Source organism: Streptomyces spinoverrucosus (genome assembly GCF_006539505.1).
Taxonomy (GTDB): domain Bacteria; phylum Actinomycetota; class Actinomycetes; order Streptomycetales; family Streptomycetaceae; genus Streptomyces; species Streptomyces spinoverrucosus.
Genome location: NZ_BJND01000070.1, coordinates 1 through 47,507 on the forward strand (window position 1 = coordinate 1; position 47,507 = coordinate 47,507).

At 70.5% G+C, this 47,507-nt stretch carries 41 protein-coding genes and 1 pseudogene; 12 read left to right on the forward strand and 30 right to left on the reverse strand.

Going from position 1 to position 47,507, the window contains the following annotated elements; all coding sequences use genetic code 11:
- Window positions 1–25: 25 nt before the first annotated feature.
- The 3 genes from SSP24_RS35000 to clpS form a co-directional block, all read right to left on the reverse strand.
- Entirely contained in the window at window positions 26–1,444 is a 1,419-nt protein-coding gene (locus SSP24_RS35000) for an amino acid permease (RefSeq protein ID WP_141314017.1), read from the reverse strand.
- Between the two features lie 352 nt (window positions 1,445–1,796).
- Complete coding sequence (locus SSP24_RS35005) at window positions 1,797–2,390, reverse strand: DUF2017 domain-containing protein (protein ID WP_141314018.1); 594 nt, start codon at window positions 2,388–2,390, stop codon at window positions 1,797–1,799.
- A 9-nt stretch (window positions 2,391–2,399) separates the two neighbouring features.
- A complete protein-coding gene (gene clpS / locus SSP24_RS35010; RefSeq protein WP_141314019.1) occupies window positions 2,400–2,717 on the reverse strand; it encodes an ATP-dependent Clp protease adapter ClpS in 318 nt (105 codons plus the stop codon).
- Window positions 2,718–2,776: 59 nt separating this feature from the next.
- Here clpS and SSP24_RS35015 point away from each other — a divergent pair, with 59 nt between their 5' ends.
- Together SSP24_RS35015 and SSP24_RS35020 are read left to right on the forward strand one after the other, a co-directional pair.
- Window positions 2,777–4,123, forward strand: a complete 1,347-nt coding sequence (locus tag SSP24_RS35015; protein ID WP_141314020.1) for a nicotinate phosphoribosyltransferase — start codon at window positions 2,777–2,779, stop codon at window positions 4,121–4,123.
- A gap of 193 nt (window positions 4,124–4,316) precedes the next feature.
- The gene (locus SSP24_RS35020; RefSeq protein WP_141314021.1) at window positions 4,317–4,901 is read left to right on the forward strand and encodes a nicotinamidase; all 585 of its coding nucleotides are present in this window, start codon (window positions 4,317–4,319) and stop codon (window positions 4,899–4,901) included.
- A 42-nt stretch (window positions 4,902–4,943) separates the two neighbouring features.
- Here SSP24_RS35020 and SSP24_RS35025 read toward each other — a convergent pair whose 3' ends face one another.
- Both SSP24_RS35025 and SSP24_RS35030 read right to left on the reverse strand, forming a co-directional pair.
- Complete coding sequence (locus SSP24_RS35025; RefSeq protein ID WP_141314022.1) at window positions 4,944–5,285, reverse strand: hypothetical protein; 342 nt, start codon at window positions 5,283–5,285, stop codon at window positions 4,944–4,946.
- A gap of 122 nt (window positions 5,286–5,407) precedes the next feature.
- Window positions 5,408–7,762 (reverse strand): immune inhibitor A domain-containing protein, encoded by a 2,355-nt coding sequence (locus tag SSP24_RS35030; protein WP_141314023.1) that lies wholly within the window; start codon window positions 7,760–7,762, stop codon window positions 5,408–5,410.
- A gap of 391 nt (window positions 7,763–8,153) precedes the next feature.
- Between SSP24_RS35030 and SSP24_RS35035 the strand changes: the two genes are divergently transcribed.
- Window positions 8,154–8,435, forward strand: coding sequence for a hypothetical protein (locus SSP24_RS35035; RefSeq protein WP_141314024.1), 282 nt, complete (start codon window positions 8,154–8,156; stop codon window positions 8,433–8,435).
- A 73-nt stretch (window positions 8,436–8,508) separates the two neighbouring features.
- Here SSP24_RS35035 and SSP24_RS35040 read toward each other — a convergent pair whose 3' ends face one another.
- Both SSP24_RS35040 and SSP24_RS35045 read right to left on the reverse strand, forming a co-directional pair.
- Window positions 8,509–9,165, reverse strand: coding sequence for an RDD family protein (locus tag SSP24_RS35040; RefSeq protein WP_141314025.1), 657 nt, complete (start codon window positions 9,163–9,165; stop codon window positions 8,509–8,511).
- 103 nt (window positions 9,166–9,268) lie between these two features.
- Window positions 9,269–10,774 (reverse strand): RDD family protein, encoded by a 1,506-nt coding sequence (locus tag SSP24_RS35045; RefSeq protein WP_141314026.1) that lies wholly within the window; start codon window positions 10,772–10,774, stop codon window positions 9,269–9,271.
- Between the two features lie 244 nt (window positions 10,775–11,018).
- Here SSP24_RS35045 and SSP24_RS35050 point away from each other — a divergent pair, with 244 nt between their 5' ends.
- Complete coding sequence (locus SSP24_RS35050) at window positions 11,019–11,429, forward strand: SsgA family sporulation/cell division regulator (protein ID WP_141314027.1); 411 nt, start codon at window positions 11,019–11,021, stop codon at window positions 11,427–11,429.
- 17 nt (window positions 11,430–11,446) lie between these two features.
- Here SSP24_RS35050 and SSP24_RS35055 read toward each other — a convergent pair whose 3' ends face one another.
- On the reverse strand, window positions 11,447–12,853 hold the full coding sequence (locus tag SSP24_RS35055; protein WP_141314028.1) for an FAD-binding oxidoreductase: 1,407 nt from the start codon (window positions 12,851–12,853) through the stop codon (window positions 11,447–11,449).
- 92 nt (window positions 12,854–12,945) lie between these two features.
- Between SSP24_RS35055 and SSP24_RS35060 the strand changes: the two genes are divergently transcribed.
- Complete coding sequence (locus SSP24_RS35060; RefSeq protein ID WP_373306705.1) at window positions 12,946–14,412, forward strand: tetratricopeptide repeat protein; 1,467 nt, start codon at window positions 12,946–12,948, stop codon at window positions 14,410–14,412.
- A gap of 33 nt (window positions 14,413–14,445) precedes the next feature.
- Here SSP24_RS35060 and hppD read toward each other — a convergent pair whose 3' ends face one another.
- Window positions 14,446–15,591, reverse strand: coding sequence for a 4-hydroxyphenylpyruvate dioxygenase (gene hppD / locus SSP24_RS35065; RefSeq protein WP_141314029.1), 1,146 nt, complete (start codon window positions 15,589–15,591; stop codon window positions 14,446–14,448).
- Window positions 15,592–15,714: 123 nt separating this feature from the next.
- Here hppD and SSP24_RS35070 point away from each other — a divergent pair, with 123 nt between their 5' ends.
- The 6 genes from SSP24_RS35070 (at window position 15,715) to SSP24_RS35095 (ending at window position 20,451) form a co-directional block, all read left to right on the forward strand.
- Window positions 15,715–16,185, forward strand: a complete 471-nt coding sequence (locus SSP24_RS35070) for an Lrp/AsnC family transcriptional regulator (RefSeq protein WP_141314030.1) — start codon at window positions 15,715–15,717, stop codon at window positions 16,183–16,185.
- A 59-nt stretch (window positions 16,186–16,244) separates the two neighbouring features.
- Window positions 16,245–16,892, forward strand: a complete 648-nt coding sequence (locus SSP24_RS35075; RefSeq protein WP_141314031.1) for an ABC transporter permease — start codon at window positions 16,245–16,247, stop codon at window positions 16,890–16,892.
- Window positions 16,885–18,117 carry a betaine/proline/choline family ABC transporter ATP-binding protein gene (locus SSP24_RS35080; RefSeq protein ID WP_141314032.1) on the forward strand — a complete coding sequence of 411 codons (1,233 nt, stop codon included), beginning with the start codon at window positions 16,885–16,887 and terminating at the stop codon, window positions 18,115–18,117. The genes SSP24_RS35075 and SSP24_RS35080 overlap by 8 nt, the downstream gene beginning before the upstream one ends.
- On the forward strand, window positions 18,114–18,974 hold the full coding sequence (locus SSP24_RS35085) for an ABC transporter permease (protein ID WP_141314033.1): 861 nt from the start codon (window positions 18,114–18,116) through the stop codon (window positions 18,972–18,974). Before SSP24_RS35080 ends, SSP24_RS35085 begins: the two co-directional genes overlap by 4 nt.
- The gene (locus tag SSP24_RS35090) at window positions 18,971–19,930 is read left to right on the forward strand and encodes a glycine betaine ABC transporter substrate-binding protein (RefSeq protein ID WP_141314034.1); all 960 of its coding nucleotides are present in this window, start codon (window positions 18,971–18,973) and stop codon (window positions 19,928–19,930) included. Before SSP24_RS35085 ends, SSP24_RS35090 begins: the two co-directional genes overlap by 4 nt.
- A gap of 77 nt (window positions 19,931–20,007) precedes the next feature.
- Window positions 20,008–20,451: a winged helix-turn-helix domain-containing protein gene (locus SSP24_RS35095; RefSeq protein ID WP_141314035.1), complete on the forward strand. Its 444-nt coding sequence runs from the start codon at window positions 20,008–20,010 to the stop codon at window positions 20,449–20,451.
- A gap of 134 nt (window positions 20,452–20,585) precedes the next feature.
- On the opposite strand, the gene SSP24_RS35100 is transcribed toward SSP24_RS35095, so the two are convergent.
- The 14 genes from SSP24_RS35100 to SSP24_RS35165 all read right to left on the reverse strand — a co-directional run bounded on the left by SSP24_RS35100 (window position 20,586) and on the right by SSP24_RS35165 (window position 38,122).
- On the reverse strand, window positions 20,586–21,377 hold the full coding sequence (locus SSP24_RS35100) for a S16 family serine protease (RefSeq protein ID WP_141314037.1): 792 nt from the start codon (window positions 21,375–21,377) through the stop codon (window positions 20,586–20,588).
- A 59-nt stretch (window positions 21,378–21,436) separates the two neighbouring features.
- Complete coding sequence (locus tag SSP24_RS35105; protein WP_141314039.1) at window positions 21,437–22,078, reverse strand: IclR family transcriptional regulator; 642 nt, start codon at window positions 22,076–22,078, stop codon at window positions 21,437–21,439.
- Between the two features lie 326 nt (window positions 22,079–22,404).
- Window positions 22,405–24,201 (reverse strand): DEAD/DEAH box helicase, encoded by a 1,797-nt coding sequence (locus tag SSP24_RS35110; RefSeq protein WP_141314041.1) that lies wholly within the window; start codon window positions 24,199–24,201, stop codon window positions 22,405–22,407.
- Window positions 24,202–24,335: 134 nt separating this feature from the next.
- Window positions 24,336–25,781: an MFS transporter gene (locus SSP24_RS35115; protein WP_141314043.1), complete on the reverse strand. Its 1,446-nt coding sequence runs from the start codon at window positions 25,779–25,781 to the stop codon at window positions 24,336–24,338.
- Window positions 25,782–25,877: 96 nt separating this feature from the next.
- Window positions 25,878–27,056, reverse strand: coding sequence for an SUKH-4 family immunity protein (locus SSP24_RS35120; RefSeq protein WP_141314045.1), 1,179 nt, complete (start codon window positions 27,054–27,056; stop codon window positions 25,878–25,880).
- Between the two features lie 231 nt (window positions 27,057–27,287).
- The gene (locus SSP24_RS35125) at window positions 27,288–29,597 is read right to left on the reverse strand and encodes a xanthine dehydrogenase family protein molybdopterin-binding subunit (protein ID WP_141314047.1); all 2,310 of its coding nucleotides are present in this window, start codon (window positions 29,595–29,597) and stop codon (window positions 27,288–27,290) included.
- Complete coding sequence (locus tag SSP24_RS35130) at window positions 29,594–31,153, reverse strand: (2Fe-2S)-binding protein (RefSeq protein ID WP_141314049.1); 1,560 nt, start codon at window positions 31,151–31,153, stop codon at window positions 29,594–29,596. Before SSP24_RS35130 ends, SSP24_RS35125 begins: the two co-directional genes overlap by 4 nt.
- Window positions 31,150–32,043 carry an FAD binding domain-containing protein gene (locus SSP24_RS35135; RefSeq protein WP_141314051.1) on the reverse strand — a complete coding sequence of 298 codons (894 nt, stop codon included), beginning with the start codon at window positions 32,041–32,043 and terminating at the stop codon, window positions 31,150–31,152. The genes SSP24_RS35130 and SSP24_RS35135 overlap by 4 nt, the downstream gene beginning before the upstream one ends.
- A 300-nt stretch (window positions 32,044–32,343) precedes the next feature.
- Window positions 32,344–33,969, reverse strand: a complete 1,626-nt coding sequence (locus tag SSP24_RS35140; RefSeq protein WP_141314053.1) for a beta-N-acetylhexosaminidase — start codon at window positions 33,967–33,969, stop codon at window positions 32,344–32,346.
- Between the two features lies 1 nt (window position 33,970).
- Window positions 33,971–34,816 carry a carbohydrate ABC transporter permease gene (locus SSP24_RS35145; RefSeq protein WP_141314055.1) on the reverse strand — a complete coding sequence of 282 codons (846 nt, stop codon included), beginning with the start codon at window positions 34,814–34,816 and terminating at the stop codon, window positions 33,971–33,973.
- A complete protein-coding gene (locus tag SSP24_RS35150; RefSeq protein WP_141314057.1) occupies window positions 34,813–35,691 on the reverse strand; it encodes a carbohydrate ABC transporter permease in 879 nt (292 codons plus the stop codon). Before SSP24_RS35150 ends, SSP24_RS35145 begins: the two co-directional genes overlap by 4 nt.
- Window positions 35,688–36,980 (reverse strand): extracellular solute-binding protein, encoded by a 1,293-nt coding sequence (locus SSP24_RS35155; RefSeq protein ID WP_141314059.1) that lies wholly within the window; start codon window positions 36,978–36,980, stop codon window positions 35,688–35,690. Before SSP24_RS35155 ends, SSP24_RS35150 begins: the two co-directional genes overlap by 4 nt.
- Window positions 36,981–37,213: 233 nt before the next feature.
- Complete coding sequence (locus SSP24_RS35160; protein ID WP_141314061.1) at window positions 37,214–37,498, reverse strand: DUF3039 domain-containing protein; 285 nt, start codon at window positions 37,496–37,498, stop codon at window positions 37,214–37,216.
- A 51-nt stretch (window positions 37,499–37,549) separates the two neighbouring features.
- A complete protein-coding gene (locus tag SSP24_RS35165) occupies window positions 37,550–38,122 on the reverse strand; it encodes a YqgE/AlgH family protein (RefSeq protein ID WP_167529795.1) in 573 nt (190 codons plus the stop codon).
- A 262-nt stretch (window positions 38,123–38,384) separates the two neighbouring features.
- Here SSP24_RS35165 and murA point away from each other — a divergent pair, with 262 nt between their 5' ends.
- Complete coding sequence (gene murA, locus SSP24_RS35170; RefSeq protein WP_141314065.1) at window positions 38,385–39,725, forward strand: UDP-N-acetylglucosamine 1-carboxyvinyltransferase; 1,341 nt, start codon at window positions 38,385–38,387, stop codon at window positions 39,723–39,725.
- Between the two features lie 110 nt (window positions 39,726–39,835).
- On the opposite strand, the gene SSP24_RS35175 is transcribed toward murA, so the two are convergent.
- The 7 genes and pseudogenes from SSP24_RS35175 to SSP24_RS43605 form a co-directional block, all read right to left on the reverse strand.
- The gene (locus SSP24_RS35175; RefSeq protein WP_141314067.1) at window positions 39,836–40,117 is read right to left on the reverse strand and encodes an HU family DNA-binding protein; all 282 of its coding nucleotides are present in this window, start codon (window positions 40,115–40,117) and stop codon (window positions 39,836–39,838) included.
- Between the two features lie 396 nt (window positions 40,118–40,513).
- The gene (locus SSP24_RS35180) at window positions 40,514–41,947 is read right to left on the reverse strand and encodes an NAD-dependent malic enzyme (protein WP_141314069.1); all 1,434 of its coding nucleotides are present in this window, start codon (window positions 41,945–41,947) and stop codon (window positions 40,514–40,516) included.
- A 305-nt stretch (window positions 41,948–42,252) separates the two neighbouring features.
- Window positions 42,253–44,550, reverse strand: coding sequence for a HelD family protein (locus tag SSP24_RS35185; protein WP_141314071.1), 2,298 nt, complete (start codon window positions 44,548–44,550; stop codon window positions 42,253–42,255).
- 121 nt (window positions 44,551–44,671) lie between these two features.
- Window positions 44,672–45,439 carry an anti-sigma factor family protein gene (locus SSP24_RS35190; protein WP_141314073.1) on the reverse strand — a complete coding sequence of 256 codons (768 nt, stop codon included), beginning with the start codon at window positions 45,437–45,439 and terminating at the stop codon, window positions 44,672–44,674.
- A gap of 50 nt (window positions 45,440–45,489) precedes the next feature.
- A complete protein-coding gene (locus SSP24_RS35195; RefSeq protein ID WP_079071569.1) occupies window positions 45,490–46,074 on the reverse strand; it encodes a sigma-70 family RNA polymerase sigma factor in 585 nt (194 codons plus the stop codon).
- A 268-nt stretch (window positions 46,075–46,342) separates the two neighbouring features.
- A complete protein-coding gene (locus SSP24_RS35200) occupies window positions 46,343–46,936 on the reverse strand; it encodes a CGNR zinc finger domain-containing protein (protein WP_141314075.1) in 594 nt (197 codons plus the stop codon).
- 391 nt (window positions 46,937–47,327) lie between these two features.
- Window positions 47,328–47,507: pseudogene (locus tag SSP24_RS43605) on the reverse strand (hypothetical protein); the annotation flags it as partial.

Sequence of the window (47,507 nt, forward strand, 5' to 3'; positions counted from 1 at the left end):
GCGCGTTGGTCAGTCTCAGCGGTGGTCAGCCGACCTTCTCGAACTCCGGCGTGCGGTGGTCGGGGACCTGCGGGTTGCGGGCCTTGAGGATCGCCCAGCCGATGGCCAGGGCGGCCGACCAGCCGGCCATCACGTACAGGCTGATCCTGGCGTCCTTGTCGATCCCGATGAGGACGGTGACGAAGAGCAGGAACGCGATGGCGATGTACGAGCACACCGAGCCGCCCGGCGCCGGGAAGGAGGAGGCGGGCAGGCGCCCGGCCACGACCGCGCGGCGGTACAGGACGTGGCTGATCAGGATCATCAGCCAGGTCCAGATGCCGGCGCCGGTGGCGACGGAGGTGACGTAGCCGAAGGCCTTCTCCGGGACGATGTAGTTCAGGACCACGCCGATGCCCATGAAGAGGACCGAGACGAAGATGCCGAGGGCCGGGGTCTTGGTGGCCGACAGGCGCGTGAAGACCTTGGGGGCCTCGCCGCTCTCGGCGAGGTTGCGCAGCATGCGGCCCGTGGAGTACATGCCGGAGTTGCAGGAGGACAGGGCCGCGGTCAGCACCACGAAGTTGACGATGGCCGCGCCGGCCGGGATGCCGATCACCGCGAACGCCTTCACGAACGGGCTGGCGCCCCCGGCGAACTCGGTCCACTTGACCACGCACAGGATGACGGTGAGGGCACCGACGTAGAACAGGGCGATACGCCAGGGCAGGGTGTTGATCGCCTTGGGGAGGGTCTTCTCCGGGTTCTCGGACTCGCCGGCCGTGACACCGACCAGCTCGACGGCGAGGTAGGCGAACATGACGCCCTGGAGGGTCATCAGGGACGAGCCGATGCCCTTGGGAAAGAAGCCGTCGAAGGCCCACAGGTTGGAGACGGCGGCGGTGTCACCGGCGTTGCTGAAGCCGAAGGTGAGCACGCCCAGGCCGATGACGATCATGCCGATGATGGCGGTGACCTTGACCATCGAGAACCAGAACTCCAGCTCGCCGAAGAGCTTCACGGAGATCAGGTTGACCCCGAACAGGATCACCAGGAAGACCAGGGCCGTCACCCACTGCGGGATCGACGGGAACCAGTAGTTGACGTAGATCGCGGCGGCGGTCAGCTCCGCCATGCCCGTGACGACCCACATCAGCCAGTACGTCCAGCCGGTGAAGTAACCGAAGAACGGGCCGAGGAATTCGCGGGAGTACTCCGCGAAGGAGCCCGAGACCGGGCGGTAGAGCAGGAGCTCGCCGAGCGCCCGCATGATGAAGAAGATGATCACGCCGGCGAGGGCGTACATCAGGATGAGGCTGGGGCCGGCCTTGGCGATGTTCGCCCCGGCACCCAGGAAGAGCCCGACGCCGATCGCGCCGCCGATCGCGATCATCTGGACCTGACGGCTGCCGAGTCCGCGCTCGTACCCCTCTTCAGGAGCGTCGGTGACCTTCTCAGAGGCCATGTGTAGTGCGCCTTTCTCCATGCCGACCCGGGCCTCTCGTCGGCCTCGGATCGGGTTTCGATCCCCCCGGATTGATGGAGCTGAGCGGCCCTCCCAAGGCCCCTCGTGCCTGGCCGACGGTCGCCGGCTCGGTGGCGCACCCGGCGGACATAAGGGTGGTGTTCGCCGGGCGGTCGTGAAGATTTATCACGGCCGCAACACTGATCGCCCGTACGACATGTGACGCACGGCACAGGAAGAAGTGGACAATCGGTTACCTAGGCATGCATAAGCGGCAGCCGCGGTGACAGGATCGTTATCCGGATTTGAGCGTCCGCTGAGCGAACACGCCGCCTTCACAAGGCGGGAGAAATCACGGCATAAGGGTGGAGACCAATGTCTCCTGCAGCCCGCCCAGCCAGAGGTACGCCATCACCATCGGCTTGCGCGGGTCCTCGTCGGGGAGCCGGTAGAGCAGGTCGGTGTCGTCCTCGTCGACGATCTCCAGTCGGGAGCCGATCGCCAGGCGCAGGTCGTTGAGGGCGCCGAGCCACTGCTGGGACTGCTCCGGCGTCAGTTCCAGGACCGCCCCGCCGCCCCCGCCGGAGGCCAGCTCGTCCAGCGAGCGGATCACCGCGAGGGCGTTCTCGCGCTTGCCGGCCCGCAGGTCGTTCTCGGTGTAGCGGCGGAACTCGGCGGAGTGCGCCTGCTGCTCCTCGTCCTGCGCCGGCTGCTCGGGGTCGCTGTAGGCGTCCGGGAACAGGCGCCGCAGCACCGGGTCGGAGGGCGGTTCGCTGGGGCCCTCGGCGAACAGTTCGGCGAGCGGGTCGGCGGGGACGTCCTCGCCGGGGCCGGGGCCGATGAGTTCCAGTAGCTGGACGGCCAGCGACCGGATGATGGAGATCTCGACGTCGTCGAGGGCGACGGCCGCGCCGCCGCCGGGGAGCGGTTCGAAGGTTCCTGGCAAGGCGATTCGCTACTTCCGGTCCTGCTGGAGGGTGGCCCACAGACCGTAGCCGTGCATGGCCTGCACGTCGCGTTCCATCTCCTCGCGGCTCCCGCTGGAGACGACCGCCCGGCCCTTGTGGTGGACGTCGAGCATGAGCTTGGTGGCCTTGTCCTTGGAGTAGCCGAAGTACGACTGGAAGACGTACGTCACATAGCTCATCAGGTTGACCGGGTCGTTGTGGACGATCGTGACCCAGGGGACGTCCGGCTCGGGTACGGCAGAGACCTCCTCCGCCGATTCGGTGCGTTCGATCTCGATGGGAGCGGCTGACGTCACAACTCCCATGCTGCCATGGGCCCCACAAATCGTCACACTGACGAAATGGGGGTGTACCATTCATTGCCATGAACACAGCGGACCTTGGGCTGCCGGTGGACGTCCCCTCGACCGCCCTCTTCACGGACCAGTACGAGCTGACGATGCTCCAGGCCGCCCTGAAGGCCGGCACCGCCGAGCGGCGCAGTGTCTTCGAGGTCTTCACCCGGCGGCTGCCGGAGGGGCGACGGTACGGCGTGGTGGCCGGGACCGGCCGGGTCCTGGACGCCGTCGAGAACTTCCGCTTCGACGCGGGCGTCCTGCGCTTCCTGCGCGAGCGCGGCATCGTCGGCGAGGAGACCCTGGACTGGCTCGCCGACTACCGCTTCTCCGGCGACATCTGGGGCTACCCCGAGGGCGAGGTGTACTTCCCGGGCTCGCCGATCATGCGGGTCGAGGGCAGCTTCGCCGAGTGCGTGCTGCTGGAGACCGTGATCCTGTCCGTCCTGAACCATGACTCGGCGATCGCCGCGGCCGCCTCCCGTATGTCCTCGGCCGCCGGGGAGCGCCCGCTGATCGAGATGGGCGCCCGCCGCACCCACGAGCTCGCCGCGGTCGCCGCCGCCCGGGCCGCGTACGTCGGCGGCTTCGCCTCCACCTCCGACCTGGCCGCCGGTTTCCGCTACGGGATCCCGACGGTGGGCACCTCCGCCCACGCCTTCACCCTGCTCCACGACCGGGAGCGCGACGCCTTCCAGGCCCAGGTCAACACCATGGGTCGGGGGACGACCCTGCTGGTGGACACGTACGACGTCGCCGAGGCCGTCCGTACGGCGGTGGAGGTCGCCGGTCCCGAGCTGGGGGCCGTGCGCATCGACTCCGGGGACCTGCTGCTGGTCGCGCACCGGGTGCGGCAGCAGCTGGACGAGCTGGGGGCGACGAACACCAGGATCATCGTGACCTCGGACCTCGACGAGTACGCCATCGCCTCACTGGCGGCGGCGCCGGTGGACGCGTACGGCGTCGGCACCCAGCTGGTCACCGGCTCCGGGCACCCCACCTGCTCCATGGTCTACAAGCTGGTCGCCCGCGCCGAGTCCGCCGACCCGAAGGCGCCGCTGGTGCCGGTGGCGAAGAAGTCGACCGGCGGCAAGCTCTCCATCGGCGGCCGCAAGTGGGCCGCGCGCCGGCTGGACGAGCAGGGCGTGGCCGAGGCCGAGGTGGTCGGCACCGGGCCCGTCCCGGCCGAGCTGGTCGACCGGCAGCTGCTGGTGGAGCTGGTCAAGGGCGGCGAGGTGGTCGCCCGCGAGCCGCTCGACGCCCCCCGCGAACGGCACATCACCGCCCGCGCCAACCTGCCGCTGTCCGCTACACAGCTCTCACGCGGGGAACCCGTCATCCCGACCGAGTACGCAACCGGGGGCACGGGCAACTAGCGCGAGCCGAGGGGGCGCCCGCCGTGCGCCCCACGGTGCCCCCTCCCCTTGGGCACCGGAAGTCTCTAGGCTCGGAGGTTCAGGTTCACGCACCGGCCGGGCCCGCACCCCCTCAGCACCAGGCTCCGCACCGACCCGTACCGAACCGCCGAGACCCACAGCCGCGAGACCCCATAGCCGAAGGACACCGACCATGCGCCGCGCCTTGATCGTCGTAGACGTGCAGAACGATTTCTGCGAGGGGGGCAGCCTCCCGGTGGCCGGGGGTGCCGATGTGGCCGCCGCGATCACCGAGCTGATCGGGCAGGCCCCCGCCGGGTACCGCCATGTGGTGGCGACCCGTGACCACCACATCGCGCCCGGGGGTCACTTCGCGGACAACCCCGACTTCGTGCACTCCTGGCCCGCGCACTGCGTCGCGGGCACGGAGGGGGTCGGCTTCCACCCGAACTTCGCCCCGGCCGTCGCCTCCGGCTCGATCGACGCGGTCTTCGACAAGGGCGCGTACGCGGCGGCGTACAGCGGTTTCGAGGGGGTCGACGAGAACGGGGTGCCGCTGGCCGACTGGCTGCGGGAGCGGCAGATCGACGAGGTGGACGTGGTCGGCATCGCGACCGACCACTGCGTGCGGGCGACCGCCCTGGACGCGGTCCGCGAGGGTTTCCGCACCCACGTCCTGCTGGACCTCACGGCCGGAGTCGCCGAGGAGACCACGGAGCGGGCGCTGGAGGAGCTGCGGGAGGCGGGCGTGGAGCTGTCCGGGAAGCCCGTCGTCTGAGCCCGCCCTGGGGGCACCTGTGGCGGGCCGGGGCTCACGGGCTCACATCTGGGCGGTCGGGCGGCGCAGCAGGGCGCGGATCGGGTGCCACAGCTCATGGACGAGTTCGGGGCCGCCGACCGTCGTGTCGGGGGCCGTGCGCCATATCAGGCCGTCCGGGTGGTGCAGGACCGCGGTGATCTCGTCCGGGGTGGGCGGCGCGGCGTTGCCGCGGAGGTAGACCGCGCGCAGGCCGAGGTTGCGCAGCCGGGTGAGGGCGCGGGCACGGTTCTGGGCGTGCACCAGGACACGCACTCCGGCCGGGCCGTCGGCTGCGGGGCTGGGCAGGTTCAGCGCCACCACCACCGTGCCGTTCGGCAGCTTGCAGAAACCTCCTGCGGCCATGCGGTCATACCCCCGTGTCGTCCGGTGTCAATAAGAGAACCACAGGACGCACCTAAGCACGGATCGGCGGTGACCCGCCAGAGGGTCACCGCCGAACACGCTCTGACCTGCGCAGATGCTATTTACTTACGCGCGGGGCCGACCTCCAGCTCGATCGTCGAGCCGTTCTTGGCCTCCTTGAGGATCTTGATCTTCGTGTTGGTGTCAGTGATCTTGACGCCGCCGGTCGGGTTCGACTCGTCGTAGTAGTCACCGGTGCGGTCGTTGAAGACCGAGACACCCTTCGACCCCGGGATGTACTTCGCCACGTCCGACTTGTGCAGCGTCATGCCGTCGGTGTGGTAGAGGCTGAACGGCGCGTCGTAGGACTGGATGCGGTTGCGCATCAGCGTGCCGTCGGCCCACTTCAGGGCGGTCGGGTGGGAGTCGATCGGCAGGAGCAGACCGGTGCCCGGGTGCTGGCTGGTGTTGTTGTCCGCCTGGGAGGTGTCCCACTTCCAGATCAACAGACCGTTCTGGTACGCGTAGTGCTCCACCCAGTCAGGGCGCTCCGTGAAGCCGAAGTTGTACGGGCCCACCTTCAGCGTCTTGTCGTACGACACGTACTGCCGGTTCTCGGCGATGTAGTACTGCGCGTACTCCTTGGTGAAGGACGCGCCGACGCGGGAGAAGCCGGTGGCCGTCCAGGCGGCGTCCGCGCTCTCGGCGTTGTCGGAGAAGACGGGCGCGCCGTCCGCCGTCACCGAGATCGCGTCGGCCGTGAAGCCCTTCTGGGCCACGCCGCCGTCGGTCTGGTAGCGGAAGCGGAGGTCGATCTTCTGGCCGGCGTAGGCGTCGAGCGAGTACGCGAGCTTCTGGTAGCCGTCGAGCGTGCCGTGCAGGGCGGGCTTGTCGCTGCCGTCGCGCGGGATCGGCCGGCCGTCCACCGTGCCGTCGATGGCGGTCCAGTTGGCGCCGCCGTCGGTCGAGACCTCGGTGTAGAGGTAGTCGTAGTCGGCCTCGATGTCGTACCAGCCGTCGAAGGTCAGCTCGGCGGAGGACTTGCCGGTGAGGTCGACCGAACGCGTCAGCGTGTTCTTGAGGTTGTCACCGCTGCCGCTCCACCACTGGGTGCTGCCCTCGGCGGGCGGGACGATCTCGGTGGTGACGGCCTTCTTCGGGAGCTGGACGACCAGCGCCTGCTTGTGCTTGGTGTTGTACTCGGCAACGCCCAGCTTGTGCCAGGAGTTGACGCCCGCCTTGGCGGTGTCGTAGTTCAGCCAGCCCAGCTGGAGCTTGTCCCAGGCGGTCATGTCGCCCGGCAGGTCGCCGATCTGGTTGCGGCCGGTGCCGAGCCAGGAGCCGGACGACATCAGCGTCCAGAAACCGGTGGAGTTCTCGCCGCCGGCGGTGTCGTAGTGGTCCGGCAGGCCGAGGTCGTGGCCGTACTCGTGGGCGAAGACGCCGAGTCCGCCGTTCTCCGGCTGGATGGTGTAGTCGCCGACCCAGATGCCGGAGTCGCCGATCTGCGTGCCGCCGAGCTTGTTGTCCTCGGGGCCGGTGGCGCCGGCGTCGGTGCCGAACGCGTACCAGCGGTGGGCCCAGATCGCATCCTCGCCCTGCGCGCCGCCGCCCGCGGACTCGTCCTCACCGGCGTGCACGACCTGGAAGTGGTCGATGTAGCCGTCGCGCTCGTTGAAGTCGCCGTCGCCGTCGAAGTCGTAGCGGTCCCACTGGTCGTACTCGGCGAGCTTGGCCTTGATCTCCGCGTCGGTCTTACCAGCTGCCTTCTGCTGGTCGACCCACGCGCCCACGCCGTCCTGCACCGCGTACCATGCGCAGTTGTCGGGGACGCACTTGTTGGAGCCGTAACGGGCCTCGTTGTAGGGCACCTTGACCCAGTCGGAGACCTCGCCCTCGATCGAGTAGCGGCCCGAGGACTGCTTCTCGTAGTAGGTCTTCATCGAGGCGGTGCCCTCGCCGAAGTAGAGGTCCTCGAAGTGCTCGCGGTTGTAGTCCGCCTGCCAGGCCGTGCTGTTGTCCTGCCTGCGGTCCGGCTTGGCGATCTGGTTGTGCAGCGGGCCGGGGGTGCCGCCGTACCGGCTGTCGATCTGGTCGCCGAACTCGACCAGGATGGTGAAGATCTTGTCCGTCTTCTCCCGGCCGAGTTCGACGTACTTGCTGTCGCCCTTGCGGCTCTTGAGCTCGACCACCTTCGAGCCCTCGCGGTCCTTGACCGAGGCCTTGCCGGATATGACCTGGTTCAGCGCCTCTTCGCGCTGGGCCTCCTGAGTCTTGCTCAGCGGGCCGTCGAGGTCGTGCGGGTGCTCCTCGTGGTTCTCCGGCGATGCCGGGTCGTGCCGGTCGGCGGCGGGTGCCGTGGCCGGCGCACCGCCCGGGTCGGCCTGGGCCACGGTGAAGCCGGAGATCGTGGCGGTGGCCGCGGCGAGCGCGACGGCGGTGGCCGCCGCTCTGAACGTCCAGGGTCTACTGGTCACTTGAGTTCCTCCCCCGCGTGCGCGTGCGCGGACGGAGGGTCAGGGACGTGCTGTCTCCGCGCACGCGTGATCAACGCGTGTAGTCAAGTGCCGACATTTGACTAGAGGTTTGGAAGAAAAGACAGACCTTGACTTGGACAGAACAATTGCACTATGCGGAGATGACGATTCGCTTACCGAACAGGTCAGGCCGGTTCGGCGGGCGCGCAGGACCGCTGATCCAGTGGCCGACATGACTCGGTGCGCCCCCTGTGCACCGGCACTGTTGGTCAGGTCACGCTTACCGTTCGTTCCACTCGGGCATGCACGCGAATAGATTCTGTCCGCACCCTCCCCCGCAGCGAGAGGCACGGGGGGAGTCCACCCCCATTTCTTCGAGGACACGATTGCCATGCCTCGTCCGACTGCCGCACAGCTCGCCTACGGTTCATGCACCGTGATCTTCTCGACCCTCGCCATGCTGCTGCTGTCACAGACGAGTTCGGGTGCGGGGATCGCGGTCATCGCCGTCGCGGCGCTCCTGCTCGGGCTGCTGGTCGCCATGACGGTGCCCATGCCGAAGCGGCCCCCGGCGCCCGCGCAACGGCCCGTCGCCGACGTGGCGCCGCCGATGCAAGCGACGCCGGCCCGTAAGCCCGTACGGGAGCCCGTACGGGAATCCACGGCTTCCTGAAACAGTCACACACAGCGCACAGCACGGCGGGCCCGGCACCTCGCGTGCCGGCCCGCCGTGCTGCTGACCGGCGTCAAGTGGTGCTGACCACCACCGTCTTGGCCGCCTTGTCGTGCAGCCCCTGCTTGTAGGGCTTGTCGAAGAAGCTCCAGCCACCGCAGATCACGGTCCACACACAGGCGCAGCAGAACGCGAACGGAAGCCACAGCACCGCCGAGCGGATCAGCGATGTCTGCACGGAGGGCGTGGCTCCGTTCTCGAGATGTGCCACGCGCATGTTCAGCCATTTCTTGCCGAGGGTCTGCCCCGACCTGGCGATCATGATCGTGTCGTACGCCATGTAGAGCACGGCGGCGATGACGGACTGCGCCACGGAGTCGCCGACATCGACCCGCTCGGCGTTCACCTGGTACTCGGTCACGTTGAGGCCCCAGCTGATCAGCCAGACGACGATGCCGACCAGCACCATGTCGATCAGCCGGGCCAGCGTGCGCTTGCCGCTGTCGGCGAGCGGGGGCATTCCGGCGAGCGGGTCGGCGGGGGGCTCGCCACCGCCGTACGGGCCACCGCCGTAGGGCCCACCGCCGTAGGGTCCGCCGCCGTACGGTCCGCCGCCCTCGGGGGGCCTGTCGTACGGCGAGCCGGCCCCCTCGCCGGGCGGGGGCTGCTTCTTGAACGGATCGTCCTCCGGCGGCTGCCCGCCGGAACCGGGGGGCGGTTCGGTGCTCATGGCCCGAGTCGACCGCGAACCCCGCGGGTCCGCATCCGGCGAGGGGCCGTCCGGAGTACCGGTTCGTGAGTGTGTTCGCGGTCAGCCGTCTCCTACGAAACGTTCAGCCCGCTACGAACGTGCGCGCGGCCTTGTCGTGCCAGCACTGGCGCCACGGCTTGTCGAACAGGCACCACAGGACGCCGATCAGGCCGACGCAGAGCAGGCCGGGGACGCTGTAGACGAGCCAGCGGCGCAGGGCCGCCCCGAAGGACGGGGGCTCGTGCGCCTCGATGTCCCGCACCTCCAGACCGAGCAGCTTCTTGCCCAGCGTGCGGCCCCACTTGGCGGTGGGCAGCGCCTCGTAGAGGACACCGGAGAGGAGCAGCACGGCGACCACGACGGCCAGGTACGCCGACGTCGTGCCGTCCAGCAGCCAGACCGTGACCGTCTGGCCGGAGAGCTTGGCCTCGTCGATCTTCCCCTGGATGTGGTCGAGGGCCTGTGCGCCGAGCGGTACGGCGGCCACCGAGGTAATGCCCGCGATGACCAGGGTGTCGATCAGCCGGGCGGCCAGCCGCTTGCCGAGCCCGGCGGGACGGGCCGCGGCCTGCCGCCTCGCCGCCGCCTGGAAAACGTCCTCGACCGGAGGCTTCCAGGGGGCGACGGGCTGGTCGTCGGGGGCGGCGGTACTGGCGAGGCGGTGCACCTGCTGCGCCCAGGAGGACTGGCCGCCGCCGGAACCCGGGCTGACGGGGGTGGCGGGGGCGGAGGCCTGGTGCGGGACGGTGGGCGGGGGCGCCTGGGCCGCCGCGGCACGGGCGGCGGCCGCCTTTCCGGCGCCGAAGCCGGGGCCGCCGGAATTGCCGGTGGGCGTCTGGGCGGGCGTGCCGGGCGAGGGCGTCCAGCCGCCGGACGCGGCCTGGTTGGGTACCGCCGGGCCGGAGGCATGCGGTGCGGCCACCGGCCCCGCCGCCGGAGCGCCCGAAGCCGCCGGACCCGGCGTACCTGCGCTGCCGCCCTGCGCCCCCGTGCGCGGGGTGAGCGCGCGGAACGTCATCGTGCCCGGGTCCTCGGCGGCATCCTCCGTACCGCCCGTACCGGCGTCCGTGCCCTGGGACTTGGCGGTCGGGCGGCGGAACACGAACGTGTTGCCGGAGGCCGCCGCCTCGGAGTCGGTGGGCGGGATGGAGGCCGTACCGTCCGTGCGGGCGGCGTCGCCGTCGGGCTGCGCGGGCGGGTCGGCGGGCACGCGGGGGTCGGAGCCCTGGGCCGCGGGCCAGGAGACGCGCTGGTCCTGCTCGCCGCCGAAGCCGGACTGCCGGGAGCGGTCGGCGCCCCACGCGGAGGCGGGCTCGGGGCGGCTGCCGTGCTGGGCGTCGTGGGTGTCCTGGCGTACGGGCTCGGGGTCCTCGTCGAAGAAGTGCGGCCCGGTCTCCTCGACGGCGGGCTGCGCGGAGCGTACGCCGGGCGGCGGGGCGAGCGGTTCGCCGTCGGCCGGTGCCGGGCGGCTGGTGCCCGGTACCCAGGCGGCTCCGTTCCAGTACCGGACATATCCGGGAATGGAGGGGTCCGGGTAATAGCCCTCGCGGGGCCTGTCGTCGCCGGGTGCCGGGGTTGGGGCGCTCATGTCCGTCGTCCCGTATCTGCTCGGGGGTGTTATGGGGGCCTCCACATCTATCAGACCGGCGCAACCCCCACCGCCCGTCCCGCCGGACCCACCCATTTCGATGCACGGTTGTGCTAGGCGCACGAAAAAACTTCCGGAAGCCGCGTAATGCTCCCGCCCGCTCCTGCTCTCCCCTCGTACGGCCCGACCCAAGGGCTCGTACCGGCCCGCCCCAAAGGGCCCCGACCGAAGGGAGACGCACGACATGTACACCGTGGTGGAGCGCGAACTGGAGCTGAAACTCATCCTGTCGCCGGAGCGAAGCGTGCCGGTGCCTGCTCGGCTGAGCTACCGCACCGACGATCCGTACGCCGTCCACATCAGCTTCCACATCAACTCCGAACAGCCCGTCAATTGGACGTTCGCCCGGGACCTGCTGGTGGAGGGGGTGTTCCGGCCGTGCGGGAAGGGGGACGTGCGGGTGTGGCCGTCGAAGGTGAACGGGCGCGGTGTCGTGCTGATGGCGCTGAGTTCACCCGACGGAGACGCCCTGCTGGAGGCACCGGCGGCGCAGGTGTCGGCCTGGCATGAGCGCACGCTGCGCGTGGTGCCTCCGGGGAGTGAGGGCGAGCAGCTCGGCATCGACGACGGTCTGGCCCAGCTGCTCGCCCAGTGAAGCCGGCCTCGGCACAGTCAGAACAGCTTGCCGGGATTGAGGATCCCCAGCGGGTCGAACACCTGCTTGATCGACCGCTGCATCTCCACCCCGACGGGCCCGATCTCGCGCGCCAGCCACTCCTTCTTCAGCACGCCCACCCCGTGCTCGCCGGTGATCGTGCCGCCGAGCTCCAGGCCGAGGGCCATGATCTCGTCGAAGGACTCGCGGGCGCGCCGGCCCTCGTCGGGGTCCTGGGCGTCGAAGCACACGGTCGGGTGGGTGTTGCCATCACCCGCGTGGGCGACGACCCCGATGGTGAGCCGGTACTTCTCGGCGATGCGCTCGACGCCCTCGATCAGGTCGCCGAGCCGGGAGCGGGGCACGCACACATCGTCGATCATCGTGGTGCCCCGGACCGCCTCCAGCGCGGTGAGCGACAGCCGCCGCGCCTGGAGGAGCAGTTCGGACTCGGCCGCGTCGTCGGCGGGCACGACCTGGGTGGCGCCGGCGGCCTCGCACAGCGCGCCGAGGGCGGCGAGGTCGGGGGCGGGGTCGGGGGTGTCGAAGGCGGCGAGCAGGAGGGCCTCGGTGGTCTCCGGCAGTCCCATGTGGGCCAGGTCGTTGACCGCCTTGACCGTCGTACGGTCCATCAGTTCGAGCAGCGAGGGCACGTGCCCGCCCGCCATAATCCGGCACACGGCGTCGCAGGCGTCGGCCGCGGAGGCGAACTCGGCGGCCAGCACCAGCTGCTGCGGCGGCTTGGGCCGAAGGCCCAGGACGGCCCGTACGACAATGCCGAGGGAGCCCTCGGAGCCGACGAACAGGCGGGTGAGGTCGTACCCGGCGACGCCCTTGGCGGTGCGGCGGCCGGTGGACATCAGGCGGCCGTCGGCGAGGACGACGTCGAGGCCGAGGACGTACTCGGCGGTCACCCCGTACTTCACGCAGCACAGGCCGCCCGACGCGGTGCCGATGTTGCCGCCGATCGTGCACATCTCCCAACTGGAGGGGTCCGGCGGGTAATAGAGGCCGTGTTCGCCGACGGCGCGGGAGAGGGCGGCGTTGACGACGCCGGGTTCGACGACGGCGATCCGGTCGACCGGGCTGATCTCCAGGATCCGGTCCATCTTGGTGAGGGACAGCACGATGCAGCCGTCGGTGGCGTTGGCCCCGCCCGACAGGCCGGTGCGGGCGCCCTGCGGGACCACCGGGACGCGCAGTTCGGTGGCGGTGCGCATGATGTGCTGGACCTGTTCGACGGTGCGCGGCAGCACGACCACGGCCGGGGTGCCGGCCGGGCAGAAGCTCGCCATGTCGTGGGCGTAGGAGGCGGTCACGTCGGGGTCGGTGAGGACGGCCTCGGCCGGCAGACCTGCCAGCAGCCGGTCCGTGAGGTTGCCCTGCGCTTCGTCGGGAGGGGCTTGGATACGGCTCATGATCACAGACTGTCACCCGGGGCCATCGGTGTGAACCCCGTCGGCGGCACCCTTCGCCTGCCGGAACGAGGTCGTCGTACTGACGCACAGTGTGCGCCATGAAGACCGGTATGAAGACCGCCATCAGCACCGGCACGGAGACCGACGGCGCGCCGGCCGCGGGCAGGGGGCTGTCGCGGCGGCGGGCCCGGCGGCTCGTCATGGGCGTGTTGCTCGGCCTGCTCGTGGCTGCCCTCGCCATCGCCGGGCTGCTGTGGCTGCTGCGCCCGGAGCCACGGCAGGATCCGCCGCCCGCGCCCGGCCCGGCGCAGCGGGCGATGACCGCGGTCGGCGCCGGGGTGCCGGCCGCGCTGCCGGATCTGGCGGTGCTGATCGGCGAACGCCGGGCGCATCTGCGGACGCATCCCAAGGACGCCGGGTCCTGGGCGGTGCTGGGTGCGGCGTATGTGGAGCAGGGGCGGCGGACCGCCGACGCCGCCTACTATCCGACCGCCGAGCGGGCGCTGCGTACGTCGCTGAAGGTGCGGCCGCGCGGCAATGCCCAGGCGCTGGAGGGCATGGCGGCGCTGGCGAACGCGCGCAGGGATTTCCGGGCGGCGCGGACCTGGGGCGAGGCCGCGCTGAAGGTGGACCGCAAACGCTGGACGACGCACGCGCTGCTGATCGAGGCGTACACGGGCCTGAACGACTACAAGGCCGCCCGCTCCACCCTCGAACGGCTGCAGGCACTGCACTCCGGTACGGCGGTGATGGCCCGGTCGGCCGCCGTGTACTGGGACCGGGGCTGGCGTGAGGACGCGGCGGCCACGCTCTCCGACGCGGCGGCGCTGGCCGAGACGCCGGCCGAGCGGGCGGCCTGGCTGGAGCGGGCCGGGCAGCTCGCCTGGGAGCGCGGGGACCGGGAGGCCGCCCTGCGGTACTACCAGGAGGCTGTGCGGGTCGATCCCGACCAGCGGGCCGCGCAGGCCGGGCAGGGGCGCGCGCTGGCGGCGCTGGGGCGAACGACGGAGGCGCTGAACGCGTACCGGGCGGCGCTCGCCAAGCAGCCGTCGCCGGGGTACGCGCTGGAGCTGGGCGAGTTGTACGAGTCGCTGGGGCTGGACCAGGCGGCCCAAGCGCAGTACGAGCTGCTGCACGCGCAGGTCCGCAGCGCCGCCGCCGGCGGGGTGGACGAGGAGCTGGTGCTGGGCCGCTTCGAGGCGGACCACGGCGATCCCGAGGAGGCGGTACGGCGGCTGCGCGCCGAGTGGCGCAAGCAGCCCGGGATCGCGGTGGCCGACGCGCTGGGGTGGGCGCTGCACCAGGCGGGGCAGCACGAGGAGGCGCTGGAGTACGCGGAGCGGGCGACCGACAAGGAGCACGGGGGTGGCGTACGCAGTGCGCTGTACGCCTACCACCGGGGGATGATCGAGCACACCGTGGGCCTCGACGGGCCCGCCCGGCGGCATCTGCGGGAGGCGCTGCTGATCAACCCGTACTTCTCGCCGCTGTGGGCGCCGCTGGCGCGGGAGGTGCTTCAGGAGCTGGGCGAGCCGCCGGAGGCGGGGGTTCCGGCGACTCGCTGAGCCGTCAGAAGCCGAGCCGTCGAGGCTGAGCCGTCAGAGGTTGCCGCGCTTGGCCTGCTCCCGCTCGATCGCCTCGAACAGGGCCTTGAAGTTGCCCTTGCCGAAGCCCATCGAGCCGTGCCGCTCGATGATCTCGAAGAAGACGGTCGGACGGTCCTGGACCGGCTTGGTGAAGATCTGCAGCAGATAGCCGTCCTCGTCGCGGTCGGCGAGGATCTTCAGCTCGCGCAGGGTGTCGAGCGGCACGCGGGTCTCACCGACCCACTCCCCCAGCGTGTCGTAGTACGAGTCGGGCGTGTCCAGGAACTGGACACCGGCCGCGCGCATCGTACGGACCGTCTGGACGATGTCGCCCGTGTTGAGCGCGATGTGCTGCACGCCCGCGCCGCCGTAGAACTCCAGGTACTCGTCGATCTGGGACTTCTTCTTGGCGATGGCGGGCTCGTTGATCGGGAACTTGACCTTGAGGGTGCCGTCGGCGACCACCTTGGACATCAGCGCGCTGTACTCGGTCGCGATGTCGTCGCCCACGAACTCCTTCATGTTCGTGAAGCCCATGACCTTGTTGTAGAAGCCGACCCACTCGTTCATCCGGCCGAGCTCGACGTTGCCCACGCAGTGGTCGATCGCCTGGAACGTGCGCTGGGCGGGCGGCTCGACCATCGGCGCGGCGGCGACGAAGCCGGGCAGGTAGGGGCCGTCGTAGCCGGACCGGTCGACCAGGGTGTGCCGGGTCTCGCCGTAGGTGGCGATCGCGGCGAGGACGACCGTGCCGTGCTCGTCCTTCAGCTCGTACGGCTCGGCCACCGAGCGGGCGCCGTGCTCGATCGCGTAGGCGTGCGCGGCGCGCGCGTCCGGGACCTCGATGGCGAGGTCGATGACGCCGTCGCCGTGCGCGGCCACATGCTCGGCGAGGAAGTGGCCCCAGGTGGTGGCGGGCTTGATCACCGAGGTGAACACAAAGCGGGCGGAGCCGTTCTCCAGTACGTAAGCAGCGGTCTCGCGGCTGCCGTTCTCCGGTCCGGAGTAGGCGACCAGCCGCATGCCGAAGGCGGTGGAGTAGTAGTGCGCGGCCTGCTTGGCGTTGCCCACGGCGAACACGACCGCGTCCATTCCCTTGACCGGGAAGGGGTCGGCCTGCCGTGCGGTGTCGGGGGTGTGGTGTGTGGTCTGCGTCATAGCGGCAGCGTCTCCCCGGTGACGCAAGGTGCGCAATAGTTTGGGTTTTCACTGGGCAATGTGTTCAGTCGTACGGCCGTATTGACGGGCTCTCTGTACAGGATGACCATCCGGGAGGCTGGTGTGGCGATCGATCAACTGGACGGGCGGATCATCGTGCTGCTCGCGCGCGAGCCACGGCTCGGGGTGCTGGAGATGTCCCGCCGGCTCGGGGTCGCGCGGGGCACCGTGCAGGCCCGGCTGGACCGGCTTCAGTCGAACGGAGTCATCCGTGGATTCGGCCCGCAGGTCGACCCGGCGGCCCTCGGCTATCCGGTCACCGCGTTCGCCACGCTGCAGATCCGGCAGGGACAAGGGGCCGACGTGCGGGCGCACTTGGCGACCGTGCCGGAGGTGCTGGAGCTGCACACCACGACCGGCAGCGGGGACATGCTGTGCCGGCTGGTGGCTCGCTCGAACGCCGATCTTCAGCGTGTGATCGACCGGGTCGTCGGTTTTGATGGCATCGTGCGGGCCGCGACGGCGATCGTGATGGAGAACCCCGTTCCGCTGCGGATCATCCCGCTGGTGGAGCAGGCGGCACTTCAGGAGTGAGCGAGCGATCAATGGGAAGGCGACGGACGGGAGTGACCGAGGCCGTGGGGTGATGGCGTGTGAACTTCTGGGAGTACCTGGTCAATCGCCACCAGCAGCTGCTCACCGACGCCTACCAACACGCCAGCGCCGTCTTCCAGTGCATGGTCGTGGCGACCGTGCTCGGTGTGCTGATCGGCGTGGTCACCTACCGCTCCGAGTGGGCCGGGAACCTCGCGACGCTCGTCACCTCCACCATCCTGACCATTCCGTCGCTGGCCATGATCGGTCTGCTGATTCCGATCGTGGGACTCGGCGTGGCGCCGACCGTGGTCACCCTGACGCTGTACGGGCTGCTGCCGATCGTCCGTAACTCGATCGTGGGGCTGCGCGGCGTCGATCCGACGCTGGTGGACGCGGCCACCGGCATCGGGATGTCCCGGCTGAAGCGGCTGGTGCGCATCGAGCTGCCGCTCGCCTGGCCGCCGATCCTGACCGGCATCCGGGTCTCGACGCAGATGCTGATGGGCATCGCGGCCATCGCCGCGTACGCCTCCGGTCCCGGCCTCGGCAACCTGATCTTCCGCGGTATCGCGTCCCTGGGCAGCGCGAACGCACTGAACCAGGTGCTCGCGGGCACGCTCGGGATCATCGTCCTGGCGCTGCTGTTCGACGCCGCGTACGTGCTGATCGGGCGGCTGACCATTTCAAGGGGGATCCGTGTCTGAGTCCCATGGCGCGAACATCGAGCTGGAGAACCTCAGCAAGCGGTATCCGGGCAACCCTCAGCCGGCCGTCGACAACGTCACGATGGAGATCAAGGCGGGCGAGACGGTCATCTTCGTCGGTCCGTCCGGGTGCGGTAAGTCGACGACGCTCAAGATGATCAACAGGTTGATCGAGCCGTCCAGTGGCCGCATCCGGATCAACGGTGAGGACGTGACCCATATTGATCCGGTCAAGCTGCGCCGCAAGGTCGGCTATGCGATCCAGGCGTCCGGCCTGTTCCCGCACATGACGGTCGCCCAGAACATCGCGCTCGTACCGAAGATGATCGGCTGGTCGGCATCGCGTGTTCGTGAGCGGGTCGAGGAGATGCTCGATCTCGTCGGGCTCGATCCTGGCGAGTTCCACGGCCGCTATCCGCGCCAGCTGTCCGGCGGGCAGCAGCAGCGGGTGGGCGTGGCACGGGCGCTGGCCGCCGATCCGCCGGTGCTGCTGATGGACGAGCCGTTCGGGGCGGTGGACCCGATCACGCGGGACCACCTCCAGGACGAGCTGATCCGGCTCCAGCGCGAGCTGCACAAGACGATCGTGTTCGTCACGCACGACTTCGACGAGGCGATCAAGCTGGGTGATCGGATCGCGGTGCTGCGTGAGCGTTCGCACATCGCGCAGTTCGACACACCGGAGGCGATCCTCACCAACCCGGCGGACGACTTCGTGTCCGGGTTCGTGGGCGCGGGGGCGGCGCTGAAGCGGCTGAACCTCAGCCGCGTACGGGATGTGGAGATCACCGACTATCCGACGGTGAGCGTGGACGACCCGCTGCAGACCATCTTCAACAGCCTCCGTGCCAGCGGTACCAACGAGATCCTGCTGCTGGACAAGCGGGGCCGCCCGTACAAGTGGCTCAGGCGGGGCGATCTGATGCGGGCCAAGGGTTCGCTTGCGCGGGCCGGGACCCTGGTCCACGACACGGTGACCCGGGACGCCACCCTGCGGGACGCGCTGGAGGCCGTCCTCACCGACAACACCGGGCGGGTGGCGGTGACCGGGCGGCGGGGCGAGTACACCGGCGTCGTCGACATGGAGACGCTGATGAACTCCGTGCACGAGCTGCTGGAGGCCGACCGGCTGGACGCCATGGAACACCAGCACGAACTGGAGGAGACGAGGTCCGCCCTGACGCACGCGGAACAGGAGGGGCACGGAGGGGAGCCAAAGGCGTGACCACCTCTTCGGAGCAGAACCGTCCCCCCGGCGAGCACGACGTCAGAGGCCATGCCTTCCGGGATGAGGGCGAGGTGCCCGCCGACCAGGAGCCGCCTCCCCCGCCGAGCCACATCGGGCCCCGCATCCGCTGGCAGAAGCTGACCTTCCTGCCGGCCTTCGTGGTGGCCGTGCTGCTGGCGACCTGGCTGTGGTTCCGGCAGGCCGCCCTGGACACGATCTCCGAGAACGCGCTGTCGGGCGGCCGGGTGTCCCAGGCGCTGTGGCAGCACATCCAGCTGACCGCGATCTCCACGTTCTTCGTGCTGATCATCGCGATCCCGCTGGGCATCCTGCTGACCCGCAGGACGTTCCGGAAGGTCACCCCGGTGGCGATGGCGTTCGCCAACATGGGGCAGGCGACCCCGGCGATCGGTCTGCTCGCGCTGCTGGTGATCTGGCTGGGCATCGGCCGCAGGTCGGCCCTGATCGGCATCATCATCTACGCCATCCTGCCGGTGCTGTCGAACACGATCGCCGGTCTCAAGGGGAACGACCCGACGCTGCTGGAGGCGGCCCGGGGCATCGGCATGTCCCCTATGGGCGTGCTGACCCGCGTGGAGCTGCCGCTCGCGGTGCCGCTGATCCTCGCGGGCGTCCGTACGGCCCTGGTGCTGAACGTCGGTACGGCGACGCTGGCGACGTTCGGCGGTGGGGGCGGCCTGGGTTCGCTGATCACGACCGGTATCACCAGTCAGCGGATGCCCGTGCTGATCCTGGGCTCCATCCTCACCGTCGCCCTCGCCCTGCTGGTGGACTGGCTGGCCTCGCTGGCGGAGCTGCTGCTGCGGCCTCGGGGGCTGGAGGTGGGGACATGAGGCGGTTGCTGTGCCTGGCCGCGGCGCTGCTGCTGGCCTCCGGCTGCGGGCTGACCAGCGGTTCCCCGATGGTCGACGATGTGCGGCCCGGGTCGATCGGGCAGGGCGAGCCGCTGAAGGGCGCCGATCTGACGGTCACCTCGAAGGAGTTCACCGAGCAGCTGATCCTGGGCGCGATCATGGGGATCGCATTCGAGGCGGCGGGCGCGAACGTCCTCGACCGGACCGGCATCCAGGGGTCGGTGGGATCGCGCGAGGCGGTCAAGAGCGGGGAGGCGGACGCCGGGTACGAGTACACGGGCACGGCCTGGATCACGTACATGGGCAACAGCAAGCCCATCCCCGACCCGCGGCAGCAGTGGCAGGCGGTGCGCGAGGCGGACCTGAAGAACGGCGTGACCTGGCTGGAGCCGTCTGCGCTGAACAACACCTACGCGCTGGCGATGAACCAGGCCAACTTCAAGAGGTACGGCACGAAGACCCTCTCGGACGTGGCCCGGCTCGCCAAGTCCGATCCCGGCGCCGTGACGCTGTGCGTGGAGGGCGAGTTCGCCAACCGGGAGGACGGACTGCCGGGAATGGAGCGGGCGTACGGCATGAACATCCCGCCGTCCCGGATCACCCAGATGGACACCGGGATCATCTACACCCAGGTGGCGAAGGGTGGTTGCACCTACGGGGAGGTCTTCACCACCGACGGCCGCATCAAGTCCATGAACCTGGTGGTGATGGAGGACGACAGGAAGTTCTTCCCCAACTACAACGCGGCGCCCGTGATCAACACCAAGACCCTGAAGGAATGGCCCGCGATCCCGGAGGTCCTCGACCCGATCACGCAGCGGCTGAACAACTCCGTGGCCCAGACCCTCAACGCGAAGGTGGACGTGGACGGCGAGGACCCGCATCAGGTGGCGCTGGACTGGCTGGTGCAGGAGGGGTTCGTTCGGGAGGGGTGAGGGACTGCTCGCGTTAGCCGCGGACCATCACGCATACGAAGGGGGTGGGCGAGGCCCCGAAGGGAGCGGGCGTCGAGATGTTGCTGCGCGCTCTGCGCCAGCACGGACCGGCCACCGCGTCGATGCTCGCCGAACGGCTCGGTGAGTCCAGCGGCGCCACCAGCTACCACCTGCGGCAGCTCGCCGCACACGGCTTCGTCGAGGACGCGCCCGAGCGCGGCAAGGGACGGGAACGGTGGTGGCAGGCGGCCGACTCGGGGATCAGCTTCGACTCGAGCGTTCTGGCCGACGCGGATGCGGCCACCCGGGGAGCCACCGACACCTTCCTGCACAACTGGTTGCCCGCGTGGGCACAGGCCACCGACATGAGCGACTTCACCCTACGACTCACCCCCGACCGGGCCCGTGAACTCATCGGCACGATGCACGAGTTGCTCCAGAGCTACCGGGACGAGGACGACTCGCCCGGAGCCGAGCGGGTCCGCGTTCACACGCACACCTTCCCCATCAGCACGCACTGAGAGAGGTCCCGATGACTTACCCCGCCGTCCATCTCGCCCTGCACCACGCCCGTGCCGCAGACCTCCATGCCCGGCAAACGCGGCGAGCGTGCGTGCCAGGCGTCGCCGGGCAGGCGGGAATTTGACGACAGGACCTAGCAGGTCGGGACCGAGCCCGTTCCCTTCTCCAGGGACACCAGGGACTGCACCGCGCCCTTCAGGGTCTTGACCGGGATCAGGCGGAGGCCCTTGGGGAGTTCCGACTTGGCGTCGGCGCACTCGGCGCTCGGGACCAGGAAGACCGTCGCGCCGTCGCGGTGGGCGGCCTGGGTCTTCAGGGCGACGCCGCCGACCGCGCCGACCGTGCCGTCGGCCTTGATGGTGCCCGTGCCGGCGATGGTGCGGCCGCCGGTGAGGTCGCCGCCACTGCCGTCGCCTTCGATTTTGTCGATGATGCCGAGCGAGAAGAGCAGACCGGCGCTGGGGCCGCCGACGTCGGCGAGTTCGAGGTCGACCTTGATGTCCTTGGTGTCGAGGCCCAGATAGCCGAGCGCGGCCTCGGTCGCCGCGTTCTGCGACTGGCGCATCTGGGCCTCGTTGTGCTGCTCGATCTCCTTGACGGTGTCGCCGCTCGGGTAGACCGCGTCGCGGGGCATGACCGCCTGGTCGGTACGCAACCAGCCGTCGATCACCTTGCCGAGCCAGACGCGGGTGTCCGGGCTGGTCGCCTCGATCGTCGTCATCCGCAGCTGCCCGCTGGTCTCACGGGTCGGCGCACCGGAGATCGTGATCACCGGCGTGCCCTGGTCCTCGCCGAGCACGTTCGCCGTCATCCCCGGCTGCGCCACCGAGAACGGCAACGGCGCGAACACGGCCGTGGCGATCAGACCGACGACGGGCAGTGCGCAGACGGCGAGGGCCTGGGGGCGTGTGAGACGAGAGAGCACGAGGTCAATCTAACGCGCGGAAGTGTTCGAACCATCGCCGGTCCGGATCACGCCTACGCTCAGCGCAGCGCCTCCGCCACCTCCCGGGCCGCGTCCACCACCCTCGGGCCGACCCGTTCCGGTACCGCATCCGCCAGCATCACCACGCCCACGCTGCCCTCGACGCCGGTCACGCCGACCAGCGGGGCGGCGGCGCCGCACGCGCCGGCCTCCAGTTCGCCCTGGGTGAGGGTGTAGCCGGGGTCGTTGCCCGGACGCTGGCGGGCCGCAAGGATCGCCTTGCCGGCGGCGCCCCGGTCCAGGGGGTGACGGAAGCCGGCCCGGTAGGCCACGTGATAGTCCGTCCAGGTCGGCTCGACCACGGCGACGGCCAGCGCCTCCGCCCCGTCCACCAGCGTCAGATGCGCCGTCGCCCCGATATCCTCGGCCAGTGACCTGAGCGCCGGCAGCGCGGCCTCCCGTACCAGCGGATGCACCTGCCGTCCGAGCCCCAGCACACCCAGCCCGACCCGGGCCCGCCCGCCCAGGTCACGGCGTACCAGCGCATGCTGCTCCAGCGTGGCGAGCAGGCGGTATACGACGGTCCGGTTCACGCCGAGCTTGGTGGACAGCTCGGTGACGGTCAGCCCGTGGTCCGTGTCGGCCAGCAGCTTGAGGACCCTGAGTCCCCGGTCGAGCGTCTGAGAGGTCTCCGCGGTCACGACGCCCACTCCTTAAGTGGTGAGGTCGGCAGCCCCCGGCGGATGCGTCACCGAGTCCCGTCAGCGACGCGCTTCAGAGGCTGCCGATCGGCTGACGGCCCGGCCGGTGGTCCGGGCCCAGTCGCTTCACGGCTGCGCTCCGCGGCGGCGCTGCCACGGGGCGTGTGCGTAGCGGGACAGTAGCGAAGGGGGTTCGCTGAGCGGAAGGCTCCGTCCAGAATCCGGTCAGGGACCGGTATGGGGTACTCCGGTTTGCCCCGGTACGTACGGCGTGCAGCGCCCCGCAAGGGGCGCGGGACCGTATCGAGCAGCCACAGCGCCCAGCGTCACCGCATCCGGGTCGCCCACTCCTGCACCTTGGCGATCCGCTGCCGCAACTGCCCCGCCGTCGCCTCCGCGCTCGGCGGCCCACCGCACACCCGGCGCAGTTCGGTGTGGATGACACCGTGCGGCTTGCCGCTCTGGTGGACGTACGCACCGACCATGTTGTTGAGCTGCCGGCGCAGCTCCATCAGCTCCTTGTGGCTGACCACCGGCCGCCGCTCGGCGGGCAGTTCGAGCAGGTCGGCCTCGGTGTCCGGCTTCTTGCGGCTGTGCGCGATCTGCCGCGCCTGCCGCTTCTGGAGCAGCAACTGCACCTGGTCGGGTTCCAGCAGCCCGGGAATGCCGAGGTAGTCCTGCTCCTCCTCGCTGCCCGGGTGGGCCTGCATCCCGAACTCGGCGCCGTTGTACATGACCCGGTCGAAGACGGCGTCGGATTCGAGGGCCTCGAAGGGGAGCATGTCCTGCTCGCCGGTGTCCTCGTCCTTCTGCTGCTCCGCCTCCTTGAGGAGCTTGTCCTCCTCGGCGTAGGGGTCCTCCTCGCCGTCCTTCTTCGGCTTGTCGAGCACGTGGTCGCGCTCGCGCTCCATCTCGTTGGCGAAGGAGAGCAGGTCGGGGACGGTGGGGAGGAAGACGGACGCGGTCTCGCCGCGCCGCCGGGATCGTACGAAACGCCCGACGGCCTGCGCGAAGAAGAGGGGCGTGGAGATGGTGGTGGCGTACACCCCGACCGCGAGCCGCGGTACGTCGACGCCCTCGGACACCATCCGCACCGCGACCATCCACCGGTCGGTGTTGTTGCTGAACTCGTCGATCCGGTCGGAGGCGCCGGAGTCGTCGGACAGTACGAGGGTCGCCTTGTTGCCCGTGATGTCCCGGATGAGCTTGGCGTATGCCCGCGCCGAGTCCTGGTCGGAGGCGATGACGAGGGCGCCGGCGTCCGGGATCGCCTTCCTGACCTCGGTCAGCCGCTGGTCGGCGGCGCGCAGCACGGCCGGCATCCAGTCACCGCGCGGATCGAGCGCGGTCCGCCAGGCCTGGCTGATCGCGTCCTTGGTCATCGGCTCGCCGAGCCGCGCCTCGATCTCGTCACCGGCCTTGGTGCGCCAGCGCATGTTGCCGCTGTAGGAGAGGAAGATGACGGGCCGCACGACGCCGTCCGCGAGGGCGGAGCCGTAGCCGTAGGTGTAGTCGGCGGCGGACCGCCGGATGCCGTCGGCGCCCTCCTCGTACGTGACGAAGGGGATGGGGTTGGTGTCGGACCGGAAGGGCGTACCCGTCAGGGCCAGCCGCCGGGTCGCGGGCTCGAAGGCCTCCAGACAGGCCTCGCCCCAGGACTTGGAGTCACCGGCGTGGTGGATCTCGTCGAGGATGACGAGGGTCTTGCGCTGCTCGACGCGGTTGCGGTGCAGCATGGGCCGCACGCCGACGCCCGCGTACGTCACCGCGACGCCGTGGTACTCCTTGCCGAGCGGCCCGGCGCTGTACTCGGGGTCGAGTTTGATCCCTATGCGGGCCGCGGCCTCCGCCCACTGCTTCTTCAGATGCTCGGTCGGCGCGACCACGGTGACCTGCTGCACGACGTGGTGGTGCAGCAGCCAGGACGCCAGCGTCAGCGCGAAGGTCGTCTTGCCGGCGCCGGGGGTGGCGACCGCCAGGAAGTCACGCGGCTGCTCCTGGATGTACTTCTCCATCGCACCCTGCTGCCAGGCACGCAGCTTGCTGGCGGTACCCCAGGGGGCGCGGCCGGGGAAGGCGGGCGAGAGGTGATGGGAGGAGGAGGAAGCGGCGGTGGTAGTCACGGTCTCCGTGGGGGGTCGGGCGGCTCGGCTGGGTATGACAACCGGGCCACCCTACCGGCGGCCACCTCCCGCCAAGGGGCGAACTACCCCGGGTCGCCCGTGGGTGGGATCGACGTCACAACTCACCGCTTCCGTCACCGCTCCCGCAGCCGCGTCGTCACCCACGCCCCCACCAGCGCCACCCCCGCCATCGGCAGGAACACCGCCGCGAACGCGGCCGGATGGGAGGACGTGGCCTCGGTCGCCGCGTGGGTCACCGTGCCGCCGCCCAGGGCCGCGAAGGCAGCGCCGCCGACGGCCAGGAGGAGGACGTTGGACAGGCCGTCGGAGATCTGCAGGGCGGCGGAGTTGGTACCGGCCTGGTCGGGGGCGGAGAGCTGGAGCAGCAGGACGCTGGTGGAGGAGATGACCAGGCCCATGCCGAGGCAGCCGAAGCCCCAGGCGACGGCCACGATCCACACGGGGACGGCGTCGAGCAGGACGCTCGGGGCGGTGGCGATGGCCGCCGCGACCAGCAGCATGCCCAGCGTCATCAGGCGTTCCCGGTACGGCTCCAGGCGTGGCCGCGACTGCAGCCACGAGCCCAGCGCCCAGGTCGCGCCGCCCGCCGCCAGCGAGAAACCGGCGAGCGTCGGGGACAGCCCGCGCTGGGTGACCAGCATCAGCGGTACGAAGGACTCGGCGGCGATGAAGGCCCCCGCCGCGATGCCGCGCAGCAGCACGACCGAGGGCAGCCCGCGCGCCGCCCGGTAGGTGCCGCGCGGGAGGAGTCCCAGTACCGCCGGGACCAGCAGCGCGGCGCCTGCCACGCCGGGCAGCACGGAGAGCCAGCGCAGGTCCTGGGCGGCGTACTGGAGCAGGCCCGCGCCGAACGAGATACCGAGCGCGAGACGGATCCGCCGACGGTCGAATGAGTCCCGGCCGTCCCCGGCCGTCACCGCTCCGGACGCGCGCGTCCGGATCTGCGGCAGCGCGAGCGCCAGCGGCAGCAGCACCAGCACCGGTATCCCGAGGAACACCCAGCGCCAGCCCAGTTGTTCGGTCACCGCACCCGCCGCAAGCGGCCCGACCACCGAGGGCACCACCCAACTCGCCGCGAACGCCGCCATGATCGCCGGCCGCAGCCGCTCCGGATACGCCCGCCCGACCACGACGTACAGCGCCACGATCACCAGTCCGCCGCCGAGCCCCTGCACCGCGCGCCCGAGGATGAACAGCCACATCGCCCCGGCCGTCCCGGACAGCAGCAGCCCCGCGCCGAAGGCGGCGATGCCCGTGGTCAGCGCGCCGAGCGGGCCCCGCCGGTCCGACCACTGCCCGGCGAGCACCATCCCGAACAGGCTCGTAGTGAAGTACCCCGAGAACGCGAACGCGTACAGCGACACCCCGTCCAGCTCCCGCGCGGCCACCGGCATCGCCGTCCCCACGGCCGTCGCCTCGAAGGCGATCAGCAGCACGACGGACACGATCCCGATGCTGAGCGCCCTGTACGACCTGCCCAGCACACCCTCGCTGTCCGGTTCCGGCGGGGCGGTCAGGGCGTCGGCGACGTCGGTGTCGCGTCGGTTCGGGGCAGTCATGTACGCCAGCGTAAGGTGCACAACCCGATATGGCCCCTGTCGGGAGACGGTGCTCGCCTCAGCCCTTGGTCGTAGACCCAACCCCCTCCGTGTGCCTCAGAGCACCCCACCCGCCTCGTCCTGGAACAGCTCCGTCCAGTAGTGCCAGCCCGAGCGGTCGACCGTGCCCGTCGGGTCGACCCTGCGCAGGACGTCGATCATCGTCGCCGCCAGTTGGTCGTAGGCCTCTGTCGTCAGCTCGTGGTCCGTTGCCGCGTCGATCGCCTTCTCGCGGTGCAGGAGCCACAGGGTGAAGGCGAGGGTGGATATGTCCGTGTTGAGGGGGTACAGCCTCGCCTCGGGTTCGCTCCAGTTCAGGATCTCGCCCGTGGCGCCGTCGACGACGAGGCTGTTGTCCTCGATGAGATGGCCGAGGCGTATCAAGTGGTCGGCGCGGTCGGGGAGTTCGCCGGTGGGGAAGTCGCCGGGGCGCTCCTCGGTGTAGTACTCGGTCAGGGTCGGGAGCGGGACGTCCGTGTCGAGGTAGAAGAGGAAGCCGTCCTCGGGCAGGCCCGTCTCGCGCAGGAAGCGGCGGGTCGGCTCGTGGGTGAGGGTCGTGGGGAAGTCGACGTCCTCGAAGCGGGCGATCCGGCCGGGGCCGAAGTCCTGCTCCAGCAGGCGCGGGGGCAGGTCCAGGGTGAGGCCGGACTCGGTGCCCGGGCCCGCCATCAGGGCGAGCGGGCGGATCAGTGCCGCCATCCGCCAGTACGGCGGCATCTCACCGTCCGGTCCGGTCCCTTCCTCGAACACCGCCAGCAGCTGCCGGGTCGCCTCCGCCACCGCCTTCGGTCCGAAGCGGCCGGCGTAGGCGGCGAACTGGCCGCGCAGATCCGCCAGTTCCTCCGTCGCGGCGGCGAACCGCACCAGCGTCCGCAGCGACGGCGCCAGCGGGCGGCTGTCCATCAGGTCGGGGCGGTCGTGGAAGAAGTACGTCGTCGAGACCTCGCCGGTCGCGCCGTCGAGCAGCACCGACTCCGACTCCACGCCGTCGGGTGCCAGGAGTCCGCCTATCACCAGCTGTTCGCGCAGCCGGGCCAGCAGGCGGTCGGGGTCGGCCGTCGAGACCGCCACCGTCCGCAGGCCGTCTCTGCGCAGTGCCTCGAACGTCAACAGGGCGCTGTCGCCCGGCAGTCCGGGACCCGTCAGCCAGCGGCGCGTCGGCATGTGGGTGACGTACGGGTCGAGTTGGTCCTCGGTCAGGGTGATCACCGCGGCAGCGGCGTCGATCGTGCTCATGGCTCCCCCGCGCATGCTTGTCCAGGGGGTGCACCCGCCGTCCGTGCCCGGCGCGGCCGTCCCCACTGCCCCAGAACACTACGCGCCACCACTGACAATCGCTCCGACCTGCGGAAACACCGAGCGAACACCGGCGGTCGAACCCCGCTGGCCCCGCTGATCCCGGCTGAAACCCGCTGAACCCCGCTGAACCCCGCTGAACCCCGCTGGCAGGAAACGGCGTTCAGCGGGTCACTGCCCCGTCACCACCGCCGCCTGCGGCCGGATCGGCAGCCGGTTCACCGGTCGTCCCGTCGCCGCCCGCACCGCCGACGCGATCGCCGCCGGCGACGCCACGACCGGCACCGCGCTGACCGCCTTGGCACCGAAGGGCGCGACCACGTCCCGCTCCTCGACCAGCTTCACGATCCGGATGTCGGGCGCGTCCAGCGCCGTCGGCAGGGCATAGCCGGTGAGGTCGGGATGCCGTATCACGCCCCGCGGCGTGCGCAGGTTCTCCGTGAGGGCGATACCGACACCCTGCGTGACGCCCGCCTCGATACGCGCCGCGAGCTGCGTCGGGTTCAGCACCCGGCCGACGTCCTGCGCGACCGCCAGCTCCACCACCCGTACCGAGCCGATCTCGATGTCGACGTCCACGACCGCACGGATCGCGCAGAAGGCCAGTCCGACGAAGGCGTCGCCCTGTCCGGCGCCGTCCAGTGGCTCCGTCGGGTGCGGGCGGCACTGGGCCGTGGCCCACAGTTCCTTGCCGTCCAACGCCTCGGTGACCGTCGTCGACAGGACTCCGTCGTACGACGTGATCTTGCCGTCGGTGATCTGCAGCAGCTCGGTCGACATGCCGAACTTGTGCGCCAGGGGCTGGAGCAGCTGGGTGCGGACCATCTTCGCCGCGCGCTCCACCGCACCGCCCGACACCCATGTGTGGCGGCCTCGGCAGCCCGCGCCCGCAGGAGGCTGGTCGGTATCCACCGGCGCCACATGCACCTCGTCGATGCCGAGCGTCTCCTGGACGATCTGGCGCGCCAGCGTCGTGAAGCCCTGGCCCGTCTCCACGGCCGCGCACAGCACCGTCGCCACGCCGTCCTGGACCTTCACGGTCGCCGTGGAGACCTCGTCGGCGCCCTCCGCGCCGAGCATGTGCACCATGCCCAGGCCGTAGCCGACGCCCCGGCGCACCGCGCCCGGTTCGCCCGCGCCCTCGGGACCGCCGGGCAGCAGCCACTCGTCCTCGGGCGCGTCCTTGGGGAGCTTGGGGAGCGGGAAGTCCCGTACCGCCTGGAGGAGTTCCGCGACCGGCGCCGGGCACGTCACCGTCTGGCCGGTCGGGAGCACATCGCCGGTGGCCATGACGTTGCGCAGGCGCACTTCCGCCGGTTCGATGCCGAGCTTCTTGGCCAGCTTGTCCATCTGCGCCTCGTAGGCGGCGCAGACCTGCATCGCGCCCTCGCCGCGCACATGGCCGGAGGGCGGGTTGTTGGTGCGCACGGCCCAGCCCTCGATGAAGGCGTTCGGGACGACGTACGGGCCGCAGGCGAACGCCACCGCCGCCGCCAGCGCCTGAGCCGAGGTGTCCGCGTACGCGCCCGCGTCCAGCAGGATCTGCGCCTCGACCTTCACCAACTTGCCCTCGGCGTCGGCGTGGTGGCGGTAGCGCAGCAGAGTGGGGTGGCGGTGCGTGTGACCCAGGAAGGACTCCTCCCGGGTCGCCGTCAGCTTCACCGGGCAGCCGGTCTTCAGCGCCAGCAGACCGAGCGGCAGCTGGAAGCCCTGGTCCTCACGGTCGGCGGTGGCGCCGGGCACGCCCGTGACGACGACCTTGACGCGCTCGGGTTCCAGGCCGAAGCAGGCGGCGGCCCGGTCGCGGTCGGTGTGCGGGTCGGTGGACGCCAGGTACAGCTCGACGCCGCCGTCGGGACGCGGCACCGCCAGGCCCGCCTCGGCACCAATGGGGGCCGGGTCCTGGCGGCCGATGCGGTACAGGCCCTCGACGACGACCTCGCCGGCCGCGTCCGGGTCGCCGTGCCGCAGCGGGATGTGCCGGATCAGGTTGCCGTCGGGGTGCAGCGGCTCGGCCTCGAAGGCCTGCTCCGGGTCGGTCACCGGGTCGAGCACCTCGTACTCGACGATGACGGCCGCCGCCGCCATCCGCGCGGTGTCCGGGTGGTCGGCGGCGACGGCGGCGATGGACTCGCCGTGGTGGCGTACGACGTCGGAGGCGAACACCGGGCGGTCGGCCTTGCCGCGTCCGTGCAGCGGGGAGCCGGGCACGTCCTCGTGGGTGACGACGGCCCGTACGCCGGGCATCTCGCGCGCGTGTGAGGTGTCGATGGACACAATGCGCGCGTGCGGGTGCGGTGAGCGCAGTACGGCCGCCCAGAGCAGGCCCTCGGCCCACAGGTCGGCGGCGTACGGGAAGGTGCCCTCGGTCTTCGCGCGGGAGTCGGCGGCGGGCAGGGAGGCGCCGAGGCCGTGCGGGAGCGGCTCCGCGGCGGGCACGGCCTCCGCGGTGGTGGTCGCGGTGGCGGCTTCGTTGCTCACGCCTGGCCTCCGTCCTGTCCCTGTCCGTTTCCGTACGGCTGGTCATGCGGTCCGGGCGGTGTCCCGGGGGACTCGAACGCCGACGGGTTGACGCCGCCGGCCCCGGGGCCCGCCTGGTGAGGAATACGCGGCTTGTCGGCGTCCTGTTCGGGCGCGTCGGGCGCGGAGTGCGCCTCGCGCTCGGCGACGACGTCCTTGACGGCCTCCAGGACGGCCCGGTAGCCCGAGCAACGGCACAGGTTGCCGCACAGCGCCTGGCGGGTCTCCAGCTCGGTCGGCGCCGGGTTGCCCTCCAGCAGGTCGTGCACGGTCATCGCCATGCCGGGCACGCAGAAACCGCACTGCACGGCACCGCACTTGGCGAGCGCCCGCTGCACGTCCGAGGGCTGCCCGTCGACGGCCAGGCCCTCCACGGTGCGCACCTCGCTGCCGGCCGCGGTGACCGCGGGCACCAGGCAGGAGGCGACGAGCCGCCCGTCGACCTGGACGTTGCAGGCCCCGCACTCGCCCTGCGAGCAGCCGTCCTTGGCGCCCGCGAGGCCGAGCCGCTCCCGCAGGACGTAGAGCAGCGACTCGCCGATCCACGCGTCGGTGACGGGGCGGTCGGTGCCGTTGACGCGCAGCACGTACGAGGCGAGGGGGTGGTCGTCGTGCGGGGCCGTGGCGGAGGGCTCGGCCGGAGTGTCCGGCTCGCTCTCGGGACCGGCGGACGCCTGCTCCTCGGCGGGCTCCGACCGGGATTCCGCGTCCCCGGGCTGCGCGGACCCTTCAGCGGTGCTCTCAGCAGGGCCCTCAGACGGGCTCTCAGCGGCCTCTACGCCCTCAGGGGCCCCCGGCGCCTCAGCGGGCCTCTCAGCCGCCTCTACGCCCTCCTGGGCCCCCGGCGTCTCCTGCGCGCGCTCGGTCGCCGCACCGCCCGCGGGAGCGGCCTCCTGCGGGTACAGCTGCTGCCCGGCGGTGTGCCCCTGCTCGGCAGCCGCCTGTTCGTGCCCCCACGGCTGCCCGGCCGCCTCGGTCGCCCAGGGCGCGGGCGCGCCCCCGGGGAGCGTGGCCGGAGGCGTGCCGCCCCACTGCTCCACCAGCGCCGACGTCGTGAACTCACCCGACTCGTCAGGAAGATCACCGTTCGCTACGGGAATCGACCACTGCCCGGTCACGTCATGACCGGGGGCCGGCTGCGGCGGGGCCGCCTCCGCGTGGGCGGGCTCCTCGAAGTGCCACTGCCCGGTGGCCCCGGGGTCGTACGTGAACCCGTCCTGACCGCCACCCTGGGGCATCGCGTTCGGGTCGGGCCACTGCGCGCTCTCGGCGGGCACGCCCCAGGTGCCGGTGGCGGACGGGTCGGTGCCGGGGGCGGGCGTGACCGTTATCGGCGGTGGCACATAGCCGTGGCCGGGCGCGGCGAGCGGGCTGTCGGCGGAGGCCAGGAGCGCGTCGATGCCGCCCTCGGGGAGTTTCACGAAGGCGGTGGCGCCGTCGTCGTAGTCGCCCTGGGGCAGCGGGTCCCAGCGTCCGCCGCCCTGGGGCGTGCCCTGTCCGTGCTGGTCGTCGGTCACGACAGCGCCCTCCCCAGTGCTCGTCGGGCCAGCGCGGCGACGGTGCGCCGCAGGTGCAGTACGGCGGGCGGAAGCTGTGGGACCGAACCGTCCTCGGCCGGGGGTGCGTCGGGGATGCAGGCCGCGGCGACGTACTCGCCGAAGGCGGTGAGCGCCTCGGGGACGATCGCCCGGTTGTTGTCCCAGTCGATGAGCTGCGCGACCCACTGCTCGGCCTCCAGGGGCCGCAGCGGCATCGGCGCTATGGCACCCACCGCACACCGCACCCCGCGCCGGGCGGGATCGAGGACCAGCGCCACGGAGGCGACGGCCCGCCCGGGGCCGGTGCGGCCGGTCGCCTTCAGGAAGACCTGCGGGGCGTGCAGCAGCGGCACGCGCACGTACCCGATGAGTTCACCGGCGCGCAGCAGCTCCACGCCCGCCAGCAGGTGCGACACCGGGATCTCCCGGCGGGCTCCGCCCGGGCCCGCGATGATCAGCGTCGCCTCCAGGGCGGCCAGTACGGGCAGCGCGTCGCCCGTGGGGGCGGCGGTGGCGATGTTGCCGCCCAGGGTGCCGGCGTTGCGGATGTGCGGCGGGCCTGCGGCGCGCGAGGCGGCGGCGAGCGCCGGGATCAGGGCGGCGAAGTCGGGGCGGCCCATACGTGCGTGCGTCAGTCCGGCGCCGAGCAGGGCGTGGCCGTCCTGGTACTGCCAGCCGCGGATCTCGCTGATCCGGCCGAGGCCGACCAGTGCGGCGGGCCTGAGCTGACCGGAGTTGACGGCGGTCATCAGGTCGGTACCGCCCGCCACGGGCACGGCGGCGGGCATGGCGGTGAGTGCCGCCACGGCCTCGTCCAGCGTCGCGGGCAGGGTGACGGCCTGCGCCGCCTGCGGTGCGTGCGTGGTCAAACCGGCTGCCCCTTCCCGCTGCCCACCTGGTCCCGCCTGTGTGGCCGTACGGTACGTGCCGACAGGGCGGACGTGGCAACTCTGGCACATCTTCGCAGGACCCGAAGACGGGGGTCCGCTAGGAGGCATTCGCCCACCTCATCAGGGAGATGGCCCGATTTGTACGTACATCACCGCGCATCCCTGGTCAGGCGGAATTGCCACTCTTCGGTGACCCTTGTCCGCTTTTTTTCCTGCCTGTTCGAGACCTGCGCGCTTTCGAGATCTGCGCGATTTCGAGACCTGCCCCGCCTCCCCGGCCTACCTGTTCGGCGGCGGCCCGTCGATCGGGCGGCCGAGTACGCCGGGACGCCGCTGCCAGGGCCGCGGGCCCGTGGGCGGCCGGTAGGCGACGCCCAGGGCGTCAAGTCGCCGGTAGTGGGCGGTCATCCGGCGTTCGAAGCCGGCGAAGTCCCGTTCCGCCGGGGCGGGCAGGTCGCTCCAGGCGACCTCGGCGAAGGCCGCGAGCCTCGGAAAGGCCTGGTAGTCCACGCGCGCCCGGTCCTCCATCACCTCGGTCCACACATTGGCCTGCGTGCCCAGCACATGACCGGCCTGTTCCTCGGTGAGCTGTGGTGGAACGGGCTCGAAGCGGTAGACGTCCTCCAGGGTGCGCACATAGCCGATCGGTACGGGCTCGTCCGCGCCGTCGGCCTGACGGTGGTCCAGGTACACCTGCTGCTCCGGGCACATCACGACGTCATGACCGGCCCGGGCGGCGGCGATTCCGCCCGCGTATCCGCGCCAGGAGGACACGGTCGCCCCGGGGGCGAGCCCGCCCTCCAGGATCTCGTCCCAGCCGATCAACCGGCGCCCGCGCGCGGAAAGCCACGTGTCGAAGTGGCCGATGAACCACGACTGCAACGCGTCCTCGTCGGCCAGCCCCAGTTCCCTGATCCGCGCCTGCGCGGTGGGCGACTTCCGCCACTGGTCCTTCGGGCATTCGTCGCCGCCGACGTGAATGAACTCCGAGGGAAACAGATCCAGGACTTCCTCGAACACGCCTTCGTAGAAGCGCAGGGCGTTGTCAGTGGGGGCGAGTACGTTCGGAGAGATCCCCCAGTTGTCCCAGACCGCAAGGGAGGTGGTGTCGATGACGTCGGTGTTGCCGAGTTCCGGATACGCCGCGATGGCGGCCTGCGAGTGTCCCGGTACGTCGATTTCCGGGACGACGGTGATATGCCGCTCGGCGGCGTAGGCGACGATCTCCCGGATGTCGTCGTGGGTGTAGTAGCCACCGTGCGGCTTCTCCTCCCACAGCGGCGAGGCCCGGTGGCCGAATTTGGTGCGCGCCCGCCAGGAGCCGACCTCCGTCAGCTTCGGGTACCGCTTGATCTCGATCCGCCAGCCCTGGTCGTCCGTCAAGTGGAAGTGGAGGACGCTGAGTTTGTGCGCCGCCATCAGATCCAGGTAGCGCAGCACACCGTCCTTGGGCATGAAGTGCCGGGCGACGTCCAGCATGAGGCCGCGCCAGCCGAAACGAGGGGCGTCCTCGATCTCGACGTGTGGCACAGCCCAGGTGCGGTCGCGGCTGAGCGGAGCCCTGCGGTATGCGTCGGGGCCGAGGAGCTGCCGCAGCGTCTGGGCACCCCAGAAGACACCGGCCGCGCTGCCGCCCTCGACAAGGACGCCGCTGTAGTCGCTGACGAGGCGGTACTCCTCGGGACGGAGCTCGGGGTCGAGCTGGAGCCCGATACCGTCGCCGTCGGTGTCGTCGAGCTCACGTCCCTCGCGCAGCGGCAGGCCGGTGGCCTGCCAGAGGGCGGTGCGCAGCCAGTGACCGACACCCTCCGTGGCGGGGCCGGCGTAGAGCTGGGAGTGCGCCGTCAGCCGCACCTCGCCGGAACCGGCGACAACGCTGCGGGGCGTCGGAATCAGTTCGGTCACGTCAGTCCTTTACCGCTCCGCCCAGCCCGGAGACAAGCCGTCGCTGTACGAGTACGAAGAACACCAGCACCGGAATCGTCATCACCGTGGACGCCGCCATCACGCCACCCCAGTCCGGCTCCTCCGGCTTGTAGAAGACCAGCAGAGCCATCGGCAGCGTCGACTGCGAAGCGTCGCTGATGATGAAGGACTTGGCGAACAGGAAGTCGTTCCAGGCGGAGATGAAGGAAAACACGCTCGTGGCCACCAGCCCCGGGAAGACCAGCGGGAAAAGGATCTGCCAGAGGAATCGCGCCCGGCTCGCCCCGTCGATGTACGCGGCCTCCTCCAGCGCCTCCGGCACCGCTTTCACGAACCCGCGCAGCATCCAGATCGCGAAGGGCAGGGAGAAGGCGATGTGCGGCAGGATCAGCGAGCCCAGCGTGTTCAGCTGGCCGAAGTCCCGCATGAGGAAGAACAGGGGGATCGTCAGCGCCTCCACGGGCACCATCTGGGCCACCAGGAACATGATCAGCAGGGTGGTCCGGAAGCGGAACCGGAATCGTGTCACGGCGGTCGCCGCGAGAAACGCGATCAGTGCCGAGACGACCACGACGGTGCAAGCGACGACAAGACTGTTGACAAAGTACCGGCCGAATTCCTGCTGTCCGAAGACCCGCCGGAAGGAATCCAGAGTGGGGGCCGGCGTCCACGGCCGAGGGGTCGTGGACTCGATCTCCCCGGCCGGTTTGAAGGCGCTCAGCACCATCCAGTACAGGGGAAAGGCGACCACCGCCGCGATCAGCAGCGCCGCCGCCTCGGCGGCCGTCCGCCACGGCCGGCGCACGATGCCCCGGAAAAGATTCACAGCTCCTCCCCCTGCCTGCGCAGCAACCGCAGATACACGAGCGTCACCGCGAGCAGGATCAGCAGCATCACGACGCCGATCGCCGAGCCGAGGCTGTACTGCGAGGACGCGAACGCCTGTTGGTAGGCGTAGACGTTCAGGACGAGGTTCTGTCCCGCGATGCCGCCGCCGTTCGTCATGACGTAGATCTGCGTGAAGACCTTGAAGTCCCAGATGACCGACTGGATGGTGACGATCACCAAAATCGGGCGGAGCATCGGCGCCAGCACCGAGCGCCAGATCCGCCACTGCGAGGCGCCGTCCAGCGCGGCGGCCTCCAGCACCTCCGTGGGTACGGCGCGGATGCCCGCGTACACCGTGACCATCACGAACGGGAAGGAGCACCACACCACTTCGAGCAGGACGAGGAAGAAGGCGCTGAACCGGCCGTACGTCCACGAGTGATCGCCGAGCCCGAGGATCCGGTTGACCGGGCCGAAGTCCGGGTCGAACAGCAGCAGCCAGACCGTGGAGCCGGTGACCGCCGGGGTCGCCCACGCCCCCAGCGCGGCCAGCATCAGCGCGAGCCGCGGCACGGCCCGTACGCGGGTGAGCAGCACGGCAAGAGCACAGCCGGCGGCGAGCGTCGACACCACACAGGCCGCCGCGAACAGCACGGTCGCCAGCAGCACCTGCCAGAACTGCTCGTCACCGAACAGCCGAGCGTAGTTCCCGAACCCCTGGAACGAGGTCGGTTCACCGCCGCTGACCTGGGCCTGGGTGTACTCCAGGAAGGAGATCAGGCCGAGTTGGTAGACGGGGTAGACGAGCAGCCCACCGATGACGACCAGGGCGGGGGCAAGGTACAGCCAGGGCAAGCCTTTGCTCCGCGTCATCCGGCGGAGCCAAACGCATCGTCCATCTTCTGCGCCGCATCTCCCGCGGCCGCCGCCACACCCTTCTTACCGCTGACGATCTCCTGGAACATCGTCGGCAGCACGAGCGAGGAGTCGATCTGCGCCCACGCCGGCGAGGCCGGCACGAACTTCGTGTCCGCGGCCAGCGTCTGAACGAACGGCTTCACGAACGGCTCACGCTCCGCCACCTGCCCCCGCACATCCGTGAAGGTCGGCAGAAAGCCCATGGCGTCAAAGAGTTCACCCTGCGTCTGCTTCGAGGCGAGCCGCTTCATCAGGTCGACGGCGAGGGTGCGGTGCGCGGTGCTCTTCAGTACGCCGATGTTGTTGCCGCCCGCGAACGCCGGCGCGATCGAGCCGGGCTCCACCCCCGGCAGCGGCACCACCGCGTACTTCCCCTTCACCGCCCCGGCCTCCACGGCCTGATGGCTGAAGTCGCCGCCGATCGCCATGCCCGCCTTGCCCGAGGCGAACGCGGTGATGGTGTCGTTGCCGGTCATCCCCGCGCACTTGGCGGCGGGACAGTTGTCGTCGCCGAAGAGCGAGGTGTACGCCGTGATGCCCTTCTGGGCGTCCGGGGTGTCGATCGCGGCAGCGTACGAACCGCCCTTGCCGGTGGCGAGTTCGCCGCCGTTGGCCCAGATGAACGGCATCGCCCCGTAGGTGTAGGCACCGCCCACCACCAGGCCGTACAGGTCGGGCTCGGCGGCCCGGATGCGCTGCGCCGTCTCGATCAGCTCGGCCTGGGACTTCGGCACGTCGAGGCCGAGTTGGTCGAAGACGTCCGTCCGGTAGTAGAGCGCGCGGACGCCGACGAAGTAGGGGGCGCCGTAGATCTTCCCGTCCACCGTCACCGACTGCTTGGCGGTCGGGTCGGTGTCCTTGGCCTCGCTCCAGGAGGTGAAGTCCTTCGTGACGTCCTCCAGGCCGCCGTCCTTCACATAGCCGGCGGTGTCGGTGTTGCCGTACTCGATGACGTCGGGCGCGCTGGCGGGGTCGTTGAAGGCGGCCTTGATGCGCTGGGCGCGGGTCTCGACCGGGATGTACTCGACGGTGACCTCGGTGCCCTCGTGCGCCTTCTCGAAGCTGTCGACCACGGACTGGACGACCTGCTCCTTCGGCTTGTTGTTGACCTCCTGGAACAGCCAGACGCGCAGGGTGCCGGACTGCTCGTCCTTGCCGGAGGTGGAGTTGCCGGACGTCTGCGGGGCGCAGGCGGCGGTGACCAGGACGGCCGCGACGGCGGCCAGTCGGACGGACAGCTTCATGGAGTGCCTCCGAAGGGTGTCGCAACGCACTGTTGCAACATGTGCAATGACGGTTTCGCTCTGCACAACAACAAGCCGGAGGCTATGGACTACATGAACATGTCCACAAGAGGTCTCAACCACTTCGTGACATGACGAGAGACTTGACGAGCGGCATGACGAAGAGGCCCCCGGGGCACGCCGAAGCGCATCCCGGGGGCCTCCCGGACAACTGTCAGGAAAGGATCAGACGGTTACTTGTCCCCGCCCTTGCCCTTGTCGTCACCGCCGGCGCCCATGGAGTCGTAGATCTCCTTGCACATGGGACACACGGGGTACTTCTTCGGATCGCGGCCCGGCACCCAGACCTTGCCGCACAGCGCCACGACGGGCGTACCGTCGAGGGCGCTCGCCATGATCTTGTCCTTCTGGACGTAGTGGGCGAAGCGCTCGTGGTCACCGTCGCCGTGGGAAGTCTTCGGCGTGGGCTCTACGAGTGTCCCCGTACCAGTCCCGCGCTCGGGCTCGAGAGTGCTCATAGGGCCAAGGGTACTGAAGCCCACACGCAACGGTTGAGAGACGGGCGTGCGTCAGTTGAGCGAGGGGTCGTCGGGGTACGTGGCCACCATCGCCAGCTCGTTGCGCTGCCGGCGCAGCACCTCGCGCCAGAGTCGTTCGGGGAACGGCGAGTAGACGTCGCCGGGCTCGGACTCCACGACGTACCAGGCGCCCTCGACCAGTTCGTCCTCCAACTGGCCGGGGCCCCAGCCCGCGTACCCGGCGAAGATTCTCAGCGAGCCGAGGACGGCGGCCAGCAGCTCCGGCGGGGCCTCCAGGTCGACCAGGCCGATCGCGCCGTGCACCCGGCGCCAGCCGAGCGGGGCGGCGTCGCCGGACGCGCCGCCGGGGATGACCGCGACGCCGAGAGCGGAGTCCAGCGAGACCGGTCCGCCCTGGAAGACCACGCCGGGTTCACCGGCCAGGTCCGCCCAGCCCTCCAGGATGTCGCCGACGTCCACCGGCGTCGGGCGGTTGAGGACGACACCCAGCGAGCCCTCCTCGTCGTGGTCGAGGAGGAGCACCACCGCACGGTCGAAGTTCGGGTCCGCCAGGGCGGGGGTGGCCACGAGCAGCCGCCCTGTGAGCGAGGACACCTCGGTCATGCCAGACATGATCCCGCATCTTCCCGTCACGTGGGGAGCCAATCCGGGGCCAGGAGTGAACGCAGCTCAGGGCACACGGAAGCGTCCCCGGCGCACGGGCGCCGTCCGGCCGCTCCAGTGACCCCATGTGCCCGATAGAGAACGGTTCGTGTTGTGACAGAGCTATGACAGAGCTGGGCGGTCCTTGGGCTTACTTCAGGGGGGTCGGCGGCCATTACTCTGTCTCTCCGGCCCTTGCCCAACTCATCGGAACGCGAGATACATGACCGTCAACGACGATGTCCTGCTTGTCCACGGCGGAACCCCGCTGGAGGGCGAGATCCGTGTCCGCGGTGCGAAGAACCTCGTACCGAAGGCCATGGTCGCCGCCCTGCTCGGCAGCGCGCCGAGCCGGCTGCGCAACGTCCCGGACATCCGTGACGTGCGTGTCGTACGCGGCCTGCTGCAACTGCACGGGGTGACGGTCCGTCCGGGTGAGGAGCCGGGCGAACTGGTCCTGGACCCGTCGCACGTGGAGAGCGCGAATGTCGCCGACATCGATGCCCACGCGGGTTCTTCGCGCATCCCCATCCTGTTCTGCGGTCCGCTGCTGCACCGCCTGGGGCATGCGTTCATCCCCGGCCTCGGCGGCTGCGACATCGGCGGCCGGCCCATCGACTTCCACTTCGAGGTGCTGCGGCAGTTCGGCGCGAAGATCGAGAAGCGTGCGGACGGGCAGTACCTCGAGGCGCCCCAGCGGCTGCGCGGTACGAAGATCCGGCTGCCGTACCCGTCCGTGGGCGCGACCGAGCAGGTGCTGCTGACGGCGGTCCTCGCCGAGGGGGTGACGGAGCTCTCGAACGCGGCCGTGGAGCCGGAGATCGAGGACCTCATCTGCGTACTGCAGAAGATGGGCGCCATCATCGCGATGGACACCGACCGCACGATCCGCATCACCGGTGTGGACACGCTCGGCGGCTACGCCCACCGCGCCCTCCCGGACCGGCTGGAGGCCGCCTCCTGGGCGTCCGCGGCGCTGGCGACCGAGGGCAACATCTACGTCCGTGGCGCGCAGCAGCGGTCCATGATGACGTTCCTCAACACCTACCGGAAGGTGGGCGGTGCCTTCGAGATCGACGACGAGGGCATCCGTTTCTGGCACCCCGGCGGGCAGTTGAAGTCGATCGCCCTGGAGACGGACGTCCACCCGGGCTTCCAGACGGACTGGCAGCAGCCGCTGGTCGTCGCCCTCACGCAGGCCACGGGCCTGTCCATCATCCACGAGACGGTCTACGAGTCCCGCCTCGGCTTCACCTCCGCGCTCAACCAGATGGGCGCCCACATCCAGCTCTACCGCGAGTGCCTCGGCGGCTCGAACTGCCGCTTCGGCCAGCGGAACTTCCTGCACTCGGCGGTCGTGAGCGGCCCCACCCGCCTCCAGGGCGCCGACCTGGTCATCCCCGACCTGCGCGGCGGCTTCTCGTACCTCATCGCCGCCCTGGCGGCCCAGGGCACGTCGCGGGTCCACGGCATCGACCTGATCAACCGTGGCTACGAGAACTTCATGGACAAGCTGGTGGAGCTGGGCGCGAAGGTGGAGCTGCCGGGCAAGGCGCTCGGCTGACGCACCGAACGTGAACGCCGATGGGGCGGCCACCCGGACTCGGGTGGCCGCCCCATCGGCGTTCACTGCAGCGCCCTCAAAGGGCGCGCACGGCGCTCACAGCGGAGCGCTTACTGGCCCTTGGCCGCTTCCTTGAGCTTGCTGCCCGCGGAGACCTTCACGCTGTAACCGGCCGGGATCTGGATCGGGTCGCCGGTCTGCGGGTTACGCGCGGTACGAGCGGCACGGTGGGTGCGCTCGAAGGTCAGGAAGCCGGGGATGGTGACCTTCTCGTCCCCCTTGGCGACAATCTCGCCGACGACGTCGGCGAACGCGGCCAGCACGGCGTCGGCGTCCTTGCGGGTCACCTCGGCGCGGTCGGCCAGCGCGGCCACCAGCTCACTGCGGTTCATGTTGTTACTCCCGTGTTCTTCTTGCCATTGAGGCGTGCCACGCGGCGGAGCCGCATATCGGGCACTGCGAAGCCGATGCTGCCAGGGTCCTCGGACAGTCCCCGGACCCGGGTCCGTCGTCCGACGCTCGCGCCCAGGGACGCATCCTGCCCCCACCTGCGGCGGGAATGCCAATCCGGCACCCGCAGGAGTCGTGAGAACACCCTTGGGAGTCACACGAAAAGCGCCACTGACTAGGACCTGTCCGGCCGATCATGCCTCAGACGCGGGGTCTGTCCGGCCGCCCACCCTAGATGGCGGCCAAGGGTACGAGGTTTCACGACGCGCCGGTGATCAGCGCGGCCGTGGTGATCCTCACAGAGATCCTCAGTGCGGATCACAGCCCGGCAGTCGAGCTCAGAGGCCGTTCGCGTTGTTCGGCGCCGCTCCGACCGCCTTCGCGGCCTCCCGCACCGCACCCGCGACCGCGCCCGCGACCTTGTCGTTGAACACGCTCGGGATGATGTAGTTCGGGTTCAGCTCGTCCTCGGTGACGACGTCCGCCAGCGCCTTCGCGGCCGCGAGCATCATCTCCGTGTTGACGGTACGGGACTGCGCGTCCAGCAGACCGCGGAAGACGCCCGGGAAGACCAGCACGTTGTTGATCTGGTTCGGGAAGTCGGAGCGGCCGGTGGCCACAACTGCCGCCGTCTGGCGGGCGATTGCCGGTTCGACCTCGGGGTCGGGATTCGCGAGCGCGAACACGATCGCGTCGTCGGCCATGGCGGCCACGTCGTCGCCGTCGAGGACGTTGGGAGCGGAGACGCCGATGAAGACGTCCGCGCCGCGCACGGCCTCCTTGAGAGTCCCCGTGATGCCCTCGGGGTTGGTGTTGTCGGCGATCCAGCGCAGCGGCGAGTCCGGGGCCGCGTCGACCAGGTCCTTGCGGTCGGCGTGCACGACACCATGGATGTCGGCGACGACGGCGTGCTTCACACCGGCGGCCAGGAGCAGCTTCAGGATCGCCGTACCGGCCGCGCCCGCGCCCGACATGACGACGCGGATGTCCTCAATTCCCTTGTTGGCCACGCGAAGTGCGTTGGTCAGCGCGGCCAGCACCACGATCGCGGTGCCGTGCTGGTCGTCGTGGAAGACGGGGATGTCGAGGGCCTCGCGCAGCCGTGCCTCGATCTCGAAGCAGCGGGGGGCGGAGATGTCCTCCAGGTTGATGCCGGCGAAGCCCGGGGCGATCGCCTTGACGATCTCGACGATCGCGTCGGTGTCCTGGGTGTCCAGGCAGATCGGCCAGGCGTCGATGCCGGCGAACCGCTTGAACAGGGCCGCCTTGCCCTCCATCACGGGCAGCGCGGCCTTCGGGCCGATGTTGCCCAGGCCCAGCACGGCGGAGCCGTCCGTCACGACCGCAACGGAGTTGCGCTTGATGGTGAGGCGGCGGGCGTCCTCGGGGTTCTCGGCGATGGCCATGCAGACGCGGGCCACACCCGGCGTGTAGACCATGGAGAGGTCGTCACGGTTGCGGATGGGGTGCTTGGACTGCATCTCGATCTTGCCGCCGAGGTGCATCAGGAACGTACGGTCCGAGACCTTGCCCAGCGTGACGCCCTCGATGCCGCGCAGCTGCTGGACGATCTGGTCGGCGTGCGCGGTGGAGGTGGCCGCGATCGTGACGTCGATCCGGAGCTTTTCGTGTCCGGACGCGGTGACGTCGAGGCCGGTCACCGAGCCTCCGGAGGATTCCACCGCGGTGGTGAGCTGCGAGACGGCGGTTCCGCTCGCGGGCACCTCCAACCGGATGGTCATCGAGTAGGAGACGCTGGGCGCCGTTGCCATGGCCGACTTCCTCTGCTTTCACGGTGTCGCCGATTTATGCCGTCCGATCGTCGCACCTACCGCCGAGTAGCTGGTAGCCGCCTCCTATTACGAACGTTTTGTTCGCGGAATCGGGCAGTGAAAAAGAGGCCCACGTCACGTCGTGACGTGGGCCTCTCACTCGTTCAGTGACACCGACCCGCCATGCTCGCCTCGCGGCAAGTGGTCGCTCGAAGCGACGAAGGTTGGGCCCGGGGGCTTGGATCGGGCCGGTGCCACACCCAGGCTAACAAACCGATCCCGTAAGGCCATTCCCGTACCGGATGTCAGTCCCGCAGCAGATCCGGCACCCCGGCCGCGTTCGGCTCGTCCCGCTCCCCGGAGACGATGGTCAGCTGCTGGGTGGCCCGGGTCAGTGCGACGTACAGCACACGCAGCCCGGCGGGCGACTCGTCGGCGATCTCCGCGGGTGAGACGACGACCGTCGCGTCGTACTCCAGGCCCTTGGCCTCCAGGCTGCCGAGCGCCACGACCCGGTCGCCGAGCCCGGCCAGCCAGCGGCGGGCCTCCTCGCGCCGGTTCATGGCCACGACGACGCCGACCGTGCCGTCCACGCGGTCGAGCAGCCGGGCCGCCTCCTCGCGCACGGTCTGCCCCAGGGACTCCCGCAGCACAGTGAACCGCGGCTCGACGCCGGTGGAGCGCACCGCCGACGGCGACTCGGAGCCGGGCATGGCCAGCGCCAGCACCTTCGACGCCAGCTCGGCGATCTCGGCCGGGTTGCGGTAGTTCACGGTGAGGCGGAAGCGGCGCCGAGGACGCGTGCCGAGGGCCTCGTCGCGGGCCTCGGCCGCCTCGTCCGGGTCGGACCAGGAGGACTGGGCCGGGTCGCCGACGATCGTCCAGGTGGCGTGCCGGCCGCGGCGGCCGACCATGCGCCACTGCATCGGCGTGAGGTCCTGCGCCTCGTCCACGATGACGTGCGCGTACTCGATGCGCTCCTGCGCCAGCCGCTCGGCCCGCTCCCGCTGCGACTCCTCGCGCACCGGCATCAGCTCCTCCAGGCCGGTGAGCTGGTCGAGCGGGTCGAGCTCGCGCCTCTTCCTCGGGCGGGCGGGGGTGCCGAGGATCGACTGGAGCTCGTCGAGCATGGCGATGTCGTGCACGGTGAGGCCGTCCCGCTTCAGCGAGCGGGCGACCTTGCGCACCTCGCCCGGGTTCAGGATCCGCCGGGCCCAGCGGCCGAGCCGCCGCTCGTCGGCCATGGCCGCCAGGACCGCCCGCGGGCTCAGCTCCGGCCACCAGGCGTCGAGGAACGCGATGAAGTCGTCCTCGGAGGAGATGTCCTCGTCGAACGACGAGCGCAGCTCGGCGGCCAGCTCCGGGTCCGCGTGCCGGCCGGCCGCGCCGGACCGCTCCCACAGGGCGTCCAGCAGCAGCTTGCGGGCCCGCGGGCGCAGCAGGTTGACCGGGGCCGTGCCGCCCAGCGCGGTACGCCGGATCCGCTCCAGCTCCTCGGCCTGAAGTTCGAGACGCCGGCCGAAGGCCACGACCCGCAGACGCTGTGGTGAATCGTTCAGCTCCAGCGCTCCGCGGGCGGCCTTCCGCAGCACCTTGAGCATGCGGTACGAGCCCTTGGCGCGGGCCACGGACGGGGCGTCGTACAGCGTGGCCTCGGCGCCGTCGACCAGCGAGCCGATCGCCCGGATGGCGACCTGGCCCTCCTCGCCGAGCGAGGGCAGCACGCCCTCCGTGTACGCCACCAGCAGCGGGGTCGGCGAGACGATCAGGATGCCGCCCGCGTACCGGCGCCGGTCCTGGTAGAGCAGGTACGCCGCCCGGTGCAGGGCGACGGCGGTCTTGCCGGTGCCGGGGCCGCCCTCGACGTAGGTGACGGAGGCGGCGGGGGCGCGGATGACCAGGTCCTGCTCGGCCTGGATGGAGGCGACGATGTCCCGCATGGTGTGGCTGCGGGCCTGGCCGAGGGCGGCCATCAGGGCGCCGTCGCCGATCACGGGCAGCTCGTGGCCGTCGAGGAAGGCCTTCAGCTCGGGGCGCATCAGGTCGTCCTCGACACCGAGGACGCGGCGGCCCTTGGAGCGGATGACCCGGCGGCGGACCACCCGGCCGGGGTCGACCGGCGTGGAACGGTAGAAGGGGGCGGCCGCGGGGGCCCGCCAGTCGATGACGAGCGGCGCGTAGTCCTCGTCCAGGACACCGATGCGGCCGATGTGCAGGGTCTCGGCGATATCAGCCGTGTTGTCCGGCCGCACGGCCCCTTCCGCCGGCTCCACGGCGGTGTAGGCGCCGTCCGGGCCCTTCTTGCCGTCCTTGCCGGGCAGCAGGTCGATACGGCCGAAGAGGAAGTCCTCGAACTCGTTGTTCAGCCGGCTCAGGTGGACGCCCGCCCGGAAGACCTGCGCGTCGCGTTCGGCGAGCGCGCCGGGTGTGCCGACCTGGCCGCGCTGGGCCGCGTCGCGCATGAGGAACTCCGCCTCGTGGATCTTCTCCTCCAGGCGGTGGTACACCCGGTCCAGGTGCTCCTGCTCCACGCCGATCTCTCGGTCGCGTACGGAGTCCTGGGCGGGGTCGAGCGCGGTTTCCTGTTGAGCCTGTGCGGCCACCGGGCCCCCTTCTGACGTGCTGGGCAGCCGTCCACCGTACGCGAAGGGGACCCCTGAAGGCTACGCGTGAGCCTCGGGTCCGTTACCCGAAGGACCCGAGGCTCGTGTCGTCACCGCTCGCTTACGCGTCGATCTCCACCAGCAGCTCCCCGTCGAAGGTCATGACCTCGAAGTGGTCGATCTCGTTCGGGGAGAAGGCGGCGCCGCCCTGGATGTAGAGCGGGTTCTTGCCCTGCTCCGTGGTGGCGTTCGGCACGCCGTAGCCCCAGTTCGGCACGGACCAGTTGCTGAGCGTCTCCCGCTCGCCGTTCTTGCCCACGGCGATCAGCGAGCACTTCTCGGGGCCCTTGACGTTCTTCAGCTCCAGGACCGCGTCGGTGCCCCAGGCCTTCTCCTGCATGGCCACGGTGGCGCTGACCTCGGTCTCGGGGTCGGTCGCCGTGACCCGGTCGGGCATGCTCTTGAAGGCCTCCTGGGCGGGGCTCGCCGCCTGCAGCGGGCGGTTGCCGCCGCCGGAGTCCTCGCCGCCGGTCGCCGCGACGGAGACCAGCGGGCCGCCGACGATCAGCGCGGCCGCGGCCGCGACCATGTACATGCTGCGGCGGCGCTTCTGGGCGCGGCGTTCGGCGACCTCGTCGACCAGCTTCTCCGCCAGCCGCGGGCTCGGCTTGGCGGACAGCGACTCGCCGATCGAGGGCGTGCCGGTGCCGGGGAGGTCGGCGAGCGCGGCCAGCATCGGTTCCATCCCGGCGAGCTCGTCGAGCTGCTGGGCGCACCACTCGCAGGTCGCGAGATGGGCCTCGAAAGCGGTTGCTTCGGCGTCGTCGAGGATTCCGAGGGCGTAGGCGCCGACGGTCTCGTGTTCGTTCGGGCCCGTTGATCCCTGCATGGGGCCAGACATACCCGGACCCCCCGCTCCGTATCCCCCGTATGTGTTCATCACGCCGTCACCCCCCGCTCCTCCAGTGCCAGCTTCATCGAACGCAGGGCGTAGAAAACCCGCGAGCGCACAGTGCCGCTGGGTATGCCCAGCGTCTCGGCCGCCTCATTGACGGTACGCCCCTTGAAGTACGTCTCGACGAGCACCTCCCGGTGGGCAGGGGTCAGGTCGTCGAGCGCGTCCGACAGCGTCATCAGCCACAGCGCCTTGTCGATCTCGTCCTCCGCGGGGATGACCTCCAGCGGCGACGGGTCGACCTCCTGCGGCCGGGCCTGCCGGCTGCGGTGGCCGTCGATGACGATGCGCCGGGCGACCGTCACCAGCCAGGGGCGTACCGATCCGGTCGCTCGGTTGAGCTGACCGGCGTTCTTCCAGGCACGGATGAGCGTCTCCTGCACGACGTCCTCGGCACGCTGCCGGTCTCCGGCGACCAGGCGCAGGACATACGCGAGGAGGGGCCCCGCATGCTCCCGGTACAGGGCACGCATCAGCTCCTCGTCAGGTTCCGAGGGCTGTGAGGACATGCGATGTCGGGCCCTCGTTCCACGTTCATTGGCCACGGCCGCATCCTTGCGCACGCCCACCTCCGGTGTCCGGGGGTTCCCCCAGTCGGTCGCTCGACACGGGGTACGGACAACGGGCGTTGAGTGTTCAAAGTGAGGTGACAGTTTTCTTCGAGGTGACGTGACGAGAGGGACATGGGTGCGCAATTCCCGCGCATCGTCTTCACATTTCCGCCACATTGGCGAGGTCGTCACGGCGAAACGGGGCTCGGAGTCTGAAACGGCGTGTTGCCTAAATCACGCCAGAAGCAGGGGAACGACTGTTTCACGGAAGCCACATAACGGACCGTCAGGCCCGGGAGAGTGCCGCGCGCCGTCGGTGCCGGGCCACCCGCTCGCGGTTTCCGCACACCTCACTGGAACACCAGCGCCTGCGCCGGCCCCGGGAGGTGTCGAGGTACACGATGGGACAGTTGTCCCCCGCGCACTGCCGCAGGCTCGCCCGCGCGACGGGATCGGTGAGCAACTCCACGGCGTCCCTGGCGATCGCGCCGAGCAGCGCGGCGCACTGCGGCGGCCGGTCCAACTCCCGCACGAGCGTGCCGTCCTGACCGCGTCGGGCGCGGGGCGCCGGGGGCGCGGTGCGGGCGAGCTCGTTGACGCGGGCGAGGGCGCGATCGTACGACGGTGTCGTGGGCGTCAGCCTGCCGTGCACCAACTGGCCGACGTGCCCGCGCACTTCACGTACCGCCACCAGCCAGGAGCCGTCGGCATGCGCGAGCGGGGTGCCCGGCGGGACGAGTCCCGAGCCGGTGATCCAGGCCCGCAACACCTCGACGGTGCAGAGCCGTTCGGTGGGATGGGTGGTCGCGAGCAGGTCCAGACAGACCCGCCCGGCGTCGAACCGCAGCTCGTAGGGGTCGGGGGCCGTACCCAGTGCCATTGCGCGCCACCGCCTTGGGGTCACCGGAGAGGGTGTTCCTCTCACAGTGCACGCCCTGATCGACGACCGGAAGGCCGCGTACCGGGCCGCGTCCGCTTCGAGGCTGCACTCGCGCGCTTCGGTGGTCGGCGCCATCGACCAAGGCTGAGCTCGTCGCCGGTTGCCGCTGAGTCCGCCGCGCTCGCTGTCGTCCTCGAACACCCCGAGCTTCCCCGCCGTTGGCCTGCAACCTGTCTTGGTACGCGGCCGCGTACCGGGCGGCACGGCAGTCGCCGGTGGGACCCGCGCCCGTGCCACGGCCTCGCGGCAGCCGACGCATGGCATCGAGGGCGATGCCGACGGGGATTGGGCGCGCTGACCTTCACGACGTCATCCGGCCGACGACCGCCCCGGGCAGCGCGGCGCGGGCGGCGGGCGCGTCGGCGAACACGGGACGTACCACGGCCGCAGCACCTCGGCGAACGCGCCACCGGGCCGGACCTCGCACAGTCCGGCGGTCAGCGTCGACAAGTCGCGGCCCGGAGCCCACGCGGGCGGCCGCAAGCTCGGCGCCCGGGTCTTGCAGCGCCGC

Bases quoted from the DNA above. Each gene is read 5' to 3' on its own strand.
- SSP24_RS35000 (WP_141314017.1), bottom strand. From the start codon at position 1,444: ATGGCCTCTGAGAAGGTCACCGACGCTCCTGAAGAGGGGTACGAGCGC.
- clpS (WP_141314019.1), bottom strand. From the start codon at position 2,717: ATGGGAGTTGTGACGTCAGCCGCTCCCATCGAGATCGAACGCACCGAA.
- SSP24_RS35015 (WP_141314020.1), top strand. From the start codon at position 2,777: ATGAACACAGCGGACCTTGGGCTGCCGGTGGACGTCCCCTCGACCGCC.
- SSP24_RS35020 (WP_141314021.1), top strand. From the start codon at position 4,317: ATGCGCCGCGCCTTGATCGTCGTAGACGTGCAGAACGATTTCTGCGAG.
- SSP24_RS35025 (WP_141314022.1), bottom strand. From the start codon at position 5,285: ATGGCCGCAGGAGGTTTCTGCAAGCTGCCGAACGGCACGGTGGTGGTG.
- SSP24_RS35035 (WP_141314024.1), top strand. From the start codon at position 8,154: ATGCCTCGTCCGACTGCCGCACAGCTCGCCTACGGTTCATGCACCGTG.
- SSP24_RS35040 (WP_141314025.1), bottom strand. From the start codon at position 9,165: ATGAGCACCGAACCGCCCCCCGGTTCCGGCGGGCAGCCGCCGGAGGAC.
- SSP24_RS35045 (WP_141314026.1), bottom strand. From the start codon at position 10,774: ATGAGCGCCCCAACCCCGGCACCCGGCGACGACAGGCCCCGCGAGGGC.
- SSP24_RS35050 (WP_141314027.1), top strand. From the start codon at position 11,019: ATGTACACCGTGGTGGAGCGCGAACTGGAGCTGAAACTCATCCTGTCG.
- SSP24_RS35060 (WP_373306705.1), top strand. From the start codon at position 12,946: ATGAAGACCGGTATGAAGACCGCCATCAGCACCGGCACGGAGACCGAC.
- hppD (WP_141314029.1), bottom strand. From the start codon at position 15,591: ATGACGCAGACCACACACCACACCCCCGACACCGCACGGCAGGCCGAC.
- SSP24_RS35090 (WP_141314034.1), top strand. From the start codon at position 18,971: ATGAGGCGGTTGCTGTGCCTGGCCGCGGCGCTGCTGCTGGCCTCCGGC.
- SSP24_RS35095 (WP_141314035.1), top strand. From the start codon at position 20,008: ATGTTGCTGCGCGCTCTGCGCCAGCACGGACCGGCCACCGCGTCGATG.
- SSP24_RS35115 (WP_141314043.1), bottom strand. From the start codon at position 25,781: ATGACTGCCCCGAACCGACGCGACACCGACGTCGCCGACGCCCTGACC.
- SSP24_RS35120 (WP_141314045.1), bottom strand. From the start codon at position 27,056: ATGAGCACGATCGACGCCGCTGCCGCGGTGATCACCCTGACCGAGGAC.
- SSP24_RS35150 (WP_141314057.1), bottom strand. From the start codon at position 35,691: ATGACGCGGAGCAAAGGCTTGCCCTGGCTGTACCTTGCCCCCGCCCTG.
- SSP24_RS35155 (WP_141314059.1), bottom strand. From the start codon at position 36,980: ATGAAGCTGTCCGTCCGACTGGCCGCCGTCGCGGCCGTCCTGGTCACC.
- SSP24_RS35160 (WP_141314061.1), bottom strand. From the start codon at position 37,498: ATGAGCACTCTCGAGCCCGAGCGCGGGACTGGTACGGGGACACTCGTA.
- SSP24_RS35165 (WP_167529795.1), bottom strand. From the start codon at position 38,122: ATGACCGAGGTGTCCTCGCTCACAGGGCGGCTGCTCGTGGCCACCCCC.
- murA (WP_141314065.1), top strand. From the start codon at position 38,385: ATGACCGTCAACGACGATGTCCTGCTTGTCCACGGCGGAACCCCGCTG.
- SSP24_RS35175 (WP_141314067.1), bottom strand. From the start codon at position 40,117: ATGAACCGCAGTGAGCTGGTGGCCGCGCTGGCCGACCGCGCCGAGGTG.
- SSP24_RS35180 (WP_141314069.1), bottom strand. From the start codon at position 41,947: ATGGCAACGGCGCCCAGCGTCTCCTACTCGATGACCATCCGGTTGGAG.
- SSP24_RS35190 (WP_141314073.1), bottom strand. From the start codon at position 45,439: ATGCAGGGATCAACGGGCCCGAACGAACACGAGACCGTCGGCGCCTAC.
- SSP24_RS35200 (WP_141314075.1), bottom strand. From the start codon at position 46,936: ATGGCACTGGGTACGGCCCCCGACCCCTACGAGCTGCGGTTCGACGCC.